This is a genomic window from Aquipuribacter sp. SD81, from assembly GCF_037153975.1.
In the GTDB taxonomy this organism is placed as follows: Bacteria; Actinomycetota; Actinomycetes; order Actinomycetales; family JBBAYJ01; genus Aquipuribacter.
In genome coordinates, this window is the sequence record NZ_JBBAYJ010000006.1 from 115,344 (window position 1) to 168,193 (window position 52,850).

Annotated in this window: 49 protein-coding genes (1 of these 49 only partly in view); 31 read left to right on the forward strand and 18 right to left on the reverse strand. The window is 75.8% G+C overall.

The features are described from left to right. A protein-coding gene (locus WAA21_RS05345) for a molybdopterin-binding protein (protein WP_336921732.1) crosses the window boundary here: on the forward strand, positions 1 to 612 show its 3' portion. The gene continues 567 nt to the left of window position 1, outside the view; 612 of the gene's 1,179 nt are visible here — the last part of the coding sequence; the start codon falls outside the window, past its left edge; the stop codon is at positions 610 to 612. Between the two features lie 22 nt (positions 613 to 634). On the opposite strand, the gene WAA21_RS05350 is transcribed toward WAA21_RS05345, so the two are convergent. Both WAA21_RS05350 and WAA21_RS05355 read right to left on the reverse strand, forming a co-directional pair. Then, positions 635 to 1,858, reverse strand: a complete 1,224-nt coding sequence (locus WAA21_RS05350; RefSeq protein WP_336921785.1) for a zinc-dependent alcohol dehydrogenase — start codon at positions 1,856 to 1,858, stop codon at positions 635 to 637. 28 nt (positions 1,859 to 1,886) lie between these two features. Then, positions 1,887 to 2,624, reverse strand: coding sequence for a TetR/AcrR family transcriptional regulator (locus WAA21_RS05355; protein ID WP_336921733.1), 738 nt, complete (start codon positions 2,622 to 2,624; stop codon positions 1,887 to 1,889). A gap of 121 nt (positions 2,625 to 2,745) precedes the next feature. Here WAA21_RS05355 and WAA21_RS05360 point away from each other — a divergent pair, with 121 nt between their 5' ends. After that, entirely contained in the window at positions 2,746 to 3,765 is a 1,020-nt protein-coding gene (locus tag WAA21_RS05360) for an NAD-dependent epimerase/dehydratase family protein (RefSeq protein ID WP_336921734.1), read from the forward strand. Continuing rightward, positions 3,762 to 4,544: a DUF4386 domain-containing protein gene (locus WAA21_RS05365; RefSeq protein ID WP_336921735.1), complete on the forward strand. Its 783-nt coding sequence runs from the start codon at positions 3,762 to 3,764 to the stop codon at positions 4,542 to 4,544. The genes WAA21_RS05360 and WAA21_RS05365 overlap by 4 nt, the downstream gene beginning before the upstream one ends. Here WAA21_RS05365 and WAA21_RS05370 read toward each other — a convergent pair. From WAA21_RS05370 to WAA21_RS05405, 8 genes are all read right to left on the reverse strand, one after another. Next, positions 4,498 to 5,679, reverse strand: a complete 1,182-nt coding sequence (locus tag WAA21_RS05370; RefSeq protein WP_336921736.1) for a uroporphyrinogen-III synthase — start codon at positions 5,677 to 5,679, stop codon at positions 4,498 to 4,500. The genes WAA21_RS05365 and WAA21_RS05370 overlap by 47 nt on opposite strands. After that, positions 5,676 to 6,074, reverse strand: a complete 399-nt coding sequence (nirD, locus tag WAA21_RS05375) for a nitrite reductase small subunit NirD (protein WP_336921737.1) — start codon at positions 6,072 to 6,074, stop codon at positions 5,676 to 5,678. Before nirD ends, WAA21_RS05370 begins: the two co-directional genes overlap by 4 nt. After that, positions 6,071 to 8,749 carry a nitrite reductase large subunit NirB gene (gene nirB, locus WAA21_RS05380; protein ID WP_336921738.1) on the reverse strand — a complete coding sequence of 893 codons (2,679 nt, stop codon included), beginning with the start codon at positions 8,747 to 8,749 and terminating at the stop codon, positions 6,071 to 6,073. The genes nirD and nirB overlap by 4 nt, the downstream gene beginning before the upstream one ends. Next, entirely contained in the window at positions 8,746 to 10,317 is a 1,572-nt protein-coding gene (locus WAA21_RS05385) for an FAD-dependent oxidoreductase (RefSeq protein ID WP_336921739.1), read from the reverse strand. Before WAA21_RS05385 ends, nirB begins: the two co-directional genes overlap by 4 nt. Then, positions 10,314 to 12,419, reverse strand: coding sequence for a molybdopterin oxidoreductase family protein (locus tag WAA21_RS05390; RefSeq protein WP_336921740.1), 2,106 nt, complete (start codon positions 12,417 to 12,419; stop codon positions 10,314 to 10,316). Before WAA21_RS05390 ends, WAA21_RS05385 begins: the two co-directional genes overlap by 4 nt. A gap of 86 nt (positions 12,420 to 12,505) precedes the next feature. Next, positions 12,506 to 13,957 carry an MFS transporter gene (locus tag WAA21_RS05395; protein WP_336921741.1) on the reverse strand — a complete coding sequence of 484 codons (1,452 nt, stop codon included), beginning with the start codon at positions 13,955 to 13,957 and terminating at the stop codon, positions 12,506 to 12,508. 145 nt (positions 13,958 to 14,102) lie between these two features. Next, a complete protein-coding gene (gene cobA / locus WAA21_RS05400) occupies positions 14,103 to 16,136 on the reverse strand; it encodes a uroporphyrinogen-III C-methyltransferase (protein WP_336921742.1) in 2,034 nt (677 codons plus the stop codon). A 161-nt stretch (positions 16,137 to 16,297) separates the two neighbouring features. Further along, on the reverse strand, positions 16,298 to 18,616 hold the full coding sequence (locus WAA21_RS05405; protein WP_336921743.1) for an HAD-IB family hydrolase: 2,319 nt from the start codon (positions 18,614 to 18,616) through the stop codon (positions 16,298 to 16,300). 160 nt (positions 18,617 to 18,776) lie between these two features. Here WAA21_RS05405 and fbaA point away from each other — a divergent pair, with 160 nt between their 5' ends. Further along, positions 18,777 to 19,808 (forward strand): class II fructose-bisphosphate aldolase, encoded by a 1,032-nt coding sequence (fbaA, locus tag WAA21_RS05410; protein ID WP_336921744.1) that lies wholly within the window; start codon positions 18,777 to 18,779, stop codon positions 19,806 to 19,808. 63 nt (positions 19,809 to 19,871) lie between these two features. Here fbaA and WAA21_RS05415 read toward each other — a convergent pair whose 3' ends face one another. After that, entirely contained in the window at positions 19,872 to 20,315 is a 444-nt protein-coding gene (locus WAA21_RS05415; protein ID WP_336921745.1) for an STAS domain-containing protein, read from the reverse strand. 183 nt (positions 20,316 to 20,498) lie between these two features. Here WAA21_RS05415 and WAA21_RS05420 point away from each other — a divergent pair, with 183 nt between their 5' ends. The 5 genes from WAA21_RS05420 (at position 20,499) to WAA21_RS05440 (ending at position 27,725) form a co-directional block, all read left to right on the forward strand. Further along, on the forward strand, positions 20,499 to 23,168 hold the full coding sequence (locus tag WAA21_RS05420; protein ID WP_336921746.1) for a SpoIIE family protein phosphatase: 2,670 nt from the start codon (positions 20,499 to 20,501) through the stop codon (positions 23,166 to 23,168). After that, positions 23,165 to 23,629, forward strand: coding sequence for a DUF3151 domain-containing protein (locus tag WAA21_RS05425; protein ID WP_336921747.1), 465 nt, complete (start codon positions 23,165 to 23,167; stop codon positions 23,627 to 23,629). The genes WAA21_RS05420 and WAA21_RS05425 overlap by 4 nt, the downstream gene beginning before the upstream one ends. A 301-nt stretch (positions 23,630 to 23,930) precedes the next feature. Then, positions 23,931 to 24,938 (forward strand): NAD(P)/FAD-dependent oxidoreductase, encoded by a 1,008-nt coding sequence (locus WAA21_RS05430; RefSeq protein ID WP_336921748.1) that lies wholly within the window; start codon positions 23,931 to 23,933, stop codon positions 24,936 to 24,938. Between the two features lie 106 nt (positions 24,939 to 25,044). Further along, positions 25,045 to 26,331, forward strand: a complete 1,287-nt coding sequence (locus tag WAA21_RS05435; protein ID WP_336921749.1) for an adenylosuccinate synthase — start codon at positions 25,045 to 25,047, stop codon at positions 26,329 to 26,331. An 80-nt stretch (positions 26,332 to 26,411) separates the two neighbouring features. Further along, positions 26,412 to 27,725, forward strand: a complete 1,314-nt coding sequence (locus WAA21_RS05440; protein WP_336921750.1) for a multidrug effflux MFS transporter — start codon at positions 26,412 to 26,414, stop codon at positions 27,723 to 27,725. A 70-nt stretch (positions 27,726 to 27,795) separates the two neighbouring features. On the opposite strand, the gene WAA21_RS05445 is transcribed toward WAA21_RS05440, so the two are convergent. Beyond that, positions 27,796 to 28,827, reverse strand: a complete 1,032-nt coding sequence (locus WAA21_RS05445) for a zinc-binding dehydrogenase (protein ID WP_336921751.1) — start codon at positions 28,825 to 28,827, stop codon at positions 27,796 to 27,798. A gap of 38 nt (positions 28,828 to 28,865) precedes the next feature. Here WAA21_RS05445 and purD point away from each other — a divergent pair, with 38 nt between their 5' ends. Further along, positions 28,866 to 30,134, forward strand: a complete 1,269-nt coding sequence (purD, locus tag WAA21_RS05450; RefSeq protein WP_336921752.1) for a phosphoribosylamine--glycine ligase — start codon at positions 28,866 to 28,868, stop codon at positions 30,132 to 30,134. Between the two features lies 1 nt (position 30,135). On the opposite strand, the gene WAA21_RS05455 is transcribed toward purD, so the two are convergent. After that, the gene (locus WAA21_RS05455; protein WP_336921753.1) at positions 30,136 to 31,716 is read right to left on the reverse strand and encodes a S10 family peptidase; all 1,581 of its coding nucleotides are present in this window, start codon (positions 31,714 to 31,716) and stop codon (positions 30,136 to 30,138) included. A 36-nt stretch (positions 31,717 to 31,752) separates the two neighbouring features. On the opposite strand from WAA21_RS05455, the gene WAA21_RS05460 reads away from it, so the two are divergent. Continuing rightward, on the forward strand, positions 31,753 to 32,658 hold the full coding sequence (locus WAA21_RS05460; RefSeq protein WP_336921754.1) for a phosphoribosylaminoimidazolesuccinocarboxamide synthase: 906 nt from the start codon (positions 31,753 to 31,755) through the stop codon (positions 32,656 to 32,658). A 3-nt stretch (positions 32,659 to 32,661) separates the two neighbouring features. Here the strand turns inward: WAA21_RS05460 and WAA21_RS05465 are convergent, their stop codons facing one another. Further along, entirely contained in the window at positions 32,662 to 33,324 is a 663-nt protein-coding gene (locus WAA21_RS05465) for an MBL fold metallo-hydrolase (protein WP_336921755.1), read from the reverse strand. Positions 33,325 to 33,440: 116 nt separating this feature from the next. Here WAA21_RS05465 and WAA21_RS05470 point away from each other — a divergent pair, with 116 nt between their 5' ends. The 5 genes from WAA21_RS05470 to WAA21_RS05490 are packed head-to-tail and all read left to right on the forward strand — an operon-like array spanning position 33,441 to position 37,025. Beyond that, positions 33,441 to 34,091, forward strand: a complete 651-nt coding sequence (locus WAA21_RS05470; RefSeq protein WP_336921756.1) for a hypothetical protein — start codon at positions 33,441 to 33,443, stop codon at positions 34,089 to 34,091. A gap of 37 nt (positions 34,092 to 34,128) precedes the next feature. Continuing rightward, positions 34,129 to 34,467: a PadR family transcriptional regulator gene (locus tag WAA21_RS05475; protein ID WP_336921757.1), complete on the forward strand. Its 339-nt coding sequence runs from the start codon at positions 34,129 to 34,131 to the stop codon at positions 34,465 to 34,467. Next, the gene (locus WAA21_RS05480; RefSeq protein WP_336921758.1) at positions 34,464 to 35,651 is read left to right on the forward strand and encodes a hypothetical protein; all 1,188 of its coding nucleotides are present in this window, start codon (positions 34,464 to 34,466) and stop codon (positions 35,649 to 35,651) included. Before WAA21_RS05475 ends, WAA21_RS05480 begins: the two co-directional genes overlap by 4 nt. 10 nt (positions 35,652 to 35,661) lie before the next feature. Continuing rightward, positions 35,662 to 35,910 (forward strand): phosphoribosylformylglycinamidine synthase subunit PurS, encoded by a 249-nt coding sequence (gene purS, locus WAA21_RS05485; protein ID WP_336921759.1) that lies wholly within the window; start codon positions 35,662 to 35,664, stop codon positions 35,908 to 35,910. After that, positions 35,907 to 37,025, forward strand: coding sequence for an SIS domain-containing protein (locus tag WAA21_RS05490; protein WP_336921760.1), 1,119 nt, complete (start codon positions 35,907 to 35,909; stop codon positions 37,023 to 37,025). Before purS ends, WAA21_RS05490 begins: the two co-directional genes overlap by 4 nt. 331 nt (positions 37,026 to 37,356) lie before the next feature. On the opposite strand, the gene fliW is transcribed toward WAA21_RS05490, so the two are convergent. From fliW to flgN, 4 genes are all read right to left on the reverse strand, one after another. Then, on the reverse strand, positions 37,357 to 37,740 hold the full coding sequence (fliW, locus tag WAA21_RS05495) for a flagellar assembly protein FliW (protein WP_336921761.1): 384 nt from the start codon (positions 37,738 to 37,740) through the stop codon (positions 37,357 to 37,359). Positions 37,741 to 37,802: 62 nt separating this feature from the next. After that, positions 37,803 to 38,678: a flagellar hook-associated protein FlgL gene (gene flgL, locus WAA21_RS05500; protein WP_336921762.1), complete on the reverse strand. Its 876-nt coding sequence runs from the start codon at positions 38,676 to 38,678 to the stop codon at positions 37,803 to 37,805. Beyond that, positions 38,678 to 40,087 (reverse strand): flagellar hook-associated protein FlgK, encoded by a 1,410-nt coding sequence (gene flgK, locus WAA21_RS05505; RefSeq protein ID WP_336921763.1) that lies wholly within the window; start codon positions 40,085 to 40,087, stop codon positions 38,678 to 38,680. Before flgK ends, flgL begins: the two co-directional genes overlap by 1 nt. Beyond that, positions 40,087 to 40,572, reverse strand: a complete 486-nt coding sequence (flgN, locus tag WAA21_RS05510; RefSeq protein ID WP_336921764.1) for a flagellar export chaperone FlgN — start codon at positions 40,570 to 40,572, stop codon at positions 40,087 to 40,089. The genes flgK and flgN overlap by 1 nt, the downstream gene beginning before the upstream one ends. Before the next feature lie 161 nt (positions 40,573 to 40,733). Here flgN and WAA21_RS05515 point away from each other — a divergent pair, with 161 nt between their 5' ends. The 15 genes from WAA21_RS05515 to WAA21_RS05585 all read left to right on the forward strand — a co-directional run. Continuing rightward, entirely contained in the window at positions 40,734 to 41,687 is a 954-nt protein-coding gene (locus WAA21_RS05515) for a sigma-70 family RNA polymerase sigma factor (RefSeq protein WP_336921765.1), read from the forward strand. 107 nt (positions 41,688 to 41,794) lie between these two features. Next, positions 41,795 to 42,622: a flagellin N-terminal helical domain-containing protein gene (locus tag WAA21_RS05520; RefSeq protein WP_336921766.1), complete on the forward strand. Its 828-nt coding sequence runs from the start codon at positions 41,795 to 41,797 to the stop codon at positions 42,620 to 42,622. A gap of 118 nt (positions 42,623 to 42,740) precedes the next feature. Beyond that, positions 42,741 to 44,063: a flagellar filament capping protein FliD gene (fliD, locus tag WAA21_RS05525; protein WP_336921767.1), complete on the forward strand. Its 1,323-nt coding sequence runs from the start codon at positions 42,741 to 42,743 to the stop codon at positions 44,061 to 44,063. Beyond that, a complete protein-coding gene (locus tag WAA21_RS05530; protein ID WP_336921768.1) occupies positions 44,060 to 44,509 on the forward strand; it encodes a flagellar export chaperone FliS in 450 nt (149 codons plus the stop codon). Before fliD ends, WAA21_RS05530 begins: the two co-directional genes overlap by 4 nt. Positions 44,510 to 44,517: 8 nt before the next feature. After that, complete coding sequence (locus WAA21_RS05535; RefSeq protein ID WP_336921769.1) at positions 44,518 to 44,889, forward strand: hypothetical protein; 372 nt, start codon at positions 44,518 to 44,520, stop codon at positions 44,887 to 44,889. Positions 44,890 to 45,082: 193 nt separating this feature from the next. Then, positions 45,083 to 45,436 (forward strand): flagellar basal body rod protein FlgB, encoded by a 354-nt coding sequence (locus WAA21_RS05540; protein WP_336921770.1) that lies wholly within the window; start codon positions 45,083 to 45,085, stop codon positions 45,434 to 45,436. A gap of 7 nt (positions 45,437 to 45,443) precedes the next feature. After that, the gene (locus WAA21_RS05545; protein ID WP_336921771.1) at positions 45,444 to 45,851 is read left to right on the forward strand and encodes a flagellar basal body rod protein FlgC; all 408 of its coding nucleotides are present in this window, start codon (positions 45,444 to 45,446) and stop codon (positions 45,849 to 45,851) included. A gap of 11 nt (positions 45,852 to 45,862) precedes the next feature. Next, positions 45,863 to 46,228, forward strand: coding sequence for a flagellar hook-basal body complex protein FliE (locus WAA21_RS05550; protein ID WP_336921772.1), 366 nt, complete (start codon positions 45,863 to 45,865; stop codon positions 46,226 to 46,228). Continuing rightward, positions 46,225 to 47,904, forward strand: coding sequence for a flagellar basal-body MS-ring/collar protein FliF (gene fliF, locus WAA21_RS05555; protein WP_336921774.1), 1,680 nt, complete (start codon positions 46,225 to 46,227; stop codon positions 47,902 to 47,904). The genes WAA21_RS05550 and fliF overlap by 4 nt, the downstream gene beginning before the upstream one ends. Beyond that, positions 47,901 to 48,995 carry a flagellar motor switch protein FliG gene (gene fliG, locus WAA21_RS05560; protein WP_336921775.1) on the forward strand — a complete coding sequence of 365 codons (1,095 nt, stop codon included), beginning with the start codon at positions 47,901 to 47,903 and terminating at the stop codon, positions 48,993 to 48,995. Before fliF ends, fliG begins: the two co-directional genes overlap by 4 nt. Positions 48,996 to 49,053: 58 nt before the next feature. Beyond that, the gene (locus WAA21_RS05565) at positions 49,054 to 49,674 is read left to right on the forward strand and encodes a hypothetical protein (RefSeq protein ID WP_336921776.1); all 621 of its coding nucleotides are present in this window, start codon (positions 49,054 to 49,056) and stop codon (positions 49,672 to 49,674) included. Continuing rightward, entirely contained in the window at positions 49,671 to 51,038 is a 1,368-nt protein-coding gene (locus tag WAA21_RS05570) for a FliI/YscN family ATPase (protein ID WP_336921777.1), read from the forward strand. The genes WAA21_RS05565 and WAA21_RS05570 overlap by 4 nt, the downstream gene beginning before the upstream one ends. Continuing rightward, complete coding sequence (locus WAA21_RS05575; RefSeq protein WP_336921778.1) at positions 51,035 to 51,451, forward strand: hypothetical protein; 417 nt, start codon at positions 51,035 to 51,037, stop codon at positions 51,449 to 51,451. Before WAA21_RS05570 ends, WAA21_RS05575 begins: the two co-directional genes overlap by 4 nt. Further along, positions 51,448 to 52,563, forward strand: a complete 1,116-nt coding sequence (locus WAA21_RS05580) for a transglycosylase SLT domain-containing protein (protein WP_336921779.1) — start codon at positions 51,448 to 51,450, stop codon at positions 52,561 to 52,563. The genes WAA21_RS05575 and WAA21_RS05580 overlap by 4 nt, the downstream gene beginning before the upstream one ends. A gap of 12 nt (positions 52,564 to 52,575) precedes the next feature. Then, a partial coding sequence (locus tag WAA21_RS05585; RefSeq protein WP_336921780.1) for a hypothetical protein occupies positions 52,576 to 52,850 on the forward strand: 275 nt, incomplete at its 3' end.

Sequence of the window (52,850 nt, forward strand, 5' to 3'; positions counted from 1 at the left end):
CGCCCGGCGCGCACCCGCGACTCGCTCACGCACGTTCTGCCGGACCTCCTGGTCGCGCTCGGCGCCGACCTCGGGCACGACCTCGCGCGCACGAGCCGCCTCGGCGACGACCCGGACGCGCTCGCGGACGTCCTGTCGGGTCCGTACCGCTCGACCGTCGACGTCGTCGTCGTGTCCGGCGGCACGGGCCGCGGCCGCGGGGACCACCTGCGGCGCGTGCTCGGGCAGGTCGGGGCGCACGTGGTCGTCGACGGGCTCGACGTGCGGCCCGGTGGCAGCGCGCTGCTCGCGGCCGTGCCGGACGGTCCCGTCGTGGTGGGCCTGCCGGGGGAGCCCGCGGGGGCCGTCCTCGCGACGGTGCTGCTCGCCGGACCGCTGCTGGCCGGCTGGCTCGGAGCGCCCGTGGCCGACCTCTCGCCCGTGCGCCTCGCGGGCGAGGTCCCGGCCGGCCCGTGGCCGTGCGCGCTGCCCGCCGCGCTCGACCTCGCGACGGGAGCGGCGCGACCCCTCGCGCACGCGAGGGCCGGCATGCTGCGGGGGCTCGCCGCGTGCGACGGCCTCGTCGTCGTCGGCGCAGGCGGGGCCGCGCGGTGGCTGCCGCTGCCGGTGTGAGGGCCCCGGCCGACCCCCGGGCTCAGCGCTGGCGCGGGTCGAAGGCCACCTTGACCGTGCCGAGGCGACCGGCGCTCGAGGCGTGGTCCAGCGCCTCGCGCCAGCGGTGCAGCGGGTAGACGGCGCCGAGCACGTCGCCCTCGCCACCGACCCCGTCCCCGAGCGGAGCGGTGGCCGCGAGGCGCAGCGCGGTGGGGAAGGCGTCCCCGGCGGAGGCGTACGTGCCGACGACCTCGAGCTCGCGGAACCACGCGGGGCTGAGGTCGGCGCCGCGCCCCGGCATGCCCGACACGACGACCCGGCCGCCCGCCCGGGTGGCCCGCAGCGCGAGGTCGAGCGACGCGGCGGAGCCCACGGCGTCCACGGCCACGTCCACGCCACCGAGGAGGAACTCCTGGTCCTGGCGCGCCGCCAGGCCCGGCAGGGACGTGCGGACCGTCAGCGCCTGCGTGAGCCGCCGGACGCCGCGCAGCGCCTCGCCGGGCTCGACGACGTCGGTCGCACCGAGGCGTCGGGCCAGGGCGGCCTGCGCACCGTGCTTCGCGACCACGACGATGCGCCCCGCCGGGGTCAGCTCGCGCAGCGCGAGCGTCGCGAAGAGCCCGACGGCCCCCGCACCGGAGACGAGGACCGTCTGGCCCTCGCGCACCGCGGCACGCTCGGCGAGGCGCACCGCGCACGCGAGCGGCTCGACGAGCACCGCCCGCTCGTCGGGCAGGTCGTCCGGGACGGCGTGCAGCTGCGAGCGGTGCGCGACGAGGCGCTCGCCCCAGCCGCCGCCCGTGGAGCGGCAGTAGCCGGTCTGCAGCCCGGGCTTCAGGTGCCCGACCGTCACGCGGTCGCAGCGGTTGGTGTGCCCGGCCGCGCACTGCTCGCACGGCTCGAGCCCGCGGGCGGCGCACGCGAGCACGGGGTCGACGACCACGCGCGTGCCGGCGGGCAGGTCCTCGCAGTCCTCGGTGAGGGTGCCGACGAGCTCGTGGCCCGGCACGCACGGCATCGACGACACCGCCGCGAAGTACAGCGAGGTGGAGCCCGTCACGGCGCCGAGGTCGGACCCGCAGATGCCGCTGAGGTGCACCTTCACCTGGGCCCAGCCGTCGTGGCGCACCTCCGGCTCGCTGGTCGTCACGAGCCGCACCGGGGCCATCGGGCCGATGAGGAGCCCCGGGACGCTGCCGACCGCGCTCACGGCCCGGGCCGCGGCGTAGCGGGGGACCGAGCGGAACAGCTCCAGCGCCAGCATCACGGCGCCATCCAACCAGCCCTGCCGCTCAGCCCGTCACGAGCACCTGGCGGGCCAGCCGGCGTGCCTCCGCCTCGAACACCGCCTCCCGGCCGTCCGGCTCCACGACGTTGTGCAGCTGGCCGAAGAGCTCGAACGACACGAGACCGAACACGGCCGTCCACGCCAGCAGGCCTCGCAGCGCGAGGTCCGCGGGCACCTGCTCGCCGAGGAAGGCGCGCATAGGGGCGACGGCGGCGACCGCGTCCGCCGGGGGCTCGGTGCCGGCTCCCGCGGCGGGACCGCCGGCGGCGTCGGCGCCGTCGTCGCCGCCGGCGATGTCGCGCAGCAGCCCCGCGAGCAGGGCGGCCACACGGGTCGCCGGCCCGATGGTGTCCTGCGGCGCGCGGTAGCCCGGGACCGGCGAGCCGTAGACGAGCGCGTACTGGTGCGGGTGCGCGAGCGCCCAGCCGCGCACCGTCGTCGCGACCGCCAGCCACCGCCCCTCCAGGTCGTCGCGGTCGACGCGGGCCTCGGCCCGCTCGGCGGCCTCCCCGAGCGAGTCGTAGGCCTCGATGATGAGCGCGGTCAGCAGCGCGTCCCGGTTCTCGAAGTAGCGGTACAGCGCCGAGGACACCATGCCGACGTCGCGCGCGACCGCCCGCAGCGACAACCCCGTCGCCCCCTGCTCGACCAGGTGCGCCCGCGCGGTGTCGAGGATCGCCTGGCGCATCTCCGTGCGGGCCCGGGCCCGCACCCCCTCGGCGGTCGTCGTCGGCGGCGTCATGCGGCCCATCGAACCACACGTGCGAGCGCTGCACACGAATGTGAGCACTGCTCTTGCCTGAACGCGCATGCCAGGTGTTCACTGCTCCCTGTAGAGAGCACCGCTCACACAGGAGACCACCATGACAACCCCGGCCCCGTTCCCCTCGCCCCACCTCTCCCCGCGCCCCGCGGGCGCCCGGCACGTCGTCGTCGGCGCCGGCACCGTCGGCACGGCTGTCGCCCGCCTGCTCGCCGGCCGCGGCGACCGCGTCACCGTCGTCACCCGCTCCGGCACCGGCCCGGAGCACCCCGCCGTCGAGCGCGTCGCCCTCGACGCGGGCGACGCCGCCGCCCTCGCCGACGTCGTCGCCGGGAGCGGGCACCCCGACGACCGCGCCGTCGCCGTCCACAACTGCGTGAACCCCGCGTACCACCGCTGGAGCACCGACTGGCCGCCCGTCGCGGCGTCGCTGCTCGGGGCGGCCGAGGCCGTCGGCGCCGTCCTCGCGACGGTCAGCAACCTCTACCCCTACGGCCCGGTCGACGTGCCGATGACCCCGGACCTGCCCGTCGGGGCGACCGACAGCAAGGGCCTCGTCCGGGCGCGGATGTGGGCCGGGGCGAAGGCGGCGCACGACGCCGGCCGGGTCCGCGTCGTCGAGGTCCGCGCGAGCGACTACCTCGACGCCCACGACCAGTCCGCGGTGCACCGGCTGCTGCCGGACCTGCTGCGCGGCCGGACGCTGCGGGTGATCGGCGATCCCGACCAGCCGCACTCCTGGACGACCACCGGCGACACCGCGCGCACCCTCGTCGCCGTCGCCGACGACCCGGGCACGCACGGGAGGGTCTGGCACGTGCCGAGCAACCCGCCGCGCACGCAGCGCGAGGTGCTCGCCGACCTCGCCGCCGCGGCCGGCGTCCCCCTGCCGCGCGTCGTCGGGACCGGCCCGACGGCCCTGCGCGTCGCCGGCTGGTTCTCGCCGGTGCTGCGGGAGCTGCGCGGCACGCTCTACCAGTTCACGGCCCCGTTCGTCCTCGACGACCGGGCCACCCGCGACGCGCTCGGCCTGACGCCCGAGCCCTCGGACGCGGCCGTCGCCCGCATGGTCGCCGCGGCGCGCGTCCCGGCCACGAGCACGGACGAGGTGGCGGCGTGAGCGGCCCGGTCACCCGGCACCTGCCCGCCGCCCGGCGCCTGCCCGTCACCGGCGGTCTCCTCGCCGCCTCGGGCGTGCTGTCGCTGGTCGGCTACGCGATCCTCGGCACGCAGTTCGGCTGGCCCGCGGTGCTCGACGAGCCCGGCACGAGCGCCCTCGACGCCTTCGTCGAGGCCGAGCAGTGGGTCCGCGCCGGCTTCTACGTGTTCCTCCTCTCGAGCCTCGTCCTCATCCCCGCCGCGGTCGGTGTCCAGGACGGCCTGACCCGCGGCCAGACGGCGGCCCGTGCCATCACGGCCTTCGGCGTGCTCGGTGCCTTCGCCCAGATGCTCGGCTGGGTCCGCTGGCCCATCACCGTCCCGGGTCTGGCCGACCGGTGGACCGACCCCGCGGCCGGCGAGGCCGACCTGGCGGCCACCGCGGCGGTGTACGACCTCGTCAACGGCTACGCCGGCGGCGCCCTGGGCGAGCACCTGGGCTGGCTGCTGCAGGGCATCTGGGCCGTCGGGGTGTCGCTGTTCGTGCTGCGCGCCCGCGGCCTGCCGCGGTGGTTCGCCGTCGTCGGTGTCGCGCTGTCGGTCGCCTGGGCGGTCCTCGTCCCGGTCGCGACCGCGTTCGGTCAGCCCACGCTCGAGTTCTGGAGCCTCAACGTCTACACGGCCTGGTACCTGTGGCTGCTCGCGCTCGGGGTGCTGCTCGCGCTGCGCCGCGTCGGGCCACCGGCGGAGGCTCCTAGTACGACGCGCTCGGGTCGTAGGCCAGCCGGTACCCCCGCTTGACCACGGTCTGGACCATGCGCGAGTCCCCGAGGGAGCCCCGGAGCCGCGCCACCGCCATCTCGACCGCGTGCTCGTCGCCGCACCCGGGCAGCGCCTCGGCGAGCTGGGCGCGCGACAGCACGTGGCCCGGGCGCTGGCACAGCGCACGCAGCACGGCGAGCTGGGTGGGGCGGACGTCGCGCCAGCGGCCGTCGAGCCGCACCCCGGTGCCGAGCACGACGAGCCTGTGCCCGCCGACGAACAGCGGGTGGCTGTCCCGCTCCGGGAGGGCCTCGCCGAGGTGGCGGACCATCGCGCCGAGGCGGGAGCGGGGCGGCTGCACGGTGGGGACGTCGCGGTCCACGAGAGGCCCGGCGGTGACGGGCCCGACGCAGCACGCGAGCACGGACCGGCTCCGCAGGCGCGCCAGCACACGGTCGCCGACGTCGAGGGCGGTGGCCCGTTCGAGCGTCGCGAGGACGGCGGGGGCGGAGGTGAAGGTGATGGCGTCCACGTTGCCGGCCGCAGCGGCCTGGACGAGGGCGTCCAGCCCCGCTACGTCCTCCGGCAGCGTCCAGCGGTACACCGGCACCTCGACGACCTGCGCCCCGGCGGCGCGGAGCGCCTGCGTGAGGAAGGGCAGCGGCTCGCCGTGCAGCTGAACGGCCACCCGGGCCCGGGTGAGGTCCTCCTGCAGCAGCCGCTCGAGGACCTCCCCGGAGGACTCCGAGACGGCCGACCACTCCTCGCGCAGGTCGTTGGCACGGATCGCGCCGGTCGACTTGGGTCCGCGCGCGAGGATGCGCGCCCGCGACAGCGTCTCGCGCAGCCGGTCCCCGAGGCCCCAGCCGTCGGCCGCCTCGGTCCAGCCCCGGAAGCCGATCCCCGTCGTGACGACGACGTGGGTCGGTGCGTCCGCGACGAGCGCCTGCGTGGCCTGCAGCAGGTCGCGGTCGTCGGCCAGCGGGACCAGGCGGATCGCGGTGCCGGTCATGGTCCGCGCGCCCTTGCGCTCCAGCAGCGTGGCGAGCTCGGCCCGACGACGGTCCGCCGTGATGCCCACCACGTAGCCCTCGAGCGGCCGGACGGCCCCGGAGCCCTCGCCACCGAACGGTGGCGGCTCGGAGTACGTCGCAGGACCTGCGTCGGCGCTCATGCGGGAAGCGCTCCCGGTCGGGTGTCGGGCGCGAGCCGCACGAGGACGCGGCCGTCGACGACACGCACCTCGTGGACGGGGATCCTCGCGTCGGCGTCCTCCTGGCACACCCCGGTCCACAGGTCGAAGTGCTGCTTGTACAGCGGAGAGGCGACGACGTCGGTCCCATCGCGCGTTCCGACGATGCCCCGCGCCAGGACGTTGGCCCCGGAGAACGGGTCGCGGTTGCCGACGGCGCGCACGGTCCCGTCGTGCAGCCGGAAGAGCGCGACCTGCACGCCGCCGACGAGGGCGGCGTCGCCGCGCTCGGGCAGCAGCCGCCTGAGCGGGCACACGTCTACCCAGCCGTCCTCCTCGGTCGCCATCGTGACGTGGTGCTCGATCGTGGTGCTCATCGGCTCATCACCTCCGGGATGCCGAGCGACACGCGTCGGGCGCCGCGCGGGGGGAGGGCGGTCCCGGCCGCGACCTCCGCCTCCGTCGCGGGACGGATCTGGCCCCGTTCCATCGTGAAGCGGATCGAGTCGTCGGTGGTTTCGGGGGCGTTAACGAACGACAGGAACCTCGACAGCCGGTCCGGGTCCGCCAGCGTCGCGGCCCACTCGTCGGCGTAGCCGTCGACGTGGCGGGCCATGTCCGCCTCCAGCTCGGCGCCGAGTCCCAGGGCGTCGTCGACGACGACGTGACGCAGGTACGCCACGCCCGACAGCCCGCTGTCGGGGTCGTCGAGGGAGTCCAGCCACGTGCTCGTGCGCTGCAGCCGGTCGGCGGTGCGGACGTAGAACATGAGGTACCGGTCGACGTAGCGGATGAGGTCCTCGGTCGAGACGTCCTTGACGAGCACGTCCCCGTGGCGCGGTCGCATGCCGCCGTTGCCGCCGACGTACAGGTTCCAGCCGGCCTCGGTGGCGATGACCCCGAAGTCCTTGCTCTGCGCCTCGGCGCACTCCCGCGCGCAGCCGGAGACCGCCGACTTGAGCTTGTGCGGGCTGCGCAGGCCGCGGTACCGCAGCTCGAGGGCGACCGCGAGGCCGGTGGAGTCCTGCACGCCGTACCGGCACCAGTCCGAGCCCACGCACGACTTCACGGTCCGGAGGCTCTTGCCGTAGGCGTGCCCGGACTCGAAGCCCGCGTCGACGAGGCGGCGCCAGATCGCGGGCAGCTCCTCCAGCCGCGCGCCGAACATGTCGATGCGCTGCCCGCCCGTGAGCTTGGTGTAGAGGCCGAAGTCGCGCGCCACCTCACCGATGACGATGAGGCCCGCGGGCGTGACCTCACCGCCGGGCATGCGCGGCACGACGGAGTACGTGCCGTTCTTCTGCATGTTCGCCATCACGTGGTCGTTGGTGTCCTGCAGGGCCGCGTTCTCGCCGTCGAGCACGTGCGCAGGCGCCAGGGTGGCGAGGACCGAGGCGACGACGGGCTTGCAGATGTCGCAGCCGCGCCCGGTGCCGACGCCCGTGACGGTCTCGGTGAACGTCGTGTAGGCGCGCGCGCGGATGACGTCGTACAGCTCGCGCCGCGTGAGGGCGAAGTGCTCGCACAGCGAACGGTCGACCTGGACGCCCAGCTTCCCGAGCTCGGCGTCGACGAGCTGCGCGAGCATCGGCACGCACGAGCCGCAGCCGGTCCCGGCCTTCGTGCAGCCCTTGACCGCGGGCACGTCGTGCGCGCCGGAGTGGACCGCGTCGCAGATGGAGCGCTTCGTCACGTCGTGGCACGAGCAGACGACGGTCGCGTCCGGCAGCCCCGCGGGTCCGGCGACCGCGGGCCCGTCACCGGCGCCCGGGAAGAGCACGGACTCCGGTGGGCCCGGCAGCGGCGCACCCGCCGAGGCGAGCGACTTCAGCAGCGGGTAGGCCTCGGCGTCGCCGACGAGCACGGCGCCGAGCACCTCGCCCGTGGACTCGCGCAGGAGGAGCTTCTTGTAGACCTTGCGCGACGGGTCGTTCCACACGAGCTCGAGGACGTCGGGGTCGTCGAGGGTGTGCCGCCCGACGCTCGCGACGTCGACCCCCGTGCACTTGAGCGCCGTCGACATGTCCGCGCCGAGGAAGGCCACCTCGGGCGCCGGGTCGCCCACGAGCGCCGCGACGAGGTGCGCGACGGCGACCTTGGCCATGGCGTAGCCCGGTGCGACCAGGCCCCAGACGGCGTCCCGCGCGAGCGCGCACTCCCCGACGGCGAACACCGCGGGGTCGGCGGTCCGGCAGTGCTCGTCGACCACGACCCCGCCGCGGGGTCCGACGACGAGGCCGCAGGCACGGGCGAGCTCGTCACGTGGGCGGATGCCGGGGGAGAACACGACGACGTCGGTGTCGATGCGTGTGCCGTCCGCGAGCTCGACCGCGGCCACGGCGCCGTCCGCGCCCGTGCGGATCCGCGTGGTGTCGGCGTCGAGGTGCACGTGCATGCCGAGGCCCTCGACGTGCCGGCGCAGCATGGAGCCGCCGCCGACGTCGAGCTGGGCGGGCATGAGGCGCGGGCCCTTCTGGAGCACGTGCACCTCGAGGCCCAGGTGCTGCAGCGCCTGCGCGGCCTCGAGCCCGAGCAGGCCGCCGCCGAGCACGACGCCCGTGCCCCTGCCGTCGGCCCACGCCTGCATGCGCTCGAGGTCGTCGATCGTGCGGTAGCCGAAGGCCCCCGGGGCGTCGTGACCGGGTACGGGCGGCACGACGCAGCTCGACCCGGTCGCGAGCACGAGCGTGTCGTAGGGCACGACGTGCCTCGCGGCGGTCGTGACCGTGCGCGCGTCACGGTCGATCGTCGTGACGGGGTCGGCGAGGCGCACGTCGACCTCGCTCGCCTCGACCCAGCCGGCCTCGACGAGGCTCATCTGCTCGGCGGTCCTGCCGTCGAAGAACGACGACATGCCGACGCGGTCGTAGGCCGCCTGCCGCTCCTCGCCGCAGACCGTGATGCTCACGCGCGCTCTCAGCCCGGCGGAGCGCAGGGCCTCGTCGAGCTCGACGGCGTACCTGTGGCCCACCATGCCGTGGCCGACGACGACCACGCGGTGCGTGCTGCCGTCCAGCGTGCCAGGGGTGTCCGGGTGCCGGGTGTCGCTCATGCCGGGCTCCTCTCGGTGTCGGGTGCTGCCTCGACGTCGTCGAGCAGGGACGCGATGAGGGCGCGGACGTCGCCCGCGCACGAACCGCACCCCGTGCTGGCCCGGGTGCACGCGGCGACGGCCGCCACGTCGTGCGCGCCGCAGCGGACCGCGTCGCGGATGCGACCGGCCGGTACCTGGTTGCAGTGGCAGACGGTCGCGTCGTCGGCGAGCTCGGCGACGGGGGCCGCGGCGGCGCTCGCGTAGCGCGGGGTGAAGAGCAGAAACCGGCGGTCGGGCGGGACGGGGCTGCCGCGGTCGAACGCCGTCGTCAGCGCGCCGACGCTCGAGGTGTCGCCGAGCAGGATGCCGCCGGCGACCCGGCCGCCGCGCAGCACGATCTTGGTGTAGACGCCGCGTGCCCAGTCGCTGAACACGAGCACCTCGGTGTCGCCGTCGGAGTCGGCGGGCGCGGCCTGCACCTCCCCCATGGCCGCGAGGTCGACGCCGCTGGCCTTGAGCCGCGTGACGACCCGGCCCGCGCGCCACCGAGCCGGGACCGCGCTGCCGTCCGGCGCGGTCAGGGTCCGGGCAAGGGTGTCCGCCTGCTCCCACGCCGGCGCGACGAGGCCGGAGACGACGTGCGTGCCGTCGGGCCGGACGACCTCGGCGCAGTCGCCGACGGCGTGCACGCGCGGGTCGTCGGGGCTGGTGAGCGTCTCGTCGACGAGGACGCCGCGGGCCGTGGCGAGCCGGGCCTCCCGGGCCAGGCGCTGGTTGGCGCGCACCCCGGCGGCGAACACGATGAGGTCGCAGTCGAGCACGTGGCCGTCGGCGAGCCGGACGCCCCGCAGCCGGCCGGTGCGCCGGTCGCTCACGAGCTGCGTGGCGCGCGTGCCGAGGTAGGTCGTGATGCCCCGCCGGGCGAGGGTGCGCCGGAGCACCTCGCCCGCGTCAGGGTCGAGCTGGCCGTTCATGAGCCACCCGGCCATCTGGACGACCTCGACGGCCACGCCGCGCTCGGTGAGCCCGCGCGCGGCCTCGAGCCCCAGCAGGCCGCCCCCGACGACGACCGCGCGTCGCGCGGTGCTCGCCGCGTCGAGCAGCCCCTCGCAGTCGGCCAGGGTCCGGAAGGCGAAGGCCTGCGGGTGCAGCCCGGGCAGCCCCTCGGGACGCTCCGGGTCGACGCGCAGCAGGCCGGGGATCGGCGGCAGGACCGGGGCGCTGCCGGTCGCCAGGACGAGGCGGTCGTAAGCCAGCGTGCTGCCGTCGGACAGGTGGACCGTCCGGGTGCTGCGGTGCACGCGCGAGACCAGCAGCCCGGTCAGCACGTCGGCGCCGGCCTCGGCGAGCGCGCCGACGGGAGCCAGGGTGAGGTCGGCGACGTCGTGGTGGCCCGCGAGCACGGCGGACAGCTGGATGCGGTTGTACGCCTCGACCGGCTCGTCGCCGACGACCGTGACGTGCCAGCGGCCTGCGGTGTCGCGGGCCAGCACCTCCTCGGCCAGGCGGGACCCGGCCATGCCGTTGCCGATCACGACGAGCCGCTCGCGGCGGCCGGGCCGTGCGGTCTGGACGGGCACGCTCACGGTGCGACCTCCTGGGAGCGGGTGAGCCGGACGGCGCACGCCTTGAACTCGGGCATGCGGCTGGTCGGGTCCAGCGCCGGGGACGTGAGCGAGTTCGCGCGCTCGGTCCCGGCGTAGTGGAAGGGCATGAAGACGGTGTCGGGCCGGATGTCGACGGACAGCCGCGCGGGCGCCGTCGCCGTGCCGTGGCGGCTGGTGAGCGTGACGAGGTCGCCGTCGCCGATGCCGTGGGCCTCGGCGAGCACGGGGTGGACCTCGACGAATGCGCGCGGGGCGGCGTCGTGCAGCGCGCGTGTCCGCCGGGTCTGCGTGCCCGACTGGTACTGGGCGAGCACCCGCCCGGTAGTGAGCAGCCACGGGAAGTCGTCGTCGACGTCCTCGACGACGTCGCGGTGGTGCACGACCTTCATGGCGGCGCGGCCGTCGGGGGTGGGGAACGCGTCGGTGAACATGCGCGGGCTCCCCCAGAACGTGCCGCCGTCACCGGCGCTCGCGTGCGTGATGTGGCCGTAGTCCGCCGCGCCGCCGCCGCTCGCCTTGCGCAGCTCGTCGAAGACGGCCTCGGCGTCGGTGACGAAGGCGTCGGCGGGGAAGTCGACGCCGGCCCCGAGCCGGTCGGCCAGGCCCGAGAGGACCTCCAGGTCGCTGCGGACCCCTGACGGGGCGGCCACCGCGGCCCGGCGCAGGACGACCCGGCCCTCGAGGTTCGTCATGGTGCCGGTCTCCTCGGCCCACATGGTCGTGGGGAGCACGGCGTCGGCGAGCGCGGCCGTCTCCGACAGGAACAGGTCGGTGACGACGAGCAGGTCGAGGCTCCTCAGCCGCTGCGTGACGAGGTCGGCGTTGGGTGCGCTCACGACGGGGTTGGAGCCGGCGACGAGCAGCGCCCGCGGCCCGCCGGGGGTGCCGAGCGCCGCCAGCTGCTCGTACGCCGACAGCCCGGCGCCGGGCAGCGAGTCGGCGTCGACGCCCCAGACGCCCGCGACGTGGGCCCGCGCGACGGGGTCGGTGATGGCCCGGTAGCCGGGCAGCTGGTCGGCCTTGAGGCCGTGCTCGCGACCGCCCTGGCCGTTGCCCTGGCCGGTGATGCAGCCGTAGCCCGAGTGCGGGCGGCCGGGCAGACCGAGCGCGAGGGCGAGGTCGATCGCGGCGATGACGGTGTCGGTGCCCTTGGCGTGCTGCTCGCTGCCGCGGCCGGTGAGGACCACGGTGCCGCGGCCGCCGGCGGCGGGCCGGTGCCGCGCGAGCAGGTTCGCCAGCCGGACGATCTCGCGCGCCGGCACGCCGCTCATCCGCTCGACGCGCTCGGGCCAGTAGCGCCGCACGGCGGCGCGGACGCCGTCCACGCCGTCCACGCGTGCGGCGAGGTAGTCGGCGTCGGCGAGGCCGTCGCGGAAGACGACGTGGAGCACGCCGAGCAGCACCGCGAGGTCGCCGCCCGGCAGCGGCTGCACGTGGACGTCGGCCAGCGCCGCGGTCGCCGTGCGGCGCGGGTCGACGACGACGAGCGTCCCCCCGGCGGCCTTGAGGGCGTTGAGGTGCGAGACGAACGGCGGCATGGTCTCGGCGACGTTCGAGCCGAGCAGGAGCACGACGCCCGCGTGCTGCAGGTCGGGCAGCGGGAACGGCAGCCCGCGGTCGACGCCGAGGGTCTGCCGGGTGGCGCCCGCGGCGCTGCTCATGCAGAAGCGGCCGTTGTAGTCGATCTGCGCGGTGCGCAGCGCGACCCGGGCGAACTTGCCGAGCGCGTAGGCCTTCTCGTTGGTCAGCCCGCCTCCGCCGAACACCGCGACGCCGTCGCGGCCGTGCGCCGCCTGCGTGGCCCGGATGCCGTCGGCGACGAGGTCGAGGGCGGTGTCCCAGTCGGTGGGGACGAACGCGCTGGTGCGGTCGCCCGGCACGGCCCGCACGAGCGGAGCCGTGAGGCGGTCGGGGTGCGCGAGCAGGTCGGCCGCGCTCCAGCCCTTGCCGCACAGGCCGCCGTTGTTCGTCGGGAACTCCCGGGGCGCGACGGTCACCTCGGGCGGGCCGGTGGGGCCCGGGACGGCCGTCACGCGCATCCCGCACTGCAGGGCGCAGTAGGGGCAGTGGGTGTCGGTCATCCCGGGCCTCCAGGTGTCGGTCAGGGTCGTGAGGGTGGCTGTCCGGTGGTGGGGCGCCGGGCGTCCCGGCGCCCCACCCGGGTGGCTCAGACGCCGGCGCGGGCGAAGAGCGTGGAGGGGCGGATGTAGTTCCACCAGGTGACGGCCACGCAGACGACGTAGAAGCCGAGGAAGCCGATGAAGGCCGCCGTCACCCCGCCGGTGGCGAGGTAGGACTCGGCCAGCCCGCGCGGGATGAACACGCCGCCGAAGGCGCCGACCGCGGAGATGAGGCCGATGGCCGCGGCCGCGTCGCGACGGGTGCGCGCCCGGACCTGCTCGGCGGTCTCGCCGCGCTCGTTGGCCCTCTCCTCGGCCTCGGCGCGGAAGATGATCGGGATCATCCGGTAGGTCGAGCCGTTGGCCGCGCCGACGAGCACGAACAGGAGCAGGAAGCTCCACAGGAAGCCGGTGAAGGAGTCGGCGGCGAGCGAGGCGAGGATGAGCCCGATCGCGACCGCCTGCAGGACGAAGGTCGACAACGTGACGCGGGCGCCGCCGAGCCGGTCGGCGACGAGCCCTCCCACCGGCCGGGAGACGGAGCCGACGAGCGCGCCGAGGAAGGCGTAGCTGGCGAGCGTGACGTCCGGGAACTCGTTCCTGATCAGCAGCGGGAAGGCCGCCGAGAAGCCGATGAAGGAGCCGAAGGTGCCGATGTAGAGGAAGCTCATGATGCCGGTCTGCTTGCGCGTGGCGGCGGCGGCCTGCGCCCGGAAGTTGAACCGGGCGGTGCCGAGGTTGTTCATGAAGAAGTACGCGCCGAGCGCGGCGACGATCGCCAGCGGCACCCACATGAGGGCGGCGTTCTGCAGGAAGAGGGCCTGCCCCGCCTCGGTGGTGCCGACCGCACCGCCGACCACGGCGACGCCCGCGAGCAGCACGACCTTGGGCACGAAGTACTGCACGACCGCGACGCCGATGTTGCCTCCCGCGGCGTTCAGGCCGAGCGCCCAGCCCTTCTCCCGGTCGGGGAAGAAGTGGCTGATGCTCGCCATCGAGCTGGCGAAGTTGCCGCCGCCCAGGCCGAGCGTCGCGGCGACGAGGAGCCAGTAGCCGTAGGCGGTGACGGGGGCGACGACGCCGACCGTGAAGAGCGTGAGCGGGATCAGCAGCAGCAGGGCGCTGACGACCGTCCAGTTGCGGCCGCCGAAGAGCGCCGGCATGAACGTGTACGGCACACGCAGCGCGGCGCCGACGAGCCCGGCGGTCGAGACGAGCCAGAACAGCTGGTCGGTGGAGAAGTCGAACCCCGCGGCCGGCAGGAAGGTCACGCTGATGCTCATGAGCAGCCAGACGCTGAACCCGATGTTCTCGGCGAGGATCGACCACACGAGGTTGCGCCGGGCGACCGGCTTCCCCGCGGGGGAGTTCCACAGCTCTCGGTCCTCGGCGTCGTAGTCGTCGATCCAGCGGCGGCCGAACCGGACGACCGGGCCGGAGCCCGCGGCCGTCGTCGTGGTGGGGGGCGCTGTGCGGGTGCGGTCGGTGGTGGCGGTCATCGTCGTGCTCCTCGCAGGTGTGGGCGACGTGGTCCGTCCGGCTGGGGCGGGCGGCGGGCCACCGGGCCGGGTGCGGTGGGCGAGACGCTAGGAACGGCCGGTTTCGCCTTCACTCACCGCACGTGACACCTGGGGCACTGACAGTTCACACCGCCGGATGTGAGATGTGAGCACTCGCCCGCGACAGGCCGCCGTCGAGGCAGGCCCCGCGGTAGCGGTCGAGGAGGACCTCCACGAGCTCCGGGGCGTCGGCGAGCGGCTCGGCGACCGCGACCGCGCCGGCCTCGAGCGCGCCGGTCCGGGCGCGGCCGGGCAGGAAGCCCGGGCCGAGGAACAACGAGCCGACGACGACGCGTGCGTCCCGGCCGCACTCGGCCCGTAGCGCAGCGACGGCCTCGCCCGGTGTCGGCTCGGCGGCGGAGGCGAAGGCGGCGACCGCGGGCACGCCGTGACGCAGACCCCAGGCCCGGGCGAGGTCGGCGAGGCCCGCCCGGGCCGACGCCGAGCTCGTCCCGGCGCTCGCGAGCACGAGCGCGTCGGCGGGACCGCGGCCCAGCTCGCGGAGGCGGCGGTCGAGGGCGTCGAGCACGAGCGGGTGGTCGGCGAGGGGGCCGAGGGTGCGCACGGCGAGCCCGTACCGCACGGCGCGGCACCGCCCGAGCACCTCGGGCAGGTCGACGCTCACGTGGTAGGCGGGGGTGAAGAGCAGCGGCTGGACCAGGGCGGAGCGGTGCCCGGCGACCGCGAGGGCGTCGAGGGCCTCGTCCGGGCGGGGTCCGGCGTGGTCCAGCTGCGCGACGACGACCGAGGTGCCCGGCAGCCGGTCCCGCAGCGTCGCCGCGATGCGCTCGTTGACCTCGCGGGACCGCGGCTCACGGCTGCCGTGCGCCACGAGCACCAGTGCGGGCGGGGCGGCGGGCGGGCTCGGTGCGAGCTGCTCGGCGAGCCCGACGACAGCCCCGACCACCACGATGCCGGGTGGTCGCACGCCGACGGCCCGCGCCTGCGACGGCAGCGTCCCGAGCGTGCCGACGACCCTCCGCTGCCGGGGGCCGAAGCCGTCCTCGCACACGGCCGCCGGGGTGGCAGCGGGCCACCCCCGTGCCACGAGCCGCGCACACGTCTCCGCCAGGGTCGTGATGCCCATCAGCAGCACGAGCGTGCCCTCGGTGGGGAGGTGGTCGAGGTCGGTGGCGTCGTGCGCCGAGGCGACGGTGAAGCCGCGGGACACGCCCCGGTGGGTGACGGGGATGCCGAGCGCCGCCGGCACGGACACCGCGCTGGTCACCCCCGGCACGACGGCGACCTCGACGCCGGCGTCCAGGCAGGCGAGCGCCTCCTCGCCACCGCGCCCCAGCACGAAGGGGTCGCCGCCCTTGAGCCGCACCACCCGGCGGCCCGCCCGGGCGTACTCCACGAGCAGCCGGTTGATCTCCACCTGGGGGACGGGGTGGTGCCCGGCGGTCTTGCCGACGTCGACGACGACGACGTCCTCGTCCAGCTCGGCGAGCAGCGAGGTGGGCGCCAGCTGGTCGTGGACGACGACGTCGGCCGCCGCGAGCAGCTGCCGGCCCCGGGTCGTCAGGAGCCCCGGGTCGCCGGGCCCCCCACCGACCAGGTCCACCCGGCCGGGACCGCCGCGGCGCCGTCGCAGGGGCAGGCGACCGGACGCGAGCCCGTCCGCGACGGCCCGGGCGAGGCGTCCCGCCCTGGCCGGGTCGCCGCCCGCGCCGGGCACGGTGTGGACCGCCACCGTGACCCCCAGCGACGGGTCGTCGGGTGCTCGGGTCCGGACCACGGCGGGGGTGCGCGCCGAGCCCCGTGACGCGTCCGCCGCGTCGACGCAGAAGACGCGCCTCGCGTGGGCGTCCGCCGCGACCCTGGCGTCGGTGCTCGGGTCGCCGGTGGCGGTGTGCACCAGCCACGCCCCGTCGAGGTCCTCCGAGCGGTACCCGCGGGGGACCCAGGCGGCCCGACCGGCGCGGGTGTGTTCGAGCACGTCCTCGCACAGGGCCGGCGCCACGACGCGCGCACGGGCGCCGGCGGCCACGAGAGCCGAGAGCCGTCGGGCGGTGACGGGGCCGCCGCCGACGAGGACGACGTCGCGCCCGCGCAGGTCGAGCACGATCGGCAGCCCCTCGGTCCCGTCGACGGCGTGGGTGCTGTGCGTGGTCGGCATCACGGCCTCCCGAGGACGACGGGCGGGCGCGGCGGTCGCCACGGCTCGTCCCGAGACCCCGCACGCTAGGGCGCACCGACGCCCACAGAGCCCGGTGTCAGGCCTATTTCACCGAGCCGTAACGGGGCCGCCGGTACATGCGTCGCCCGCAGGCCCGCCCCTCAGCCCGGCAGGTGGGCCTGCGAGGTGTCGACGCTCGGCAGCTGCAGCCGCGGCGCGCGCCCGGCCGTCCGCCACTCCTCGATCGGCCAGCGCGCCTTGCGCGCCTCGCGGAACAGCGTGACGTCGGGGCTCACGACGGTCGGCCTGCCGACGGCCTGCAGCATCGGCAGGTCGGAGTGGCTGTCGGCGTAGCCGTACGCCTTCGACAGGTCGGCACCCACCTGGCCCGCGTAGCGGCGCAGCCACGCCGCGCGGGCCTCGCCGACCAGCGGCGGCCGCTTGAGGAAGCCGGTGCACCGGCCGCGGGCGTCGACGTCGAGCTCGGCGGACACGATGACGTCGAACAGCGGCGCGAGCGGCCGCGTGATCGGCGTGACGGCGCCCGTGATGAGGACGGTTCGGTGCCCGGCCGCGCGGTGCTCCCGCACCCGCCGGATCGCCGCGCCGCTCACGCGCTCGAGCACGTGCGGGGCGAGCGTCTCGTCGACGAGCTCCTCGAGCGCCCGCAGGTCCGCGCCCGCGTAGCGGCGGTACGCGCTGCGGATGAGGGCACCGCGGTCGCGCCGCTCGGCGCGCAGGTACAGCGGCAGGCGCGCGGCCACGGCGGCGAGCTCCTTCGCGCGCCCGGCCGGCGACAGCTCCGGCAGGCGGACCCACAGGTACGTCTCGATGATGTTGCTGCTCAGCAGCGTGCCGTCCATGTCGAACACCGCGAGCACCGGGGGCGCGTCGGTGTCGACCGGCTCGGCGGGGTCGCGCGGCGCGACGACGCGCGGGGCCGGCCCGCCCTGCCGGTTGCGCTTCTTGCGGATGACGTCGTAGTCGCGGACCGCCTTGGTGACCGCCGGGCAGTGGACGTCGACGAGGTAGTGCTGCCAGTCGACGACGGCGGTGTCGAAGCCGAACACCTCCTTGTCGGCCTCGTCGAGCGCCTCGTGCATCGCGAGCATCCGGTCGTCGACGAAGTACAGCTCGACCTGCGTGTACGCGCGGTACAGGTCCATGTAGCGGCGCAGGAAGTCGAGGCGGCGCTTCTGGGTGTCGAGCGACCGCGCCCAGCCGCGCACCCGGTCGCTGCGCGGCGCGAGCGACAGCGCGCCCTCGGCGACCGCGTACGCGCGCTCACCCGTCGCGAGCGCCCGCTCGACGATCCGCGCGCCCGGGAAGCGCCACTCCGCCAGGCGCACCGCACCGCGGGCGTCCATGTCGAAGGGGTGCCGCGCGAAGTACTCCCGCACGTGCGCGTACAGCTCGCGGAACGTCAGCGGGTTGCGCGCGCCCGAGGCGAGGTGGACGTAGGCGGGCTGGCCGACCGGCGGCGGGGTCGCGGCGACCGCGATGATCGAGTTCACGACGAGGTCGATCGGCACGATGTCCATGACCGAGTCCGGCGCGGCCGGCAGCTCGGGCAGCTCGCCGCGGCCGTACGCGAGGATGATCGGGTCGGCCATCTTGAAGCCCTCGATCCAGCCCGGGTGGGGCGTGGTGAGGGCCGACTCGATGATGCTCGGGCGGTAGACGGTCGTCGGCAGGACGGGCGCCGCGACCTCCTCCACGACGCGCTCGCCGAGCGCCTTCGTCATCGTGTAGACGTCGGTCCAGCCGAGCGTGCGGGCGCGCTCGCCGCCGGCGGCCTTCTGCTGCTCGGTGACCCACTCGGTGCGGCGGCGCTCGGCGTCGGCGGCGACGGTGAGCGGCCCTGCGCGGTTGTGGTCCTTCTCCGCCCTCGTGAAGAGCCGGTTGAGGACGGCGGGGGTGCGGGAGGTGTCCTCGATGCGGGCCGCGACCCGCTCGGCCGCGGCCTGCTCGGCGCGCCAGTCGACGGAGTGCTCGACCGAGGTCTCCATGACGGGCCCGCGCCGGCGCCCGCCGACGTAGGCGGTGGAGACGTGGACGTAGTGCAGGGGCCGGTACGTGCCGTCCTCGCCCCGCGCGGCCTCGACGACCCGGTCGACCAGGCCCTTGACGCCGCTCACGTTGGTCTGGAACGCCGTCTGGATCGGCGGGTCGAAGCTGACGTCGCCCGCGCAGTGAACGACGACGTCGAGGTCGCGCGGCAGCGCGGGCACGTCGTACAGGTCGCCGCTGAGGGTCTCCAGGCGCGCCTTGACCGCGTCGTCGACCTCGGCGTAGATCGGCTTCTGCAGGAGCTTCGCGACGCGGTCCTCGGCGGGCTGGCCGGCCTTGGGCCGCACCATGGCGACGACCGTGCAGTCCGGGACGGCGACGAGCAGCTTGTGCAGCAGGGCCTCGCCGACGAAGCCCGTCACCCCCGTGAGGAGGATCCGCTTCCCTGCGAGACGGTCGGCCAGGCGCATCCCGGCATCCAACCACCTGCACCGGACCAGCCCCTGAGGCAGCCGCCCGCCGCCCGATCAGGGCGTGGGAGGATCGCCGCGCAGCGTGACGCGGGGCACACCGCCCCGCCGTCGCGCCGGAGCACCCGACCCGCACCCCACCCCCACGAGGAGCGTCGCGATGCCCATCGCCACCCCCGAGTCCTACGCCGAGATGCTGAACCGCGCGAAGGACGGCGCGTTCGCCTACCCCGCCATCAACGTCACGAGCTCGCAGACCCTCAACGCCGCGATCCGCGGCTTCGCCGAGGCCGAGTCCGACGGCATCGTCCAGGTGTCCACCGGCGGCGCGGAGTACCTGTCCGGCCCGACGGTCAAGGACATGGTGATCGGTGCGACCGCGCTCGCGCAGTACGCGCACGAGGTCGCCCGCGCCTACGACGTGCAGATCGCCCTGCACACCGACCACTGCCCCAAGGACAAGCTCGACGGCTTCGTCCGGCCGCTGCTCGCGGCGAGCAAGGACCGCGTGTCCAAGGGCATGGGTCCGCTGTTCCAGTCCCACATGTGGGACGGCTCCGCGGTGCCGCTGGACGAGAACCTCCAGATCGCCGAGCAGCTGCTCGCCGACTGCGCCGAGGCGAAGGTCGTCCTCGAGATCGAGGTCGGCGTCGTCGGCGGCGAGGAGGACGGCGTCGACAACGAGATCAACGACAAGCTCTACACGACCACCGACGACGCGATCGCCATGGTCGACGCGCTCGGCACGGGCGAGAAGGGCGTCTACATGGCCGCCCTCACCTTCGGCAACGTGCACGGCGTCTACAAGCCGGGCAACGTCAAGCTCCGCCCGGAGATCCTCAAGCAGGCGCAGGACGCCATCGCCCAGAAGCTCGGGCAGTCCGCCGGCAGCAAGCCCGCGCTGCTCGTGTTCCACGGCGGCTCGGGTTCGCTGCCGGAGGAGATCAGCGAGGCCGTCGACTACGGCGTCGTCAAGATGAACATCGACACCGACACCCAGTACGCGTTCACGCGCCCGGTCGTCGAGCACATGTTCACGAACTACTCCGGCGTCCTCAAGATCGACGGCGAGGTCGGCAACAAGAAGATGTACGACCCCCGCGCCTGGGGCAAGGCCGCCGAGACCGGCCTCGCGGAGCGCGTCGTCGAGGCGTGCCAGGCGCTGCGCAGCGCGGGCACCCGCATCCGCTGACGCAGGCCGGCGCGGCCGCTCGGCAGCTCGACGCGGCGGGGAGGCTCCGGCCTCCCCGCCGCCTCACTCGGGGGCGGCGTCCGTACCGGTCGCGGAGGCGTCCTCACCGCCGCGGCGCACGTCGAGCAGCGACGAGATGCGCGTGGTGTCGATGAGGAACTGCACGACGTCGGGCGGCTCGATGAGCACGATCCGCCGAGGTGCGCGCGAGGCGAGCCGCGCGAGGAACGCGACGCCCGTGGAGTCCATGAAGGTGACGAGGTGGGCGTCGACCTCGACCGGCCGCGTCGTGGACAGCGCGTCCTCCGCGGCCTCGAGCAGGTCCGGTCCGAGCTCGGCGTCGATCTCGCCGGTCAGCACGACGCGCGTCGCGTCCGGCTCGAAGAGCACGTGGACCGACCCCGGGTCGACCGGTCGCACCGTCGGCCCGAGCGCGCCACCGCGGTCCGTGCCGCCCGACGGGCCACCGGGCGCGGACGTCGCGCCGGTCTCGTGGTCCGGTGTCATCGGCAGTTCCCTCGCTGTCGTCCCCGGCGGTCACGCAGGCGGCTCGTACCGCGCGTTGCGCGCACGCTAGCAAGACGGGGAGACTGCCGGGGGTCCGGGCGCCGACCGGGCGCCAGGGGTGACGACGGGACCACGCGGAGCCGTGGTGTGCCTCCCCTGCTCGGACGAGGACAAGGAGCCGGCGTGGCCCTGAACCACCTGCCGCGCGTCATGCACGAGGCGGACGCCGCAGTGGTCGTCGTCGACCTCGACACCAGCCGGGTCGAGTACGCGAACCTCAAGGCCGTCGCCATGGCCGGCAACCACCCGCTGCCCCTCGGCGTCGACGAGTGGGGCCGCCTCGCGGGCCTCGTCGACCCCAGCGGGCAGGACCTCGCCGCGACCGACGGTCCGCTGTCCCGGGTGGCGCGGGGCGAGCCCGTCGCGGGCGAGCTCATCCGGCGGGAGTCGGCGCGGGCCTCCGACGCCGCGGGCGACGAGCAGGACCGGCAGACCGAGGCCGCCGGTGGGGTCGCCGTCGACGACGTCGTCGGGCCGATCTGGGTGACGGGCTTCCCCCTCGGCGCCGAGCTCGGCAACCGGGCCCTGCTCGTGTTCATGCGGCTCACCGGCAACTCCAGGGCCAGCGCCCGTGACGAGCAGGACGCCGTCGACCGGGCGGCCGAGGAGGCGCGCCACCAGGCCGCGGCCATCCGGGACCGCGCCGTCATCGCCACCGACCTGTCCTTCACCATCTCCGACCCCGCCCAGCCGGACAACCCGCTCGTGTGGGTGAACCCCGCGTTCGCGCGCACCACCGGGTACGACGCCGACGACGTCCTCGGCCTCAACTGCCGCTTCCTCCAGGGGCCGGACACCGACCGCGAGGCCGTCGGGCGCATCCGGTCGGCCCTGGAGGCGGGCGAGCCGATCGTCGAGACGCTCCTCAACTACCGCAAGGACGGCACGGCGTTCTGGAACCAGGTGTCGATCAGCCCCGTGCTCGACGCGGACGGGAAGGTCGTCAACTTCGTCGGCGTCCAGGCCGACGTCACCGAGCGCGTGCTCGTGCAGGAGCAGCGCGAGGAGGCCCTCGCCGCCGAGAAGCGCGCCCGTGCGGGCCTCGTGCTGCTGGACCGGGTGAGCGACGCCGTCATCGAGCTGGACTCGACCGCCTCGCTCACCCGGCTGGCGCGCGTCCTCACCGAGACCATCGCGCCGTGGGCGGCCGTGCTGCAGCTGGACCGCAGCGCCGAGGTCGTCGCCGCGTCCGGACCCGGGCTGCCCGAGCTCGTCGGCGCCCAGCGCCGGGTCGGTCCGCCGCCGGACGACGTCGCCGTGGAGGACCCGCTGCGCGGTGTCCTCGAGGGCTCCGTCGAGGAGGTCGTCGTCGACCTCGGGCGGCCGTACCGCACCGGCTCGGTGACGGGGTGGTACGCCGAGACCGTGGCCGGCCGGGTGGGCGGCCGGTACGTCGCGCTGCCGCTCGCGGGACGCGGGCCCGTCATCGCGGTGCTGCTCGTGGGCCTCGGGGGCGGCGACGACGACGAGCTCGCCGCGGCGCTCACCGCGGACGAGGACCAGCGCAAGCTCATCCGCGTCGCGGCCCGCCGCACGGGCCTCGCGCTGGAGAACGCGCGCCTGTACGCCCGCGAGCACTCCCTCGCCGAGACCCTGCAGCGGTCCATGCTGCCGGAGCGCTCGAGCATCCCCGGGCTCGACGTGTGGGCGCACTACCGGCCGAACGTCGACCACGCGCAGGTCGGCGGCGACTGGTTCGACCTGCTGCCCATCGCCGACGACATCGCCGGGGTCGTGGTCGGCGACGTGGTCGGCCACGACGTCGAGGCGGCCGCGACCATGGGCCAGCTGCGCTCGGTCGTGCGGTCCTACGCCTACGAGCTGGAGGACCCCGGCAGCGTCCTCATGCGCGTCGACCACCTCGCCAGCGGCATGGGCATGGCCCGCATGGCGACGGTCGTGCTCATGTCGCTGCACCGCCGCGACGACGGCGAGTGGGACCTGTCGTGGTCCTCCGCCGGGCACCTGCCGCCGCTGCTGTGCACCCCCACCGGCCAGGGCGGGTACCGCGTGCAGCCGCTGGACGACGCGGTCGGCACCCTCATCGGCCTGCTCGACGGCCCGCGGCAGTCCGAGACGGTGCGGCTGCGGCCGGGCGACGTCGTGGTCGCCTACACCGACGGCCTCATCGAGCGCCGCTCGCGCCCCATGTCGGCGGGTCTCGCCCGCCTGCAGGAGGTCCTCGTGGGTACGAAGGAGCGGTCCGCGGAGGGGGTGGGCGAGCACCTGCTCGCCGAGCTCGGCGACTCCCCGGAGGACGACACCGCCGTCGTCGTGATCCGCGTGCCGCACGAGGTCACCGAGCTGCCCCCGCCCCGGGCCGCGGCGCCGCGCCAGCGGCGCTGGCAGCTGCCGAGCGACCCCAGCAGCGTCGGCAAGGCCCGCCACGCCACGCTGCGCGCGTGCGCGATGTGGGGCGTCCCCCGCGCCGAGGTCGCCGAGGTCGTCGTGTCCGAGCTCGTCGCCAACGCCGTCCTGCACGGCTGGGGGGTCGTGCAGCTGCGGCTGTTCGACACCGGCACCGGCCTGCGCGTGGAGGTGGAGGACGGCAACCCGGAGCCGCCCCGGCTCGTGCCCGCGCGACCGCTCGGCGAGGGCGGTCACGGCCTGCACGTCGTCACCGAGGTCGCCCGCTGGGGCTGGTCCCCGACCCGCAGCGGAAAGCTCGTGTGGGCGCAGCTGCCCTTCGACGAGACCCTCGCCGGCGCCCGGCACGGGCGCATCGGGGCCGATGAGGGGACCCACCCCGCCGACGACCCCGCCGACGACACCACCCTGGAGGAACGCACGTGAGCACCCCGCCCGGCCGTCCCGCGCACGACCTGCTCGGCGGCCCCGCCCCCACCTACCTGCCCGCCGAGCTCCACGAGCCGGCGGAGGGCGAGCTCGGCCGCGGCCGGCCCGTCGCCTCCGTCGCCGCCGCGCACCCCGCCTCGAGCCTCGCGTGGGCCGTGCTCGCCGAGGGCGAGCTCGCCGCGGCGGACGAGGCGCGCGCGGCCGGACGGGACGAGGAGCGGCTCGCCCACGCCGTCGCGGCGTACGCCTACGCCCGCACCGGCTACCACCGCGGCCTGGACGCGCTGCGCCGCTCGGGGTGGAAGGGCCGCGGCCCGGTGCCGTGGGAGCACGCACCGAACCGCGGCTACCTGCGCAGCGTGCGCGCGCTGGCCGGGGCGGCCGAGCACGTGGGCGAGGCCGAGGAGGTCGCCCGCCTGCGCGACCTGCTCCTCGACGGCGACCCGTCGCTCGCCTGAGCCCGCCTCCGGGCCCCGGTGCGTCCCGGCGAGCTGCGACGGGTCGGGGGGCTGAGGGGCCGCGCGCCTACGGCGGCGCGGCCCCCGGCGGTCCCGGACCCCTTCGGGACCACCCGCCGGCCACCTCGCAGCGCACCGGCGCGCGCCCAGTGTGACGTGCCGCCGCCCCGGCGTGAAGCCGACTCCCTCATCGTGACCGGAGTGTCGTGGTTCCCCCCCGGTCGGGCCGCACCTGCGACCCGGTCGCAACCTCGCCGCGCCCGGGGTGCCGTCGCGGCCGGGCGCCCACAGACTGTGCGGCGTGGCCCTGGCTGACACCTCCGGCACCGTCCTCGTCGTCGGGGCCGGGATCTCCGGCATCGCGTGCGCCCGGCGCCTGCGCGACGCGGGCGTCCCGGTCCGGGTCGTGGACCGGGGCCACCGGCTCGGGGGCCGCATGGGCGCACGCACCGTCGACACCGTCGTCGGTCGCCACGTCGTCGACACCGGCGCGTCGTACCTGACGGTGCGCGACGACGGCTTCCGCGCCGTCGTCGACGACTGGCACGGGCGCGGCCTCGCCCGGCCGTGGACCGACACCTTCCACCTGTCCGACGGCACCCGGCTCGTGGGGACGAAGGTCGGCCCGGTGCGGTGGGCGGGCCGGGACGGGCTGCGCGGCCTCGTCGAGGACCTCGCGGCCGGCCTCGACGTCGTCCACCCGCACGACGTCGTCGACGTGGTGCCGGAGCCCGACGGCGTCCGCGTGGACGGCCAGCGCTACCGGGCCGCCGTGCTCGCGGTGCCCGACCCCCAGGCGCGCGACCTGCTCCCGGCGGAGCACGCCGACGCGCTGCTGGGGGAGGGCACGTGGGACTGGCGCCCCTCCGTGGCGGTGTACGCGGCCTGGACCGAGCGCTGGTGGCCCGACCTTGACGGGGTGTTCGTCGAGGGCTCCGCGGTGCTCGACTGGGTCGCGGACGACGGGCGGCGCCGCGGCGACGACGCGCCCGTGCTCGTCGCGCACACGACCGGCGTGCTCGCGGCACGCTGCCTCGACGACCCGCCCTCGGCCGTGCAGCCCGTGCTCGACGAGCTGGGCCGCGTGCTCGGCCGGGTCGCGCCCGTGCCGGAGCCGGAGTGGGCGCGCGCCCACCGCTGGTCGCTCGCGAGCCCGTCGCGCTCGCGGCCCGCGCCGCCGTTCGCGCTCGACGCGGCCGGCGTCGTCGGGGTGTGCGGCGACGCGTGGGGCGACCGCTCCCGCGTGGAGGCTGCGTGGCTGTCCGGGCACCGCCTCGGCGACGAGCTCGCCGAGCGGCTCGCGGCCTGAGCGCCCGCTCCGCCGGGCCGCGTCCGGCGCCTGCACTACCCTCGACCCGGCGCGGCGGGGGTCGTCGCGGACCGCACGAGCGAACGACGACGGAAGGACCCACCGGATGCCGGGCATCGTCCTGATCGGTGCCCAGTGGGGCGACGAGGGCAAGGGCAAGGCCACCGACGCGCTCGGTTCGCGCGTCGACTACGTCGTGAAGTTCAACGGTGGCAACAACGCCGGGCACACCGTCGTGGTCGGCGACGAGAAGTACGCCCTGCACCTGCTGCCCTCGGGCATCCTCAGCCCGGGTGTCGTGCCCGTCATCGCCAACGGCGTCGTGGTCGACCCCGAGGTCCTCTTCACCGAGATCGACGGGCTCGAGGCGCGCGGGGTCGACACCTCGCGCCTGCTCGTGTCGAGCAACGCCCACGTCATCACCACGTACCACCGCACGCTGGACAAGGTGACGGAGCGCTTCCTCGGCAAGCAGCGCATCGGCACGACCGGCCGCGGCATCGGGCCCGCGTACGCCGACAAGATCAACCGGGTCGGCATCCGCGTGCAGGACCTCTTCGACGAGAAGATCCTCCGCCAGAAGATCGAGGGCGCGCTGGAGCAGAAGAACCACCTGCTGCTCAAGGTGTACAACCGCCGCGCCTTCGAGGTCGAGGAGGTCGCGGACTCCCTGCTCGAGCACGCCGACCGGCTGCGCCCGTACGTCGCCGACACCGCGCTGGAGCTCGGGCGCGCCCTCGACGCCGGGCGCACCGTGCTCTTCGAGGGCGGGCAGGCCACCCTGCTCGACGTCGACCACGGCACCTACCCCTTCGTCACGTCGTCCAACGCGACGGCGGGCGGCGCGTGCACCGGCAGCGGCATCGGCCCCACCCGCGTGGACCGCGTCGTCGCCGTCGTCAAGGCGTACACGACGCGCGTGGGCGAGGGACCGTTCCCCACCGAGCTCTTCGACGCGGACGGCGAGCGCCTGCGCGAGGTGGGCGGGGAGTACGGGACGACGACGGGTCGCCCGCGGCGCTGCGGCTGGTACGACGCCGTCATCGCCCGCTACGCCGCCCGCGTCAACGGCGTCACCGACTTCGTCCTCACGAAGCTCGACACCCTCACGGGCTTCGAGCGGGTGCCGGTGTGCGTCGCCTACGACGTCGACGGCGTCCGCCACGACGAGATGCCCGCCTCCCAGACCGACTTCCACCACGCGACACCGGTCTACGAGCACCTCGAGGGCTGGCAGGAGGACATCAGCGGCGTCCGCGACTTCGCCGACCTGCCGCCCGCGGCGCAGCGCTACGTGCTGGCGCTGGAGGAGATGAGCGGGGCGCGGATGAGCGCCATCGGCGTCGGCCCCGGCCGTGAGGAGACCGTCGTCCGGCACGACCTGCTGGGCTGAGCGCGTCGGTCGCGCGCGGCCATCGGGCGGACGGCCTCCGGATTGTCGGTAGCGAGGCTAACTGTTACGCTCGCTAACTAGTGCGTACCGACCTCTCCACCCACGCCCCCGCCGGCGCCCCCGCCGGTCCCCGCCGCCGCAGCGGCCCCGTCCGCCGTGGCGGGCGGCCCGCGACCGGGTTCTTCTCCCGGCTCGGCGTCCGCGAGCTCGTCCTGCTCGGCGTCATCACGGCGGCCGGACCGCTGACGATCGACCTCTACCTGCCCGCGTACCCGACGCTGGCCGAGGAGTTCGGCGTCGCCGAGACGCAGATCCAGCTCACGCTCACCGCGTGCGTGCTCGGCCTCGCGCTCGGACAGCTCGTCATCGGCCCGGTCGCGGACCGGGTCGGCCGGCGGCTGCCCGTCGTGGTCGGACTGGCCGGGTGGGGTGTCTCGTCGCTGCTCGTGGCGCTCGCGCCGACGCTCGAGCTCATGACCGTCGGCCGCTTCGTCCAGGGCTTCGTCGTGTCGGCGGGCATGGTCACCGCGCGCGCCGTGCTGCGCGACCTGTCCGACGGGCAGGACCTCGCCCGCGCCTTCGCGCGGCTGTTCCTCGTGGTCGGCGCGGTGCCGATGGTCGCGCCCTTCCTCGGCTCGCTCGTCCTGGAGGTCACGAGCTGGCGGGGCGTCTTCGTCGTGCTCGCCGTCGTGGGCCTCGTGCTCGCGTGCGTCACCTTCATGCTGCTGCCGGAGACGCTGCCCGCCTCGGAGCGGCGGCCGGTCCCCGTCCGCTCGCTCGGGCGCGAGTACGGCCGGCTGCTGGTCGACCGGGACTTCATAGCGCCCGCGCTCGTCGCCGCGCTCGCGTTCTCCGGGCTGTTCGTCTACATCAACGGCTCGTCCTTCGTGCTGCAGGAGGAGTACGGCCTCTCGCAGCTGTCGTACGGCCTCGTGTTCGCCCTCGTGACGGTGTCGCTCATCACCGGCAGCCAGATGTCGAGCTGGCTCGTGGCCCGCCTCGGGCTGCTGACGGTGCTGCGCAGCGCGCCGGTCATCGGTGCCGTCACCATCGGCGGCGTCGCGATCGCGGCCGCCAGCACGGGCCTGCCGCCGCTGCCGGTCCTCATCGCCGGGCTCGTCGTCGCCATGGGCGTGGTCGGCATGGCGATGCCGGCGGCCTCGGCCCACGTGCTGAGCGGTCAGCCGCCCGCGCGGGCCGGGCTGGCCTCGGGCCTGGTCGGCGTCATCCAGTTCGCGGCCGGCGGCGCCATCAGCCCGCTCGCCTCGGCCTTCGGCACCGTCACGCCCACGACCATGACGGCCCTCATGGCCGTGCTGTTCGCCGCCTCCGCCGGCATGGCGGTGCTCGTGCGGGAGCCCGACCGCGACCCGGCGGACGCGCTCAGCGCCTGACCCTGTACCTCGTCCCGCCCGGTCGCCACCAGGGCTGCGGTGCAGGGGTGGTGGCGCGACGTGGCCGTCGTCAGGGGCGCAGCAGCACCTTGACGGACTCGCGCTCGTCCATGCGCCGGTAGGCCTCGGGCGCCTGCTCGAGCGGGAGCTCGGTGTCGAAGACCGCGCCCGGTCGCAGCGAGCCGTCGAGCACCCTCGGCAGCAGCGTGGGCAGGTACGCCCGCACCGAGGCGACCCCGCCCGCGAGCCCGACGTTGCGGCCGAACATCTGCCGCACCGGCACCTCGACGCCGTGCGGCACCCCGACGAAGCCGACGGTCGAGCCGGGCCGGGCCACCGCGAAGGCCGTCGTCATCGCCTGCGCGGTGCCGACGCACTCGAGCACCGCGTCGGCGCCGACGCCGTCGGTGAGGTCGAGCACCGCCTGCTCGCCGGCCTCGCCACGCTCCTCGACGACGTCGGTCGCGCCGAAGCCCCGGGCCAGGGCCTGCCGGTCGGCGTGCCGGCTCATCGCCACGATGCGGGCGGCGCCCTGCTCCCGGGCGGCGAGCACCCCGCACAGTCCGACGGCGCCGTCGCCGACCACGACGACGGTCGCACCCTCGCGGACGCCCGCGGCCCGGGCCGCGTGCCAGCCGGTGCCCATGACGTCGCTGCACGCGAGCAGGTCCCGGAGCACGTCGTCCGGCGGCGGCGCGTCGGCGGAGAACCCGTCGACGGCCACGAGGGTGCCGTCGGCCTGCGGCACGCGCACGAGCTCGGCCTGGCAGCCGTTCACCCCGCCGCCCACGACGCACGAGGTCTGCACGCCGGCCCGGCAGTGCGCGCAGCGCCCGCACGAGTACGTGAACGGCGACACGACGACCTGGCCGACCCGCACGTCGCGCACGTCGGCGCCGACGGCCTCGACGACCCCGACGTGCTCGTGGCCGATCGGCCGCGGCCGCTCGACGGGGCTCTCGCCCCGGTAGGGCCACAGGTCGGAGCCGCACACGCACGCGGCGAGCACGCGGACGACGGCGTCGGTCGGCCCCTCGACCTCGGCGTCGGGCCGGGTCTCGGAGCGGACGTCGCGGGCGGAGTGGATGACGGTGGCACGCACGCGGCGACCGTACGGCCCTACCGCTAGCCTCGCTCCTCGTGCGCGTCCTCGTCCTCGGGTCCGGTGCCAGGGAGCACGCGATCGTCCGGTCTCTGCTGGCGGAGGACGGCGTCGAGCACGTCGTGGCCGCGCCGGGCAACCCCGGCATCGCCGCGGCCGGCGCGGAGTGCCGCGACCACGACCTCGCCGACATCGCCGGCGTCGCCGAGCTCGCGGTCGGCGTGCAGGCGGACCTCGTCGTCGTCGGACCCGAGGCCCCGCTCGTCGCGGGTGTCGCCGACGCCGTCCGGGCCGCCGGCATCCCGTGCTTCGGGCCCTCGGCGCCGGCCGCGCGGCTCGAGGCGAGCAAGGCCTTCGCGAAGGAGGTCATGGCCGCCGCGGGCGTCGCGACCGCGCGTCCGGTCGTGTGCGACGACCTCGGCGCGGTCGAGGCGGCGCTCGACGAGCTCGGCACGCCGCACGTGGTCAAGGACGACGGGCTGGCGGGCGGCAAGGGCGTCGTCGTCACCGACGACCGCGAGACCGCGCTGCGCCACGCGCGCGCGTGCCTGTCGCAGCCGCGCGGGCGGGTGGTCGTCGAGGAGTACCTCGACGGCCCCGAGGTCTCGGTGTTCTGCGTGTGCGACGGCCGCGACGTCGTCGCGCTCGCGCCGGCGCAGGACTTCAAGCGGCTGCGTGACGGCGGTCTCGGTCCCAACACGGGCGGCATGGGCGCCTACTCGCCGCTGCCGTGGCTGCTCGACGGCTTCGTCGAGGAGGTCGTGGAGACCGTCGCGCGACCCGTGCTCGTGGAGATGGACCGCCGCGGCACCCCGTTCACGGGGATCCTCTACTGCGGCCTCGCGCTCACCGACGCCGGCGTGCGGGTGGTGGAGTTCAACGTGCGTCTCGGTGACCCCGAGGCGCAGGTCGTGCTCGCCCGGCTCCGCACCCCGCTGGCCCCGCTGCTCCTCGCCGCCGCCCAGGGTCGGCTCGCGGAGCACGTGAGGGTGCTCGGCGGCCTCGTGGAGTCCGCGGACGCCGCGGTCGGCGTCGTCGTCGCCGCGCCCGGGTACCCCGAGCAGCCGCGCACGGGAGACGCCGTCCTCGGACTGGAGGACGTCGCCGCCGTGCCGGGGGCGCACGTGCTGCACGCGGGCACCGCGCTCGACGACGACGGCCACGTCCGGACCGCGGGCGGGCGCGTGCTCACCGTGGTCGGCACGGGTCCGGACGTCGCGACCGCCCGCGAGCGCGCGTACGAGGCCGTGGAGAAGGTGCACGTCCCCGGCGGTCAGCTGCGCCTCGACGTCGCCGCCGGGGTCTGACCTACCGCTCGGCCCCGACCGACCGGCGCACGAACGCCTTGAGGTCGGCGCACTGCTGCAGCCGCGACGGCTCGTGCAGGTACATCATGTGCCCGCTCTCGTAGTACGCCGTCTCCACCCGGTCCAGCGCCTCGCGCGGCACCCGCAGCTGCGCGACGGTGTCCTCGGCGGCCGCGAACGGGGTCGCGCCGTCGTAGTAGCCGCACGCCACGTGCACCCGCAGGTGCGGGTTGCGGCGCAGGAGCGCCCCCAGGTCCTCCGCGACGCTCACCGCGCGGCCCTCGAACTCCTTGTAGCTCCAGGGGTGCACGAGCTCGCTCAGCACCTTGTACGGCAGGTCGTTGCGGTAGCCGAGCTCGGTGGCGGCGTAGTGCAGGTAGGCCGCGGTGTACGGCCCGCCCGTCGCGGTGATGAACGGGTCGACGCTCGGCCGCTCGTGCACGGCGTCGTCCTCGGTGCCGACGAAGCGGCCGTCGAGCCGACCGACCACCTTCTTCTCGTGCCGGAGCAGCTCGGCGTAGAAGCGCTGGTGCTCCACCCGCAGCCCCGCCCGGTCGAGGTAGTCCTCGCTGAGCCCGGTGAGCTCCGCGGCGCGGGCGACCACGCGGGCGCGCTCGTCGTCGGCGAGACGGGACCCGGCGGCCAGTGCGGCGGCGTACGGCCCGCGCGCGAACTCGGCCGCGGCCGCCACGTGCTCGCGCAGCGGCACGCCCCGGCCGGCGACCCCGTGGTAGTGCCCCAGGGCGGCGTACGTCGGTAGGAACGCCACGTACGGCCGGTCGTCGCCGTGGTGGAAGCGGATGGTCCCCATGTCGAGCACCATGCTGATGAGCGCGATGCCGTTGACGGCCATGTGGTGGCGCTGCTGCAGGTGCGAGGCGACGGCGACCGCGCGCAGCGTCCCGTAGGACTCCCCGGCGAGCAGCTTCGGCGACAGCCAGCGGTCGTTGCGCGTGGTCCACAGCCGGATGACCTCGGCGACGGACTCGACGTCGCCGGTGAAGCCGTGGAACTCCTTCGCGTCCCGGCCGGAGCGCACGCGCGAGAAGCCCGTCGACACCGGGTCGACGAACACGAGGTCGGTCTCGGCGAGCAGCGTCTGCGGGTTGTCGGCGAGGCGGCCGGGCGGCGGGGCGAGGTCCGGCGCGTCCCCCAGCAGCACGCGGCGGGGGCCGAGCACGCCCAGGTGCAGCCACACGCTCGAGGCGCCGGGCCCGCCGTTGAACACGAACGTCACCGGCCGGGCGGTGTCGGGGAGGCCGGCGTCGTCGAGCACCTCGTAGCTCGTCACGCCGATCTCGGCGACGGCCGTGTGCCCCTCGAAGCCCTTCTCACCCGTCGTCTCCCGGCGCAGCACGAGCCGGCCCGCCCGCGCGCGGTAGCGCAGCGGGCCGTCCTCCGCCTGCAGCGTGTGCTCGGTCGTCGTGAGCGTGTCCTTCGGCTCCTCGGCCAGGACGGTCGTCGCCTCCTGCCCGTCGCGACCCGTGGCCGGCTCCCGCTGCTCGTCCTGCGTCCCGCCCGTCGGGCCCTGCTCGTCGCCGCCCGCGTCCCCGACCCGGCCGTCCGCCGTCTGCTCGCTCACCCGGCACACCCTAGGAAGCGCCCTACGATCGCGCAGGTGCCCGCCCCCGCCCTGCCCGCCGCGCCCGTCCTCGACGGCTGGACGCACCGGTTCTCCGGCAAGGTCCGCGACGTCTACGCGCCCGCGACGCCGCACCCGGCCGGCGACGTGCTGCTCCTCGTCGCGAGCGACCGGGTGAGCGCGTACGACCACGTGCTCGCCACCCCGGTACCGGGCAAGGGCGCCGTGCTGACCGCGCTGTCGCGCTGGTGGTTCGACCAGCTCGCCGACCTCGTCGACAACCACCTCGTCGACGCGCCGCCGCCGCCGGAGGTGGCCGACCGGGCGGTGGTCGTCCGCGCCCTCGACATGGTGCCGGTCGAGTGCGTCGCACGGGGCTGGCTGTCGGGCTCGGGGACCGCGGATTACCGCGCGCACGGCGCGGTGTGCGGGGTGCCGCTGCCCGACGGTCTCCTCGAGGGGTCGAGGCTGCCGGAGCCCGTCTTCACGCCGGCGACCAAGGCGGCCCTCGGCGACCACGACGAGAACGTCACCTTCGACGAGGTGGTGGCGACGGTGGGGCGCGACACCGCCGAGGAGCTCCGGCGGGTGACCCTCGCCGTCTACGCGCGCGCCGTCGAGGTGGCCGAGCGGGTCGGCGTCATCGTCGCCGACACCAAGCTCGAGCTCGGCCGCGTGCCCGGCGGCGACGGGCGGCTCGTGCTCGGCGACGAGGTGCTGACGCCGGACTCCAGCCGCTACTGGCCCGCCGACCGGTGGCGCCCCGGGCGCGCCCAGCCGAGCCTCGACAAGCAGGTCGTGCGGGACTGGCTGACGTCGCCGGCGTCCGGCTGGGACCGCGCCGGGGACGCCCCGCCGCCCCCGCTGCCGGAGGAGGTCGTGGAGCGGACCGCCGCGGGGTACCGCGAGGTGTACCGGCGCCTCACCGGCGCCGACCTGTAGGTCTCAGCCCTCCCAGGGCCCGTCCGTCACCGGGTCGTGGACGTCGGCGCCGCCGAGCCGGCGCACGTGGCCGAGGTAGACCTCGCGCCGGTCCTCGCGCAGCAGCGCGTCGTGCACCGGGAGGGCGACGCGCGGCGCGACGGCGCGGACGAACTCGACGGTCTCCTTCACCGCCGCCCACGGTGCGTTGAGCGGCACGGCGAGCACGTCGACGCCGTCCGGCGTCGTGCCGTAGGAGTCGCCCGGGTGGAACACGGTCGTGCCGTCGCCGCGCAGCAGCACGCCGACGTTGCCGATGCGGGGCACGTCGTCGTGGATGACGGCGTGCTGCCCGCCGACGGCCTCCAGGGCGAGCCCGTCGAGGTCGACCCGGTCCCCGACCGCGAGCAGGTCGGCGGTGACGCCGGCCTGCGCGAGGGCGTCGTGCGCGCCCTGCTCGGCGAGCACCCGGAGCCCGTCGTGCTGCCCGACGAGCGTGCGGACGGCGTCGGCGTCGCAGTGGTCGGGGTGCGCGTGCGTGACGAGGACCGCGTCGAGCGGCGCGTCGCCGAGCAGGCGGGCGAGGGACCCGGGCACGTCGGGGGAGAAGGCGCCGGGGTCGAGGAGCACCCGGGCGCCGCCCGTCTCGACGAGCAGGCAGGAGTGGCCGAGGGAGGTCACGCGCACGCACCGGTCCTACACCCGGCTCGGACGGCGTGCACGTCGCGGACGGCCGACCGGCGCACCCTCGGACCGCGGCGCGTCCCTTGCGGCGGGTGACGCGGCGGTGCTGCACTCCTGGGGTGAGCGACACCCCCCGCCCGGGCGGCGACGAGCTGCGCACGACGGTCGAGGTGCTGCACGGGGTGGTCGAGCACGTGCTCGCCGGGCCGCAGCACCGGGCGAGCGGCACCATCCGCCTGCGGGTCACCCCGGGGGCGATCGGGACCGTCCGGGACCCGGCGGTGCGGCTGCTCGGCGACCGGGTGGTCGGTCCGGCGGGTGAGGCGCCGCTCGACGGGTCGCTCTCGCTGGCGGACGTCGGTCGTCGCGTGGGGGTCGAGCCCGGCGTGCCCGACGGCGTCTACACCGACCACGCGGCCGTCGGGTCCGACGACCCCGCCCGCGTCGACGCCGGCATTTCCGTCGCGGTGCTCGAGTGGTTCGCGGTCGGCGCCGCCGCGCTCGTCACCTTCGCGCCGGAGTCGGAGGCCGTGCTGTGGCCGGAGCACTTCGACCTCGCCGTTACGGTCGACGGCGTCAACTACGGCGTCTCGCCCGGCGACGGCTTCTCGGCCGCCCCGTACGCCTACGTCGGCCCGCACTCCCCGGTCGACGACACCTTCTTCGACGCCCCCTTCGGCGCCGCCCGTACGTGGGACCAGGTGCCGGACGTCGCCGGGGTGGCGGCGTTCTTCGCGGACGGTCGGGGGCGGGTCCACCCGACCGGGTGATGGTGCCGATGTATCGCCCGGCGATACATTGCCGGTCGTGACGCCCCTCGGCGACGTGCCGTACCTCGTGCTGGCGGCTCTCGCCGGCGGCCGACGGCACGGCTACGACGTCGTGCGGGTGGTCTCGACCCTGACCGACGGCCGCGTCGCGCTCGGGGCGGGGACGTTGTACGGCGCGCTCGACCGGCTGTCGACGCAGGGCCTGGTGGCGGACGACGGCGAGGAGCGCGTCGGTGGGCGCCTGCGGCGCTACTACCGGCTGACCGACGACGGGACCGCCCTGCTCGAGGCGGAGACGGCTCGCCGCGAGGACGTCACGGCGGCGGTGCGCCGACGGCTCGTCGCGGCGCCCGGCGCGGTCGGGGGACAGGCGTGAGGGGACAGGCGTCCGAGGACGCCTACGAGCGGTCGGCCAGGCAGTGGCTGCGCGCCTTCCCGCCACGGTGGCGCGCGGCCCGCGAGGACGAGGTCGTGGGGGTGCTCCTCGACACCCGGCCCGACGGTGCGGCCACGCTCGGTGCTGCCGCCCGCTGGGACCTGCTGCGCTCGGCGGTGGCGTGGCGGCTGCGGCACCGGCCGCCTTTCGTCGTGTGGCTCCTGTGGAGGCTCGGGTTCTCACGGATGCCGGAGGCGCACGTCGGCTGGGCGCTCGACGACCTGTCGGGACGCCTCTACGGACTGTGGTCGACCTTGTGGAGCTGGCAGTTCCTAGGTTTCGCTGTCTTCGTTGCGCCCCACGCACGGAGCGGCGGCTGGTGGTGGTGGCTGCCCGCCGCGGTGTGGTCCGTGGCGCTCCTCCTAGGAGCCGTGGGCGACCGCTTCTCCTGGGGACGCCCTCGTAGAGACGAACGGCAGGCCGCGCTGCTCGCCCCCCACCGCACCGCCGACCGGGTGCGGCATGATCCGTCGGTGGTCCTCAGCACGACCACCCGCTGGTCGTGGGGTCGGTGGCTCGTCGCGCCGGTCGTCGTCGCCTGGGTGTCCGCACTCGTCGCGGTCGGCGTCGTCGTGTCGGCCGTGCTCGACGGGGTCGTGCTGAGGGTCCGGGACTGGCAGGCCGGGGACACGCTCCTGCTGCTGCCCCTGGCTGCCGGACTCGTGGCCGCGGTGACCGTGACCGTGCTGTCCCGTCCTCGCGTCGCGGAGCGCCCCGACCAGCCGTGGCGGCACCGGGTCGCCGCGCCGCCTGTCGTGGTCCGCGTCCTCCTCCTCGTGGTGGCTGTCCTCGGGCCGTGGACCGCGGTGCAGATCACTCTCGTCCTCCTCTTCGGCCGCAGCTTCGCCTTCGCCGACGGGCTGGGGGGCTATGACTTCCTCGTCGGTGTCCCCGCTGCTCCCGTCACCTTCCTGCTGCTCGCCCTGCCCTCCGTGCACCTGCGCACCAGGGGAGCGTTGGCCGCTCGGCCCGCCCCGCCGCCGGCGCTGCACGACGTCCTCGGCGTCCTGGGCGGTACGACCGTCCTCGTGGACCCGCCTCGGCCCTACCCGGCACTGCCCTCGCTCGAGCCCTTCGTCGACGACGACCCGGCGGCGGGGACCGGCTCGCCCGCCCGCCGATAGGCTCGCGCCCATGCCGCGCATCGTCGTCGAGGTCATGCCCAAGCCGGAGATCCTCGACCCGCAGGGGACCGCGATCACGCAGGCGCTCGGGCGCATGGGCGTCGACGGGCTCGGCGAGGTCCGGCAGGGCAAGCGCTTCGAGGTCGCCGTCGACGACACCGACGAGGCGACGCTCGCCCGGGTCCGCGAGGCCGCCGAGACGCTGCTGAGCAACCCCGTCATCGAGGACGTCGTCGCGGTCCGGGTCGTCGAGGGGTGAGCGGCTCGGGGGCGTCGCGGACGGGGGCCGGCACGGCGGCCGAGCGGCAGACCCACATGGCGCGGGAGGTCGCCCAGCAGGCCGACGCGGTGGCCGCCACATTCGACGCGCTGCTGCCGCTGCGCCAGGACCTGCGCCGGATGTTCGCCGGACGCCGGCACGTGCTCTTCGTCGCCCGCGGCTCCAGCGACAACGCCGCCGTCTACGGCCGCTACCTGCTCGGCGCGCACGCCGGCGTGGTCGCGTCCCTCGCGGCCCCCAGCCTCGCCACCCACTACGGCCCGCCGGCTGACGACGGCCGCCCGGCCGGTGCGCCCCTCGCGCTCGACGACACCCTCGTCGTGTGCGTGTCGCAGTCGGGCGCGACCGAGGAGATCGTCGCGACTCAGGCGTGGGCGGCCCGGCAGGGCGCCGCGACGGTCGCCGTCGCGAACGTCCCCGGCTCACCGCTGCTGCGCACGGCCGACCTCGCGCTGCAGACCCAGGCCGGGCCCGAGCTCGCGGTGCCGGCGACGAAGTCCTACCTCTCGCAGCTCGCCGCCATGGTCGTGCTGGGCACGGCGCTGGCCCCGGACCCCTCCGCCCTCGACGCCGACATCGCGCGCGTGCCGGCCGAGGTCGAGCGCCTCGTCGACGAGCAGCAGGGCGTCGACGAGGCCGCCGCCGCCCTCAGCGCGTCGCGGCACCCACTGGTCAGCGGCCGCGGGATGGCCATGGGCACCGCGCTCGAGGTCGCGCTCAAGCTCGAGGAGACGTGCCTGCGCCCCGTGCGCGGCCTGTCGTACGCCGACCTGCGCCACGGGCCGATCGCCGTCGTCGACGACGACGTGCTCGCCGTCCTCGTGAGCGCCGGCGACGGCCCCCTCGTCGGGGCGATGACCGAGCTCGCCTCGGACCTGCGGGCCCGCGGCGCCCGCACGGTCGGCGTGGGCGGGGACGCGGCCTTCGCCGACGCCGTCGACGTGCCGGTCGCCGGCCCGCGCCTGCCCGAGGCGCTCGCCCCGCTCGGCCTCGTCGTGCCGATGCAGCTCGCCATCGAGCGCGCCGCCCGCGTGCTGGGCCTCGACCCCGACGCGCCGCGCGGCCTGCGCAAGGTCACCCGCACCGACGCCTGACCCGGTCCCGCGGCCGGCGAGGGCCGGCTGCGGGCGCCTCGCGCCGTGCCGCCGCCCCGTACCTGAGTGGGGGTCCGCGCGCTCACGACGTGGGCTGGCTCGGGACGTGCGACACGCCGTCGGAGGCGTCCACGAGCCAGCACTCGTCGCGCGGGCACGAGTGCTGGCTCCGGAACGGCGGCGTCGGCGTGTCGACGGGCCGGACCCAGCCCTCGTCGAGAGCGTGCGCACCCCCACCCCGGTCCTCGCCGGGCCGCCCACCACCGGCCGACGACACCCGTACGGCCTGGGCGCGAGGCCAGGGGAGGGGTGCCGCGGACCGGGTGGGGCGTCAGGCGGCGAGGGGGGCGCGGACGGGCAGGTCGCTGCCGGTGAGGAGGACCTGCATGGCGGCGCCCGTGCGCTGGTTGAGCACGACGGGGGCGAGCAGGTTGGCCGTGGAGGCCGCCGCGGACTCCGCCGTGGTGAGCACCACGAAGAGCAGGGCGTCCTCCGCGCCGGCGAGGCCGAGCAGGTCGACGTCCTCGTCGGACAGCACCGGGGCGTAGTCCGGGAAGAACGCCCACGGCGCCGCGAGCAGCAGAGACACCGAGTCGTCGGCGGAGCGCAGCGAGAACAGCGTCCCCGTCGCCTCGAGCCCGTCGAGCGCGTACTCGACGTGGCCGGGCAGGCCCGGCAGGGGCACGACGAAGCGGACCGCGCGACCCTCGCTCACGGCACCACCCAATCCCACGTCCCCACCGCCGGTCAAAGCGCTGCCGGGCGCGGCCGTGACCGTCACCGGAGGAAGTCCAGCAGCGTGGGCTGCAGCACCCGGGCGGTCGCGCCGAGCGCCGCCTGGTACGCGGTCGACTGCAGCTGCAGCTCGAGGATCGTCTTCGGCAGGTCGACGTCCTCGATCTGCGACTGCGCCGAGCGCAGCGACACGGCCGCGTCGGTGCCCTTCGCCTGCAGCGTCTCGATGCGGTTGGTCCGGGCGCCGACGTCGGCGAGCGCCCCGAGCACGCGCTCGTGGGCGGTGTCGAGCGCCGCCAGCCGCGCGGTCGGCGACCCCCCGGACTCCAGGTCGGCGATGATGCCGTCGAGCGTGGCGAACACGCTCGTGGCGCCGGAGCCGAAGGCGCCCGGGCCGTCGACGTCCACGCGGACCGTCGAGTCGGCGCCCACGCGCCGCTGCACGGTGCCGGTGTCACCGACGTACGTGCCCGTCGCGTCGAAGGCGGTCCCGCCGCCCGTCGTGCCGCCGAACACCGGCCGGCCGAGGTACTGGGTGTTGCCCAGCTCGACGAGCGAGTCCCGCACCTGGCGCAGCTCCTTCGCGAGCGCGTCGCGCCCGGTCTGGCTGAGCGAGCCGTTGCCGCCCTGCACCGTGAGGTCGCGGGCGTGGCGCACGGCCGCGCTCGTCTGCTGCAGCGCCGTGTCGGCCGTGCCGAGCCACGACAGGCCGTTGTCGGCGTTGCGCAGGTACTGGTCGTTGGCGCTGCGCTCGGCGCGCAGCTGGAGGATGTCGGTCGCGCCGGTCGGGTTGTCGGAGGGCTTCGCCACCTGCTTGCCGCTCGACAGCTGCTCCTGCAGGGAGGCGCTCCGCGCGAGCGAGGCCTGGAGGTTCGCGTACGTGCCGTCCGCCATGGACCGCTGGGTGATCCGCAGCATCAGCGACCCACCACCCCGGTGCGGTTGATGAGGGTGTCGAGCGCCTCGTCGACCGCGGTGAGCATGCGGGCCGCGCCCTCGTAGGCGCGCTGGAACATGACCATGTTGGTGAGCTCCTCGTCGATGTCGACCCCGGAGACGGCCTCCCGGGCGGCGGTGACGTCGCGGACGACGACCTTCTGCGAGTCCGAGCGGCGCTCGGCCGCCTGCGCGGCGGACCCGACGTCGCCCACGAGCTGCCGCCAGGCGGCGTCGGGGGAGCCGGGGCCCTGACCGATGCGGCCGAGCGCGTCGGCCAGCGAGCCGTCGAGGGCGCCGGCGCCACCGGAGGCGGCGGCGACGTCGCGGGGGTCGGTCACCGCGACGGTGATGGACCGGGCGGTCACGGGACCGCCGTCGGAGGCGGTGAAGAACGCGCCCGCCGCCGTGCCGTCCTGGGTGAGCCCGGTGGAGTGGACGGTGTCGACCTGGCTGGCCACGTCGGCGGCCGTCGCGTCCAGGCGCTGCATGACGCCCGGCCACGTGCGGTGAAGGCTGTCGAGCAGCGCGCCGATCCGCCCGCCGGGGACGTCGACCGGGGCACCGGCGGCGCCGGTCACCGAGACCGCGCCACCGGAGAGCACCTCGTCGATGCTGCCGGCCGCACCCGCGGACAGCGACAGCCCCGTCGTGCGGTCGCCGCGCACCACGGCGGTGCCGCCGACGAAGACGTCGACCGTGCCGAGGTCACCCGGCCGGGCGGTGGCGCCGGTCAGCTCGCTGAGGCGCAGCACGAGCTGGTCGCGCTGGTCGAGCAGCTCGTTGACGCTGCCGCCCGCCGCCGTGGCGTCGCGGATGGCCGCGTTGAGGTCGGCGACGGCGCGGGCCGTCGCGTCGACCTCGCCGAGCAGCTGGCCGACCTGCGCGCGCGCGTCGGTCCACGCCTGCGTGACGGCGGCGCCGAGCCCGTGGAGCGTGTCGGCGACGGCGGCGCCGGCCTGCAGGACCTGCGAGCGGGCGGCCGCGGTGCCGGGGGAGTTGGCGAGGTCCTGCCACGAGGACCAGAACGTCGACAGGCGCGCGGCGAGCCCGGTGTCGCCGGGCTCGCCGAGGGCGACCTCGAAGCGGGACCACGCGGCCCGGTCGACGTCCATGAACGCCGCGGTCGACGTCTCCTGCCGGACCCGCTGCGTGACGAGCTCGTCGTTGACCCGCTGCAGGTCCGTGACCCGCACGCCCGTGCCCGGACCGTCCCAGCGCGAGAACAGCGCGGTGCCGGTGGTGACGGGCGTGCTCGGGTCCATGACGACGCGCTGGCGGGAGTAGCCGGGCGTGTTGGCGTTGGCGACGTTCGCGCCGGTGACGTCGAGGCCGTAGCGCTGAGCGACCAGACCCGACAGGGCGGTGTGCAGCCCGGCGAAGGACGACATCAGAGCGCCTCGTCCACGAGCCGGCCCGCGCCCTGGCGGGGGAGGTTCCGGGCGGCGCCGGGGCCGTACGTGCCTGCGGGCTCCTCGACGGCCGCGAGCGCCTCGCTGAGGCTCACCATGCCCTCGTGCAGCAGGCGCCGGTTGGCCTGCGCGAGCTCGGTGATCTCGGCGGTGAGGGCGAGGAAGGCCTCGCGATGGCCCAGCAGCATCGCGGAGTACGGCTCCGGGGCGACCCGGGCGAGGTGCGCGAGCGACGGCCCGGCGGGAAGGCCGAGGTCCATCGCGACGACGTCGGTCTCCAGCGCCCGGACCTTCTCCGACTCGCGGATCTGGTCGAGGACCGCCTCCACCTCGCGCGTCGCGTGGGCGAGCCAGCGGCTGCGGCCGGAGGCGAGCACGAGCTGCTCCTCCTCCAGCTTGAACAGGAGCAGCTCGAGCAGCTCCCGCTCGCGCCACAGGATGCGGCAGAAGTCTGCGAGCGCCACGACGTCCTCCTCGGTGCGACGGCCGTTCCGTCACGCCCTCCGGTTCGGCGGACCCGGAGATCACCTGAGGTCCTCCGCCCGATCCGTCCGGGTCGGCCCCCGCCGTCACCCGATCGGCGCAACGGTGGTCCGCACGGGTGGGAAACCTCAAGGGGCCTCAGGTGCCCGACGACACCGGACCCGTGCTGATCACGTCCTCCGCCGCCGCGACCACCGGCCACGCCGGGTCCGGGAGCCCGACGGACCCCGACGCCCTCGTCCTCGCGCACCTGCCGCTGGTCGGCCACTGCGTGGGCGAGGTGATGAGCCGGGTCCCGGCCCACGTGGACCGCGACGACCTGGCCGGCGCCGGCGTCGAAGGGCTCGTCCAGGCCTCGCGCAGCTGGCGGCCCGAGACGGGCGTCCCCTTCTCCGCGCACGCCCGCACGAGGATCCGCGGCGCCATCGTCGACGAGCTGCGCGCCGCCGACTGGGCCTCGCGCGGCGCCCGCTCGCGCGCGCGGCACGCGCAGCAGACCACCGAGCACCTCACCGCGGCGCTCGGGCGCACGCCGAGCACCGACGAGCTCGCCGACGCGATGGGCGTCGCCGCCGACCACGTGCACCGCGTGCGCGCCGAGACCCACCGCGCGTACCTGTCGAGCCTCGACGAGGCACGCGAGGCGGGCGACACCGTGCACGACACCGTCGCCGACCCCTCGCGCTCGCCCGAGGAGCACGTCGTCGCCGCCGAGCACGTGGGCGCGCTCCTGCGGGCCGTCGACCTGCTGCCCGAGCGCGTGCGGGAGGCGGTGCGCGGCCACTACCTCGACGAGGAGCCGATGGCCGACATCGCCGCGCGCCTCGGCGTCACGGAGTCGCGCGTCTCCCAGCTGCGCGCGGAGGGCATCGCCATGCTCCGCGCCGTCATGGCCGCCCAGGCCGAGCCGGTCGAGGTCGCCCACGCGACGGCGCGCACCCAGGCCTACGTCGCCGCCGTCGCGGCGTCGGCCGATGTCCGCGCGAGCGTCCGCCTCGGCGCCGGCGTGCTCACCGGCCTCGCGCCGGTGGGCGCCACGGCCCTGCCGCGCCAGCGCCAGGCCCCCCTCACCAGCCGCCTCTCGGCGATCGGGTGACGGGCGCCACAACTTCCCCTCAGACCTCAGGTCGCGGCATCGCCCGCCGATCCTGAACTCGGCCACGGAAGGCCGACCACCATCCATCACGGAGGAGCACACAGACCATGGGTCTTCAGATCAACAACAACATCGCGGCGTTCAACAGCTACCGCAACCTGTCCGTCAACCAGGGCAACATGGAGAAGTCGCTCGAGAAGCTGTCGAGCGGTCTCCGCATCAACCGCGCTGCTGACGACGCCGCCGGCCTCGCGATCTCCGAGGGCCTGCGCTCGCAGGTCGGCGGTCTCAAGCAGGCCGTCCGCAACGCGCAGGACGGCATCTCCGTCGTGCAGACCGCGGAGGGCGCGCTCCAGGAGGTCCACTCCATCCTCCAGCGCGGCCGCGACCTGCAGGTGCAGGCCGCCAACGGCAGCAACAACCAGGACTCGCTGGACGCCATCAACGCCGAGCTCACCGCCCTCGCGAGCGAGATCGGGGCCATCAGCACCCGCACGAACTTCAACGGCGTGCAGCTGCTCGACGGCACCGCCAACCTCAACTTCCAGACCGGCGCCCGCTCCACCGAGCAGCTCAACGTCGACCTCACCACGATCGACCTGACGGCGGCGGCGGGTGTGCTGACCGCGGCGGCCGGGGCGAACACCGGTGGCGTCGGCTCCACCGCGGACATCAACCTGATCAGCGCCCAGATCACCGCCATCTCCGCCGAGCGCGGCAACCTCGGTGCCTCGCAGAACCGCCTCGAGTCGACCATCAAGTCGCTCAACGTCGCGGTGGAGAACCTGACCGCCTCCGAGAGCCGGATCCGCGACACGGACATGGCCCTGGAGATGGTGAGCTTCACCAAGAGCCAGATCCTCTCGCAGGCCGGCACCGCCATGCTCGCGCAGGCCAACCAGGCCCCGCAGGGCGTCCTGCAGCTCCTCCGCTGACCCCGGTCACCCTCCGGTAGCAGCAGCCCCACGACCGACCGCCGGGAACCGACACCACGGTTCCCGGCGGTCGGCGTAGGGGCCCCCGTCCACCCGCACCCGAGCCCAGGAGCCCGCCGTGAGCAGCTTCGCCGTCGACGGCCTCGTGAGCGGTCTGCAGACCTCGACGCTCGTGTCGCAGCTCATGCAGATCGAGGCCATCCCGCAGCAGCAGCTGCGCGTGCGCGTCAACGAGAACGGCGCCTACGTCAAGGCGCTGCAGTCGGTGTCGAGCGCGCTCAAGAAGCTCGACGACGCCGCGTCGGCCCTCACGGTCGGTGCGGCGAAGTGGGACGCCACCACCTCGACGGTGACGGGCGAGGCGGCCACGGCCACCGCGCGCAACGGCGCGCTGCCGGGTGCCACCACCGTGACGGTCGACCGCCTCGCCACGGCGTGGACGTGGACCAGCGCGCAGGCCACCGGGCTCGACGACGTCGTCGTGCCGAGCGAGTCGCTGCAGGTCGTCGACGCCTCGGGCACCGCCCGCACCCTGCAGCCCGCCTCCGGCACGCTGCGCGACGTCATGGGTGCGATCAACAACGCCGAGGGCCTCGGGCTGCGCGCCGTCGCGGTCCGCGTCGGCGACAACAGCTACCGCCTGCAGGTCCTCGCCACCGACACCGGCGCCGCCGCCCCGCAGCGGTTCGACGGCTCCTCGGTCACCGGTGGCGGCACCAGCGCCGACGGCGTGGACGCGCTCTACAGCGTCAACGGGATCAGCGGCACCTCCTCGACGAACACCGTCACCGGCCTCGTCAGCGGCGTCGACGTCACGCTGCAGGCCGTCGGCACCTCGACCGTGCGGGTCAGCGCGGACCCGGCCGCGACCGTCGACGCCGTCAAGGCGCTCGTGACGGCCGCGAACGACGCGATCGCCGAGGCCCGCAAGCAGACCGCGGCCAACCCGGGCGGCACCCGCGGGCCCCTCGCCTCCGACTCCTTCGTGCGCGGGCTCACCGGCCGCATCCAGGGCGCCTTCTCCGCCGCGCTCGGCGACGTGAACGCCGCCGCCATCGGCATCCAGACCACGCGCGACGGCAGCCTCGTGCTCGACGAGGCGAAGCTGCGGGACACGCTCGCAGCCGACCCCGCGCTCGTCCGCCGGCTCGTCGCGCCCGAGGACGCGTCGGTGGGCATCGGCTCGCGCCTGCGTGACGTCGTGACGAGCGCGACCGGCACCGACGGCCTCCTCACCGCCGCCATCCAGGGCCGGGAGCGCAGCACCAAGGACCTGCAGGCGCAGATCGAGTCGTGGGACCGGCGGCTGGAGCTGCGCCGCGAGACGCTGCAGCGGCAGTTCTCCGCCCTCGAGGTCTCCCTCGGGCGCCTCCAGTCGCAGTCCACCTGGCTCTCCGGCCAGATCGCCGGCCTCAACGCCAGCCTCGGGAGCTCCTCGTGACCACCGCCGCCGCCTTCGGCTACAGCCTCGGCCGCACCGCCACCGCTCGCATCGACCAGTTCAAGGCGGCGGCCGTCACGACCGCGACGCCCGCTCAGCTGCTCGTGCGGCTGTACGACCGCCTCCTGCTCGACCTCGACCGCGCGCACGAGGCGCAGGTGGCGGGGCAGCACCTCGAGGCGACCGCCCAGCTCGTGCACGCCCAGGCCATCGTCAGCGAGCTCGCGGGCTCACTCGACGTCGACGCGTGGAGCGGCGGTCCGCGCCTGCTCAGCATCTACACCTTCCTGCTCGCCGAGCTCGTCCGCGCCAACGTCGAGCGCTCGCCCCAGCGCACGCGCGAGTGCCGCTCCGTCGTGGAGCCCCTAGCCGAGGCGTGGCGCGAGGCCGCGGCACAGGTGCCGGTCGCCGGCGTCCCGTCGCCGCGCGTCGGCGCGGTCGGCTGACGGCCACCGTGGCCCTGTCGCGCGGCGTCGTCGGGCCCGCCGGGACGGCGCGACCGTCCACGGGCGCGGACTTCACCGCCGCGTGGCACGCCGCCCTCGACGACCTCGAGCTCGAGGTCGAGCGGGCCGAGGCGCTGCTGCGGGCCCTGCACTCCGCGGAGGGCGTACCCGACCCAGTGCCGCCGGGGGGCTGGACGCCGCCCGCGCTCGGGCCGCTGCCGGCCTCGCTCAAGGAGCGGGCCGAGGTGCTGCTCGACCGCCAGCTGGCCGTCACCGGCCGGCTCGGCACCGCCATGACGGCCTCGCGCCGGCACCAGGACGTCGTCGGGCGCCTCGTGGACCACCAGCCGCGCCCGATGTACGTCGACGCCCGCTTCTGAGGCGGCCGTCGCGGAGGACCGCCCGGGCGGCCCCGCAGCGTCACCCGTTCGGCCCATGAACCGCCCGGGCGGTCGGGACGACACACACCTCGCACCAGAACGGGGCGCACGGATCGTGCCCCGCACCGGCCACGGACAGGCCAGCCGAGCACCGCACCCCTCCGGGGGTCGCGGTCGTGCTGAGGGAGCCACCGTGACCGAGATCGCCTCCGTGACGTCGGCCGCGCTGCGCAGCGCCGTCGAGGGACTGGGCGCACGCAGCCGCGCGATCGCCGACAACATCTCGAACATCCAGACGCCGGGCTTCCAGGCCCGCCGGGTCGCCTTCGAGGACGCCGTCGCCGCCGCCGCGGGCTCCGGCTCGCGCGCGCGCACCGGTTGGACCCAGGCGCTGTCGCTGGAGCCGACGCGCCTCGACGGCAACAACGTCAACCTCGACACCGAGACGCTTCAGTCCCTCGACACCGGCCTGCGCTACCAGCTCGCGCTGCGGGCCGTCGACGACCGCTTCAACATCGTGCGCGCCGCGCTGCGGACGCAGGGCTGAGCGCGCCGTGACCACGTTCCCCGTCTTCGGCGTCGCCGGCTCCGGCGTCGCGGTCTACCGCAAGTGGCTCGACGCCGTCAGCGACAACATCTCCAACATCAACACCGTCCGCCGGACGGACGAGGCGGCCTTCCAGGCCCGCTACGTCCTCGCCCGGTCCACCGAGCTCGAGCCCGGGATCGGCGGGGTGACGGTCGGCGGCATCCGCCTCGGCAGCGCCGAGGGCCGCATGGTCTACGCCCCCGACCACCCGCTCGCCGACGAGGGCGGCTACGTCCGCCTGCCCGACATCGACCTGGGGAGCCAGATGACGCAGCTGATGATGGCCCAGCGCGGCTACCAGGCGAACCTCGCCGTGGTCGACCGCGCCCGTGACGCCTACGCCGCCGCCGTCAACATCGGGAGGCAGATGTGAGCGTCCAGCCCGTGAGCCCCGTCGGGACCGGCCTCGCCGGCTCGGCCGGGGTCGCCCCCGTCGCCGGCCTGTCCCCGGCCCTGCCCGCGCTGCCCGCCGGCGCCGCCGACGGTGCCGACGCGGCCCGCTTCGACGCGGCGCTCGCCGGTGCGACCGGCGGCGGCCTCGGCGCCTCGGCCGTCGGCCGCCTCGCCGACCTGCAGCGCCTGCACGCCACGAGCGACGACCTCGCCGTCAAGGCCGTCACCGGCCGGCTGCAGGACCCGAGCCAGTACACGATCGCCGCCACCGAGGCGACCCTCGCGACGCAGATGACGGTGGCCCTGCGCAACAAGGCCGTCGAGGCCTACTCCGAGATCATGAGGATGCAGCTGTGAGCCCACGCTCCCGCGCCGGCCAGGGCCTCGAGGGCCAGGTCGTCAGCGGCGACCCCCGGGTGCTCGCCACCCAGCAGGCCCGCCGCGCCCGCGCCGCCTGGGGCGACCTGCCCGGGGCGCAGAAGACCATCGCCGTCGTCGTGCTCGTCGCCCTCGTCGCCGGCGGCGCCGCCTTCCTGCAGTGGCAGAGCACCCCCAGCTACGGCCCGCTCTACACGGGGCTGTCCGGGGCCGACGGCGGTGCCGTCGTCGAGCAGCTGCAGTCCGCGGGCGTCCCCTACCGCATCGCCGACGGCGGCGGCACGATCCTCGTGCCGAGCGAGCAGGTGTACGAGCAGCGGCTGCAGATGTCCGCGGCCGGCCTCCCCTCCGGCGACTCGGCCGGGTACTCGCTGCTCGACGAGCAGGGCGTGACCGCCTCGCAGTTCCAGCAGAAGGTCGCCTTCCAGCGCGCGATGGAGGGCGAGCTCGCGAAGACCGTCCAGGCGATCGACGGCGTCGACGCCGCCGTCGTCCACCTCGCGATCCCCGAGAAGGACGTCTTCCTCGAGGCCGACGACGCGCCCACCGCGAGCGTCCTCGTCGAGACCGCCGCAGGCCGGACCCTCGAGAAGGGCCAGGTCCAGGCCGTCGTCAACCTCGTGTCGAGCTCCGTGGAGGGCATGACGCCGGAGGCCGTGACCGTGGTCGACGGCGAGGGCACCCTGCTCACCGCCGCCCCCGGCGGCTCCGGCAGCGCCGGCGGCGCGGACGCCGCGGACCTCACCGTGGAGTACGAGCAGCGGGTGGCCGCGAGCCTCCAGCAGCTCCTCGACACGGTCGTGGGCCCGGGGAAGGCCGTGGCCACCGTCACCGCCGACCTCGACGCCGACAGCCGCGACACCACCACCGAGCGCTTCATCGCCGAGGACGGCGTGCCGCCCCTCAGCGAGACCACCGAGACCGAGACGTACACCGGCGGCAACGGCGGCTCGATCGAGGCAGGCGTCCTCGGGCCAGACAACATCGTCGTGCCGAACGGCACCGTCGCGGGGCAGGCGGGGACCGAGTCCTCGTACGAGAAGGGCTCGAACACCGTCAACAACGCGGTCGGCAAGGTGACGGAGAAGGTGCAGTCCGCGCCCGGCGCGGTGCAGAAGCTCAACGTCTCCGTTGTCGTCGACCGCGACGCGGTCGCCCGCACCGACATGCTCGCGCTGCAGAACACCGTGTCCGCCGCCGTCGGGCTCGACCCGGCCCGCGGCGACCAGATCGCCGTCACCCAGCTGCCCTTCGACACCTCCAGCGCGGAGGCCGTCGCCGCGGAGCTCGAGGCGGCGAAGGAGGCCGAGGCGGCCGCCGGCACCCAGCAGACCATCTGGACCGCCGCGCTGGGCGGGCTCGTGCTCCTCGTCGTCATCCTGTCCCTCATCCTCGGCGCCCGGCGCCGCAGGAGGACCGAGCCGGTCGACCTCGGGCTGTACGCCCCGGTCGAGGACGACCTCGACGCCGAGGCCGCGGCGCTGCCGCCCGTGCCCGCCCCCCGCGAGGCGCTGCCCGCCGCGCCCGACCCCGAGCAGGAGCAGCTCGACGCCCTCTCGCGCCAGCGCGAGGAGGTCATCGAGCTCGTCGACCGCGAGCCCGAGGAGGTCGCAGAGCTCCTGCGCTCCTGGCTCGCCGACCGGAGGACCTCGTGAGCACCGCCGTCATGGACGCCACGGGCGTCGAGCAGGCCGTCGCGGCCGTCGAGGCCGCCGCCGGCAGCGTCGCGGTCCCGCCTGGCCCGGACCTGACCGGGCTGCAGAAGGCGGCCGTCCTGCTCGTCATGCTGGGCAAGGACCGCGCCGCGACGGTGCTCAAGCACCTCAAGGGCACCGACCTCGACGAGCTCGTCGCCCAGCTCGTCCGGCTGCGCGACGTGCCGCCGAGCGTCGCCGGGCAGGTGCTCAGCCAGTTCCACTCCCTCGCCGTCCGCCAGGGCGTCGTCGGTGCCGGCGGCGAGGGCTTCGCCCGTGACGTGCTCGAGCGCTCGCTCGGCAAGGACGACGCCGGCGACGTCATGCGCCGCATCGCCTCCGTGGTCGCCGAGCGGCCGCTGAAGTTCCTGCAGGACATCGACCCGCAGCAGCTCATGAGCATCCTGCGCGGCGAGCACCCGCAGACCCTCGCCGCCGTCCTCGTCCACCTGCGCCCCGACCAGGCCTCCGTCGTCATGGCCGGCCTGTCGCCCACCGAGCAGTCCGCGGTCGCCCGGCGCATCGCCACCACCGGCCGCTTCCACCCCCAGGCCCTGTCCTCGCTGCAGGACGTCCTCAAGGCGCGCACCTCCTCGGTGCTGCCCCAGTCGCAGACCGAGACCGCGACCGGCGGCGTGCAGTCCCTCGTCGAGGTCATCAACCGCGCCGACGCCGCCACCGAGAAGTCGATCCTCGAGGGCCTCGAGGCGACCGACGCCGCCCTCGCCGAGGAGGTCAAGGCCCGCCTGTTCGTCTTCGCCGACATCGTCGGGCTCGAGGACCGCGCGGTGCAGATGGTCCTGCGCCAGGTCGACTCCGTCGTGCTCGCGACCGCGCTCAAGAGCGTCGCGCAGAACGTGCGGGACAAGGTCCTGCAGAACGTGTCGGAGCGGGCCCGCGCCGACCTCGTCGAGGAGATCGAGGTCATGGGCGCGGTGCGCGTCAGCGCGGTCGAGGAGGCCCAGGCGACCATCGTCCAGGTCATCCGCTCGCTGGAGGAGTCCGGCCAGCTGGTCGTGCGCCGCGGTGGGGACGACGAGTATGTGTCCTGACGTCCTCACGCCGGCTCCGGCCGTGCAGCCGGCCGTGCAGCCGGCCGTGCAGCCCGCCGTGCAACCCGTCGTGCAGCCGTTCGCGCCGGGCCGCCTGCCCGCGACCGCGCCCGGCGGCCGCCAGGCCGGCTTCACCACCGGCTACGCGGCCGGCTACGCCGAGGGCCTGCGCCGCGCGGGCGAGGCCGCGCTCCTCGAGCAGGCGCGCCGGCGCGCGGCCCGCGAGGCCGAGGCCGAGCGCGACCGCGCCCGGCTGCTCGACCTGCTGCTCGCGCTCCGGGGGGCCGAGACCGACCGCGCCGAGCGCGCCCGCACCGACGTCGACGCCCTCGTCGACGTCGTCGCGGCCGCCGCCGCCCGGCTCGCGCACGACGCGGTGCTCGAGGCGGCCCCGGGCGCCGACGCGCTGCGCGCGCGCCTGGTCCGGGCCGTCGCCGTGGCGGGGGAGGCCGCCGAGCGCGACGGCGTCGTCGCGCGGCTGTCCCCGGCCGGGGCGCGCGTGCTGGAGCGCGCCGGGCTGCTGCCCGACGCCCTGCCCGCCGGCGTCCGCGTGGTCCCCGACGCCTCCCTCGCCGACGGCGACGTCGTCGTGAGGGCGGGCGCCACCACCGTCACCGACCTGCTCGCCGACGCGCTCGCCGCCCTCGCCCACCTCGTGCCGACGGGGGCCGACGCGTGAGCGCCGCCCTCGCCGCGGCCGCCGCCCGCGCGCTGGAGCCCCGCCTCGCCCGCGCGCACGCCGCCGCCGCGCCCCGGCGCAGCGGCCGGGTGAGCGCGGTCGTCGGGCTCGGCGTGGAGGTCGACGGCCTCGGCGCCGCCCTCGGCGAGACCGTCCACCTCGAGGTCGCCTCCGCGGCGCGGCCCGACGTCGTCGACGTCGTCGAGGCGGAGGTCGTCGCCGCCCACGGCACCCGGCTCAGCTGCACGCCGCTGCGCGGCACCGCAGGTCTCGCGGTGGGCGCCACCGCCCGCGCGACCGGCGCCCGCGCCCGGGTGCCGCTCGGTCCCGGCCTCCTCGGCCGCGTCATCGACCCGACGGGCCGCGCGCTCGACGGCGGGCCGGCGCCGCTCGTGCAGTCGTGGGGCGACGTCGAGGCCAGCGCGCCCAGCCCGCTCGTGCGCGGCCGCATCACGACCCGCCTGCCGCTGGGAGTCCGGGTGCTCGACGCCTTCACCCCCGTCGGTCGCGGGCAGCGCATCGGCGTCTTCGCCGGGTCCGGCGTGGGCAAGTCCTCGCTGCTGTCGATGATCACCCGCAACAACGAGGCGACGGTCACGGTCGTCGCCCTCGTCGGCGAGCGCGGCCGGGAGGTGCGGCAGTTCGTCGAGGACGACCTCGGCCCCGAGGGCCTCGCGCGCTCGGTCGTCGTCGTCGCGACGAGCGACGACCCGCCCCTGCTCCGCCTGCGGGCGGCCTTCTCCGCCACCCGCATCGCGGAGGGCTTCGCCGCCGCGGGCCACGACGTCGTCCTCCTCATGGACTCCCTGACCCGCGTCGCCCAGGCGCAGCGCGAGGTCGCGCTCAGCGCCGGGGAGCCCCCCGCCACCCGCGGCTTCCCGCCGTCGGTCTTCGCCATGATGCCCCGGCTGCTCGAGCGGGCCGGGCCGCTGCCGGTCGGGTCCATCACCGGCGTCTACACCGTCCTCGTCGACGGCGACGACCACAACGAGCCCGTCGCCGACAACGTCCGCGCCGTGCTCGACGGCCACGTCGTCCTCGACCGGGCCATCGCGACGGCCGGGCGCTTCCCCAGCGTCGACGTGCTGGGCTCCGTCTCCCGCCTGGACCGGCAGGTCACCTCGTCGCGCGAGCTCGCGGCCGCCGCCCGCGTGCGGCAGCTGCTCGCCGCCCACCGCGACGCCCGCGACCTCGTCGAGGTCGGCGCGTACGTGCCCGGCACCAACCCCGACGTCGACGCGGCGCTGCGCCTGCAGCGACCGATCGAGGACTTCTGCCGGCAGGGGCTCGCGGAGCCCGCCCCCCTCGGCCTCACCCAGCAGGGCCTGCAGGCCCTCGCCGACGCCGCGAGGGTCGCGCCGTGAGCCTCCGCGCCCTGCTCGGGCTGCGCCGCCGCGCGCGGGCGAGCGCGGAGCGCAACCTCGCGACGGCGGCCGCGGTCCGGGCCCGCTGCGAGGCCGCCCGCGCCGAGGTCGTCGGCCGCCTCGACTCCGACCCCTTCCTGCAGGACAGCGCCGGCGACCCCCGGTTCACGCTCGCGCGGCGGGCTGGCCTGCTCGCCGACCTCTCCCGCGCCGACGACCTGCTCGCCGTCGCCGAGGGCGACGTCGGCCGCGAGCACGCGCTCACCGCGCAGGCGCGCATCCGGCTGCGGGCCGTCGAGCGGCTGCAGGAGCGCCGCGCCGCCGAGGTGCGCACGCGGCGCGAGGCCGCCGAGGCCGCCGAGCTCGACGACGTCGTGTCCACCCGCTACTCACGTGAGGAGGGGTCCCGGTGACCCTCGCCGAGGTCCAGTCCCGCATCGCGACCATCTCCGGTCAGCTCGCACAGCTCGCACCACGCCGCGCGGGCCTCGACCCGTTCGTCGCCGACGCCTTCGCCGCGAGCCTGGGCCAGGCGAACCAGGCGCTCGGGGTCACCTCGCCCGCCTCGGCCGGCCCCGGCGTGGCCGTCGACCTCGACGCCGCCTCGCTGACCGGGGGCGCGACCGGCACCGCGGCCGCCGGCGGCACGACCGCCGCCGGCGGGAGCCTCGCCGCCCGCCCGGGCGGGCCGAGCGGCGCCGACGTCGTGACAGCGGCACGGAAGTACCTCGGGGTGCCCTACCTGTGGGGCGGCACGGACCCCGGCAAGGGGCTGGACTGCTCCGGGCTCGTGCAGCGGGTCTTCAAGGACCTCGGCGTCGACGTGCCCCGCACGGTCGCCGACCAGCGCCGGGCCGGCACGGCCGTGCCGTCGCTCGCCCAGGCACGCCCCGGCGACCTCATCGCCTTCTCCAGCGAGCGGTCGCCGAGCGGACGCCACATCGGCATCTACATCGGCGACGGCAAGATGATCCACGCCCCGCGGTCGGGGAAGGACGTCATGGTCTCCGACGTGTGGGCGCCGGAGCGCATCACCGCGATCCGCCGCATCGTCCCGGCCGAGCCGGCGCAGGCCGCCACGCCGGCCGTGGCACCCGCCGCCGCGGCGCAGGCCGCGGGCGGCGCCCCGCGTCCCGGGTGGGCCAAGGGCGAGGGGCTGAGCGAGATCTTCGCCGCCGCCACCAGCCGCTACGACCTGCCCGCCGGGCTGCTCGAGGCGGTCGCGCGCCGCGAGTCCGGCATGCGCACCGACGCCGTCAGCCCCGCCGGGGCCGTCGGGCTCATGCAGCTCATGCCCGGCACCGCCCGCGAGCTCGGCGTCGACCCGCGCGACCCGGCCCAGGCCGTCGACGGCGCGGCGCGCTACCTGCGCCAGCAGCTCGACCGCTTCGGCTCGCTCGACCTCGCCCTCGCCGCCTACAACGCCGGCCCGGGCAACGTGCGCCGCTACGGCGGCGTCCCGCCCTTCGCGGAGACCCGCGCCTACGTGGCCGCGATCACCGCCGACCTGCGCCGCGCCGCCTGAGAGGGGACTCCCGTGTCCGCACCGCGCACCACCTCGACCGCGCTCCCGGCCGCGCGCACCGCCGACCCGGCCGGCCTGCCGGCTCCCCGGCGCGACGACCCGCGCCACGCCGCGGGCTTCGAGCGCGCGCTGGAGCGCGCCCAGCACGCCGGTGCCCGCTCCCGCCCCACCGGCCCGGACGGCGGGAGCACCCGCGGGCCCGCCGCCGTCGAGGCGGGCCGCGCCCGGGACGCAGCCGCGCGCCCGGCCGCGCCGCACCCACGGGGCGGCTCGTCAAGTCGGAGGCC

Coding starts and splice junctions, on each gene's coding strand:
- WAA21_RS05350 (WP_336921785.1), bottom strand. CDS start 1,858: ATGCTGGCGCTGGAGCTGTTCCGCTCGGTCCCCCGCTACGCCGCGGCC.
- WAA21_RS05355 (WP_336921733.1), bottom strand. CDS start 2,624: ATGACGCCGCCGACGACGACCGCCGAGGGGGTGCGGGCCCGGGCCCGC.
- WAA21_RS05360 (WP_336921734.1), top strand. CDS start 2,746: ATGACAACCCCGGCCCCGTTCCCCTCGCCCCACCTCTCCCCGCGCCCC.
- WAA21_RS05370 (WP_336921736.1), bottom strand. CDS start 5,679: ATGAGCGCCGACGCAGGTCCTGCGACGTACTCCGAGCCGCCACCGTTC.
- nirD (WP_336921737.1), bottom strand. CDS start 6,074: ATGAGCACCACGATCGAGCACCACGTCACGATGGCGACCGAGGAGGAC.
- nirB (WP_336921738.1), bottom strand. CDS start 8,749: ATGAGCGACACCCGGCACCCGGACACCCCTGGCACGCTGGACGGCAGC.
- WAA21_RS05390 (WP_336921740.1), bottom strand. CDS start 12,419: ATGACCGACACCCACTGCCCCTACTGCGCCCTGCAGTGCGGGATGCGC.
- WAA21_RS05395 (WP_336921741.1), bottom strand. CDS start 13,957: ATGACCGCCACCACCGACCGCACCCGCACAGCGCCCCCCACCACGACG.
- cobA (WP_336921742.1), bottom strand. CDS start 16,136: ATGCCGACCACGCACAGCACCCACGCCGTCGACGGGACCGAGGGGCTG.
- WAA21_RS05405 (WP_336921743.1), bottom strand. CDS start 18,616: ATGCGCCTGGCCGACCGTCTCGCAGGGAAGCGGATCCTCCTCACGGGG.
- fbaA (WP_336921744.1), top strand. CDS start 18,777: ATGCCCATCGCCACCCCCGAGTCCTACGCCGAGATGCTGAACCGCGCG.
- WAA21_RS05415 (WP_336921745.1), bottom strand. CDS start 20,315: ATGACACCGGACCACGAGACCGGCGCGACGTCCGCGCCCGGTGGCCCG.
- WAA21_RS05435 (WP_336921749.1), top strand. CDS start 25,045: ATGCCGGGCATCGTCCTGATCGGTGCCCAGTGGGGCGACGAGGGCAAG.
- purS (WP_336921759.1), top strand. CDS start 35,662: ATGCCGCGCATCGTCGTCGAGGTCATGCCCAAGCCGGAGATCCTCGAC.
- flgL (WP_336921762.1), bottom strand. CDS start 38,678: ATGCTGCGGATCACCCAGCGGTCCATGGCGGACGGCACGTACGCGAAC.
- flgK (WP_336921763.1), bottom strand. CDS start 40,087: ATGTCGTCCTTCGCCGGGCTGCACACCGCCCTGTCGGGTCTGGTCGCT.
- WAA21_RS05520 (WP_336921766.1), top strand. CDS start 41,795: ATGGGTCTTCAGATCAACAACAACATCGCGGCGTTCAACAGCTACCGC.